Here is a 45,921-nt window from a genome sequence, read left to right as displayed (position 1 = left end):
CAATTTCTTGGTGAATTTGGTCTGTGGATTAATTGCCTATTGCCATCAGCCCAAGAAGCCCTCTCTCAATATCAATGCGTTTTTCCTCCCTTCTGCTTAACCCGAACTCAGGTTAAATAATAATTAGTCATGAAAAAAGCGCCTTTAGAAAATCCGATTTTTACCGTCCCCAACGTTCTATCAAAAGCAGAGTGTGCCGAGTATATCGCCTTAACCGAAAACATAGGCTATACTCCGGCTGGTCTCACTGTAGGACAGGATGAATACATAATGGCTCCATCAATCCGAAATAACGATCGGGTGATTTTGGATGATGAAGAACTTGCAGCAAATTTATGGCATCGTGTGGAAACTTATGTCCCCAGAATCGGTAACTGGTGTGCAATGGGACTTAATGAGCGCTTGCGGTTCTACCGATACGATCCGGGTCAGCGCTTCGCACCGCATCACGACGGTAGTTATTGGCGAACAAACGGCGACCATAGCCGTTTAACTTTTATGATTTATCTGAGCGAAGACTTTGAGGGAGGCGAAACTCTGTTTTTTTCACCCAACGTCTCTATAGTTCCTCAAATCGGTATGGCGCTGTTCTTTATCCACGAAATAAAACATGAAGGCGCACCCGTAATCCAAGGTCGAAAGTATGTACTGCGTTCAGACGTGATGTACACGTATGCGAGCCAATAAAAATCGGGGGAAGTTGACTTTTAAAAAATGGCGATCGCTCTACAAAATTTCATTTAATTATTCTTTATTTCCCTGATAAATAATTCTAAGGTCAAACGGCTGTTTTCCCCGTTTATTTATATCCCGTGTACAACTTTTTATGTCATCGTCTTCGCTAACCCTGTACTGGATTCCGCTCAGAATAACAATTAAAAAAAGTTGCCTATTGCCTATCTTTACTTTACCCAGCAGGGAGCTGCTGGGAGTTGCATTGTTTAGCTTAGAGGATAATAAATAAAAAAGGAGATTGGGAAGTTTTGTGTCCCCATTCTCCAATTGCTATGACGATGAATTTAAAACAGCAATTTAAAATTTGTTGAGCATCTGAAAAATCGTCATTTTATGAGCCATGAAAGAAAGTGAAAAAGTGAGCTTCTCTTTCTTTAGTCATTTTTGTAGATTTTGGCGATATATTCGGGTTTTTTGTCAGATCCTTTTTTGTCGGATAAGGTTCTTCCGCTAAAGGCGAAAAATATCCAGGTGAAGGCAATTGCGGCAATCGTTAATTCCATAGAAATTTCTCCAAGTTAAGCAAGCTGTCTTGTTAACCTTATTAATCAACTCAAGAATTGCTATATCCGGATAAATTTCAGGTTGGCAGATAAAATTTATTTGTAGATCAAGAGAATTTGCAAGCGCACCCTTAATCTGTAACCCAGAACTGGTATATTTCTGGGTGTTACCAATGAAGGAATATCGCTTCGCAAACGCTACTATTGTTGAGGCGGATCTGATTGGCGTTCCTCTTGCGGTTCTTTCGCTTCTGCTAAAGGTTTGACGACTCGCGCGATCGCTTCTTGCACAAATGTCTTGATAAACTCATCCCGGCGATTTAGCTGAAACTGTCGCTGCACAACTTCTGTGATTCCGCCATCGCCCCAATCTTGATCGTGACGGAAGTATTCAATAAAACTCTTCCCAGCAATTCGAGTCAAATAAGCGGCGGTAACGCCTTGAATCACCTTACCAATAGGATAGGCGGCGACACTCAGTTGGAGGACTCTAGAAAGCAACTCAATTGCTCCTTGGACAATTCCCAAACTCGCGAGAGTTTTCCCTAAAGAAAGCGCTAATTCGCGCCCTCGATCCATATTCAGTTCACAACCGTAAATTCTGCCAATTTCTACAACCATTTGGGCATTTACAGCGGCAGTTGCTAGCAAATCCACCACTGGCAGGGGTGTCACGGTGATGACACCCGCCCCAATCCACTGAAAACGTTCTACCACCTTCTCCGCTTGGCGTCTGCGCTGAGCATCCAGCAGGCGTCGAGCTTCGTCTCCCAGTCTCTGAGATTGCAGTAGGATGTTGTCAGCGACTAGGTCTTCTCCTTCGGCTCTAAGAACCACTGCCATGCGGCGAATTAACGGCATCACATCGGGTTCGGGTTGGAAGGTTTCGCCACTCTCCAATTCGGCAAGCTGGGGATTCGCAGCGATCGCAACCACATCGGCGGTAGCGATAAATCCCCGCACTCGTTCCCGCAGACGCGCCAGAATTGTTTCCTTATCGGTGTCTGTATAAAGATCGGTTTTGTTGAGGATCAGCAGCGATCGCTTGCCAATCTCTGCCAAGGTTCGCAACGGGTTATACTCCGACTGCCGCAAGTCATTATCTACGACAAATAACAACAAATCTGCTTCAGTTGCCAATTGCCGTGCTAGTTGTTCTCGCTGGGTTCCTGCTACCCCTGCTTCTAAAATTCCGGGCGTATCGGTAATCAAAATTTGCCGATTTAATCCTTTCAACTTGAGAACGTAAGTTTCCCCTACCTCCGTCGTTCCCATTGGCGCGTCTACCCGTCCTACCATGCGCCCAATCAGGGCGTTCACCAGAGAAGTCTTGCCAGCGGAACCCGTGCCAAATACGACGACTAACAGTTCCCCACGCGCTAAATTTGCTTCGATTTCGCGCGATCGCTCAAGTAATGCCTGCCGCGACACCTCATCCTGAATCTGTGCTACTTGCTGCCGCACTGCTTTGAGGGTTTCTGAAGCCGCCTCTGTCTTCGCTTCCGGGACTTTCGGCAATCTGCGGCGTTGCCGCGAACCTTTTGCAGTCCCCTGAAGAATCATCACATAGTAGATAAATCCACCGATTAGCACCCCCAGTAGGACAATCAGCAACAAAAGCAGCAGATTTCCCAATAAAGGTGCCGTAAAAGAAATCTGAATATACAGCCGATAGAGAGAATTAATCAGCCACAGCATCAGCCCCAGAATTACACTGAGGCCAACGATCAGCGTTAATAAGCGCGACAGGGGCATGAACGGGATTGTGGTAAGGAGATGCTTCTAATCTTAATCTCCCTATCATTGTCTGCTATCAGCAACAGGCAAGAGATGCTTCCACGAATAAAGTAGAGCCTGTTGCCGTGATTTTTTCTCGGCTAGATAATTAAAACAAAGCGTCTTTCTGAGTAATTTTAAAAAACAGTAAATTATAATACAAACTAGCTTTTAAAATTATCCCCCACCGGATAGATCGATGATCTCTGAGCCAAACGTCAGGAAGCCTCAGATACGCTTAGGCAGTGCGTTCCCTCACCCAGTCAGTATCACAGGCTGGCTCAGCCGGGTCACTGGTCGTTTCAGCGTTAGCCAAAAAATTAGTTATGGATATGGGCTAACCCTAGGCATTGCCGTTTTGGGAACGGCTGCCGGATTTATGATTGGAGATTACTATCAGCAACGAGCTACGAAGTTGCATGAATATAGCAACCAAGAACTCAACCTTCTCCATCGCTTGCAAAATGGCGTACTACAGGCACGTACGCACCAACAACAATTGATTCCGCTAGCAGAAAATTCGGAATTGTTTTGGGACGAATACTCTCATTTTCTGGAACATACTGCTGAAATTAAGCGGATATTGTCTCAAATCAAATCTTATACAAACAGCGCCGTTTATCAACGCGAGGCAGCGGCTCATGTACACGCTGATGGAATACCCAGTTTTCTAAAAACTTACGAAAACGTACCAGAAATCTATTTTCATCAGGTTGATGAATTAGTACAGCAAATTGAGCTGTCTCATTTAAAGCCAGATAAAATTCAGGAAGCACAAAAACTACTTTTAAATTTTACGAATGGTTCTGTAGCGCTAAATTTTGATGGTCTCTCAGACGACTTAACTGGAGTTATTCAGGGATCTTACCAGGATGTTAAGCAGGCAGAACTGGCTTTGATTGCTGCGGAAACAATCCGATTTAAAATTATTGTTGCAAGTATTTTATTGTCAATTGCGATCGCTATCCTTTTAGCCATCTACACTTCTCGCGCCATCGTCCGTCCCCTGAAAGCTGCAACCGATGTAGCGCAGCAGACAACTCAAGAATCTAATTTTGACTTGCAAGTGCCGATTACAACTGAAGATGAAGTGGGAATGTTGGCAACCTCCCTCAATCAGCTCATCCTACAGGTGGGGCACCTTTTGCAAGAACAAAAAGCAGACAGCGAGTTGCGGCTGATCCAGAGTGAGAAAATGTCTAGCTTGGGGCGAATGCTTGCCGGAGTCGCCCATGAAATCAATAATCCGGTTAACTTTATCTATGGCAACTTGGCTTATGCTGGTGACTACGTTAAAGAACTTCTCGCATTACTAGAAACTTATCAAGCTGAAATTCCCAATCCGCCTGAAACGATTCAAACTCAAGCAGAGGAAATTGATATCGATTTTCTTAAACAAGACCTGCCTAAAGTTCTGCAATCGATGAAAGTCGGTTCTGACCGAGTTCGACAAATTGTTCTAAGTTTAAAAGATTTTTCTCGCCTCGATGAACCACAACCTAATTCTGTAGATTTGCACGCCTGTCTTGATAGCACTCTGCTGATTTTGAACAATCGGATTAAAAATAATATCAATATTATTCAAAACTACGGCGATATCCCAGCCATCGAAGGGTACACCGGCTTGCTTTATCAGGTATTTATGAATTTACTCAGCAATGCGATTGATGCTCTAGAAGAGGCAAAAGAGCCTGGAGAAATCGTGATTTCTACAGAACGCCTAAACAAGGATACCGTTGGGGTGCGGATTGCTGACAATGGTTCTGGCATTTCACCAGAACATCAAGAGAAAATATTTGATGCCTTTTTTACCACGAAGCCGAGAGGCATTGGTACGGGCTTGGGTCTATCAATCAGCCATCAGATTATCGTAGAGAAACATGGCGGTAATTTTAGCTGCAAATCAGAAGTTGGTAAAGGGACAGAGTTAGCGATCGCTTTACCGATCAAACATCAAGTCGGTGTCGCATCAACATCAACAACCAAAATTCTCTGCTAATAGCTAGAGGCGAACTACAGCCCAAAAGTGAGACATTTTGTTCAAGTTATCGGAGTAGAAAGAGTTATGGGACTTTTTGACCAAATTATCAATGCCCTAGACAGTCCAGATCGCGAAGCGACTCCCGGACAGATGGATAATATTTTTGGCACCGTGCAGCAGGTCAGCAATAATTATGGTGCCGACCCGTCAGCAGTGCAATCTACAATGTCCCTTGTAGGAAACTACGTGCGCTCTGCTCTACAACAGAAGCAAGCTACCGAAGGCCCCCAACAAGCGCAAGCCCTTGTTAATCAATATGGCGGCAGTTCTCCCAATCCTCAAGCCGTTGATGCGCTTTTTGGTTTTTCTCAAGTGCCGCAAATCGTGCAAGTCATTGCTCAAAGAACCGGCTTGAATCCGGCGATGATTCAACAGATGTTGCCGATTCTAGTTCCCTTGGTGTTAAATCTTCTAAAAACTGGCTCCAGCGCTCAAAATCCGCACGGGTCGAATCCAGTTCTGAATACTTTCTTAGATGCCGACCGCGATGGCGATGTTGATATTGCTGATGCGATGCAGTTAGCAGCTCGCCATCTGGGTAGATAAAGCAGGGAATGGGTAATGGGATACCCATTACTCATTACCCATTATTAATATCTGACCGCTCAACCCCCTCAATTTCCAAAATCAAATCGGCACCATAGACTTTAGACGGCGTCTGAAAGCCGACACTCACCTGTCCGGCAAGCACCTTAGTAACAATAGCCAGCGCCGTCAGTGCTGTGAGCGTATAGCCTTCTGGACATTGCAGTCGGGATACCTTAGTTGCGCCATCATCTGACACCTCTCCCCACAATCTAGTTTTCCCCTGTTGCCTCTGTGCATCGGTTGGTCCTGGTGGTTGAGCTTGGATTAGACGTTTCTGTAAGCTTTGCATGGGTGGTGACCCCAATAACCAACCCAAATATCTACTTGCGACTAGCGCCCAGTAAGTGGAGGGAGGGGTTGCCATATAAACTTCAATATTGGGAATCCCTGTGCTGTAGAAAGCGGTAGACACATCTCCCCAAGGAAGTGTGGTGCCTAAAACAGGGCCTTCTCCAAAGTCGATGGTTCGAGTTTTCCAAGCAGTCGGAACCGGAGTCAGAACGCCACCCCGCCGCACTAAGCCTCCTTGCTTCTGAGCTTCCACGATTGTTGTGGCAGTTCCCCGCGATGTCTGACCGGCGGTGAAAGCCAGCGCCAGACTTGTTGCTGAAGGCAGCTGTCTCTTGAGATGAGCCGCGAGACAGTCAGAAGGAACGACATCAAAACCGACGCCGGGAAGCAGCATTACGCCTGCTTTTGTTGCCTCAGCATCTTTGGCAGCGATCGCCTCGAATACTGCGACTTCTCCGGTAATATCCAGATAATGCGTTTTTGTCCGCAGGCACCCTTCAACCATTGGCTTAGAGGTGCGGGAGAATGGCCCTGCACAGTGGAGTACGGCTGTAACATCCTGGAGTGCCGCATCCACGGCGGATTCATTTTCTAAGCTAAAGGCGCGGTGTTCTAAACCAAGCGATGTCGCTAACGGCTGCAACTTTTCGGAATTGCGTCCTGCCAGAATTGGGCGTAACCCTTGCTGTACTGCCAATCGCGCAATCAGGGTTCCGGTATAGCCATTCGCACCGTATAACAAAAAGTTTGAGGACATTAGTACAGAAGTTACGACACAGCAGAGATAGAAAGCGATCGCTCTTTTTATCCGGTTTCCTCAATCGAGGCTATAACAGTCGAGCGACTGCATACTTCTATTGTGCGCTTGTGAGTGTTTTCTTCAATACGGCGAAAGGTACAGGTAAAATGACAAAATGTTTGCTCTGCTTTGCTTCCAAGGCTAGGATAGCTAGTCGCTGATTTAATCGTCTCGCCCCTAATAACTATGTTGGCTGCAATTTTATTTGACTTGGACGGGACTCTGGTAAATACTGACCGAATCCATTACAAATCTTGGCAAGATATTTTAAAACAATACGGTATTGATATTGACGAGAATTTTTACCAAAAACGGATTAGCGGACGCCTTAATCCAGTTATTATCCAAGATATTCTCCCTCAGTTATCCTTATCAGAAGGCGAACAACTCGCTGAAGCGAAAGAAGCTTATTTCCGAGAATTATCACCAGAACTTAAACCCCTGGCTGGACTTTCTAAAATTTTGGCATGGACAGAAGAATTAAAGTTGCAACGAGCAGTTGTCACAAATGCACCGCGTAAAAATGTCTACTTCATGCTAGAAGCTTTGGATTTGGCAGATGCCTTCGCCACCGTTGTTTTAGCAGAAGAAGCGATCGCAGGCAAGCCCGATCCGGCTCCCTATCAGCTGGCGTTGGATTATTTTGGAATTAAAGCGGAACAAGCGATCGCTTTTGAAGACTCTCCCTCCGGCATTCGTTCATCGGTAGGCGCAGGCATTGCGACAATTGGCATTGCCTCCACCTACGATCCCAAAGTTCTCTGCGACTACGGAGCAATTTTTGCAGTGCCTGATTTCACCTCTCCGCAGTTGTGGACGTGGCTAGATTCTCCCGCAAAAAACGATCCCGATCCTAATTGAATTTATTAACGCTACACTCTCTTCGCTATAAAGCACTGAGGACGAGTAAGAAGAGATCTCTCCGATTTTATGAATGAATTAGGATTGCGATATTTATATTTCTGTGGATGTACAGTTTGATTTTTGTAGAGGTAGGTTTGATAGCCAGAGACCTAATTTGCCCCTAAAATTGGGATAAAGCCGCCCTCCGCCACTTAGGAAAGGATAATGTGTAAATTCTAGGCGATCGCGATCTAAATAGCGCTGCTTAGTTTTACAATGAATTGGCGAAATCTGGTAGCTCAAAGTCAAAAAATCAATGGGACACTCTCTGAAGCTTCCTCAAAAAATCATGCTGCTTGGTTCAGGAGAACTCGGCAAAGAATTTGTCATCGCTGCTCAACGTCTAGGCAACCATATCATTGCAGTGGATCGCTATCATAATGCTCCAGCAATGCAAGTAGCTGATGAATTTGAAGTAATTTCTATGCTCAGTGCTGATGACCTAGAAGCCGTCGTGCAAAAACATCAGCCAAATTTAATTATTCCGGAAATTGAAGCGATTAGGACGGAGAAACTGATTGAATTTGAAAAGAGAGGGTTTACAGTCATTCCAACTGCTACTGCTACCCATTATACGATGAATCGAGACCGAATTAGAGAACTTGCCCATCAGCAATTAGGACTTAGAACTGCTAAATATGCGTATGCAACAACGCTGGAGGAATTTATTGATGCTTGCGACAAAATTGGGTTTCCCAATGTAGTGAAACCTGTGATGTCATCCTCTGGAAAAGGTCAATCGGTTGTCAATTCGAGCGATGAAGTTGAAGCGGCATGGAAGTACGCAATTGAAGGTTCTAGAGGAGATACTCAAAAAATTATTGTCGAAGAGTTCATTCCCTTTGAATTAGAAATAACCTTGCTAACGATTAAGCAGTGGAATGCTCCAACTATTTTCTGTCCTCCTATTGGTCATCGTCAAGAAAGAGGGGATTATCAAGAATCTTGGCAACCCGCAGCAATGCCAGAAAACTTGCTTTTGGAAGCACAGGCGATCGCGCAAAAAGTTACTGATGCTTTGGGAGGCGCTGGAATCTTCGGGGTGGAGTTCTTTATTACCAAAGATTCTGTAATTTTTTCCGAACTTTCTCCCAGACCTCATGATACGGGAATGGTGACATTAATTTCTCAAAACTTGAATGAATTTGAATTGCATCTAAGAGCGGTTTTAGGCTTACCAATTCCTAAAATAGAACTATTAGGGGATTCAGCAAGTGCAGTAATTCTGGCAAGTAAGCATTCAAATTCAATCGCTTTTATGGAGGTGCAAGAGGCTTTATCTGAACCGAATGTAGATATCCGGTTATTTGGAAAGCCAAATTCTCGCCCTAACCGCAGAATGGGAGTCGCTTTGGCGAAAGCAAGTAATGTCCAAGAGGCGCGGAATAAAGCGACTAAAGCCGCTAGCAAGATTAAAATTGTTAATCAAGACGATCATTATTGATGCTTGATTATTAGAAATCCCCCAACCCCCCTTTTTAAGGGGGGCTAGGATAAGATTCTACCTTTTGCCAAAAAATATAGGGTGAAGCAAATATTTTGTCTTTAAATATGACAATTGTATTAATAGATAAATTAGAAGTCAGGAGTTATTCAGGTTGAACGATTCCATTTTTTCTGATATTCAAAACCATTGGGCGCAAGAGTGTATCAAACAACTGCAAGCGCGAAATTTGATTAGTGGCTATCCAGATGGTACCTTCCGTCCGAATGCACAGGTGACGCGGGCGGAGTTTGCGGCGCTGGTGCGAAAAGCGTTTCCCAATGCTGTCCCGATTCGGAATGCGATTAACTTTGTGGATGTACCTTCAAATCATTGGGCTTATCAGGCAATTCAAGTTGTTTATCAAATGGGTTTTTTGTCTGGCTATCCAGATCGCACATTTAAGCCCAGTCAGGCGATTCCGCGAGTGCAAGCTTTTGTAGCTTTGGTATCGGGGTTGAAGTATGGCGCTACCACCAATCCAAACGAGATATTAAAAAAGTATTTTGAGGATGCGGTGCAGATTCCCAATTATGCAATTGGCGCGATCGCATCTGCAACCGAAAAATATCTTGTCGTCAATTATCCGAATGTCCGACGCTTTAACCCCAATCAGAATGCCACGAGAGGCGAGATTGCAGCTTTGATTTGTCGCGCTTTGAGCATTCCTGGCGTGCCCTTGCAGTATATTCCAGGGATGGAATTTGTGGTGATTCAACCGCAATTTGATGAAGCTGAAGCTTTTTCGGAAGGATTGGCACGAGTCAAAATTGCTGACAAGTGGGGTTATATCGATAAAACAGGTAAACTCGTAATCTCGCCACAATTTGATGAAGCGGATGCTTTTTCTGAAGGAGTGGCACTGGTTAGACAATACGCGCCAAAGAGGCAGTAATGGAAACTCGCGGTGTCTGGATTACTACAACAGATAGCAAAGTTCTGAATTCTCGGCAAAACATTGCTGCGGCGATGGATTTCCTCGCTCAAACTGGGTTCAATGTAGTCTTTCCAGTTATTTGGAATAGTGCCTTTACGCTATATCCCAGTAAAGTGATGCGGGACAATTTTGGTGCCGAAATTGATCCGCGATTTGTTGGTCGCGATCCCTTAGCTGAAATGGTAACTGAGGCGCGTCGAGTTGGACTTGCGGTGATTCCCTGGTTTGAATACGGATTCGCCGCTTCTTACAATCAAAATGGCGGGCATATTCTAGCGAAAAAGCCTGATTGGGGTGCCCGCGATAATAGCGGCAATTTAGTTAAAAAGAACAGTTTCGAGTGGATGAATGCCCTTGATTCTGAAGTGCAGGAATTCCTACTCAATTTAGTGCTAGAAGTTGTCAAAAATTACGATATTAGCGGCATTCAAGGGGACGATCGCCTGCCTGCACTTCCAAGCGAAGGGGGCTACGATCGACGAACAAGCGATCGCTACTTTCAGCAGTTCCTCCAAAATCCTCCGCAAAACTCAAAAGATCCGCAATGGCTTCAGTGGCGTGCGGATATTCTCACCGATTTTTTAACTCGTCTCTACCAAGAAGTCATTAATATTAAGCCAGAATTACTGATTTCACTGGCACCAAGCCCCCACGGTTGGGCACTTCAAGAATATCTGCAAGATCCCAAAGCTTGGAGCGATCGCGGGTTAGTTGATATGATGCATCCACAGTTGTATCGCCGCGATTTCTCTAGTTACAAACAACTGGTTGATAGTCTTGTCGCCCAGCAATTTACCGCCGCACAACTACCAACCCTGATACCCGGTATTTTACTCAAAGTCGGTGGATATCGCATCAGCGCCGAATACTTGTTGCAAGCGATCGCTTACAATCGCTTTCGTGGCATTCAAGGCGAAGTTTTCTTCTTCTACGAAGGTCTGCGAGAAGACAATGACGCCTTAGCGAAAGCCTTGCGTTCTGGCCCCTACTCCCAGCCTGCCCCTTTTAATCCCTCACCATTAAAACAGCTTGGTTTTACCAGTCGGAGAATTGGCGGCAAATATAGCTATATCGACACGACCGGAAAAAGTGTCAGCCAGCCGCAATTTGACTGGGTGGATTCTTTTCATAGCGGGTTGGCGCGAGTCAAAATGGGCTATAAATGGAGCTTTATTGATACTACCGGAAAATTGATTAGCCGATTCCAATTTGATAGCGCTGAGTATTTTAGAGAAGGGATGGCAGCGATAAAAATTGGTAGCAAATATGGTTATCTCGATAATACGGGGAAACTCGTCATTCCGCTGCAATTTGATGAAGCTAAGTCTTTTTCAGAAGGGTTGGCAGCAGTCAAGATAGAGAACAAGTGGGGCTACATCGATCGGAGGAACACTAAGGCGCTAGATGCTCCTCAGGGTTGGATCAACAACTTTCTGCTTCGCTTCCAAACTATTTTTAATCCAAACACCCTCACAATTCCTCCGCAATTTGATAGCGCTGATGCCTTTTCGGAAGGAATGGCACGCATTGGTGTTGGTGGAAAATATGGTTATATTGACACGACGGGAAAGCTGGTAATATTGCCACAATTTGAGGACGCTAAATCTTTTTCAGAAAAATTAGCAGCGGTAAAACTTGCTGGAAAATGGCAGTATATTGATAAAACTGGAAAGGTCGTAATAGTGCCGCAATTTGAGGATGCTGGGTCTTTTGTAGAAGGGCTAGCAGCAGTCAAAATTGCTGGCAAGTGGGGCTATATTAACAAGATAGGAAAGCTAGTCATTCCTACAGAATTTGACAATGCGCAATCCTTTTCCCAAGGATTGGCGCTGGTTAATATTGGTGGATCGTGGCGTTCCGGTGAGAATGGGGAATTGTCTTTCAGCGGTGGGAAGTGGGGCTACATTCGGAATGTGCTGTCTTGAAGGGCTGAGGGCTGTAAGGGTGAGTTTCCCGGTCGTTACTGAGTTGCGGGTGGCAAACGCGATCGCACAGACTGAGCAAATTCCTCGCGTCCAATCTCCAATTGTGGTGGAACGCCGTTGGGATAGGTTTGAGAGATCAAAGCTTGTAGTTTTTGAATTCGGTTCTCAGGGTTGGGGTGGGTGCTGAAAAACTCCGGAGATTGACCGCCACTCCTGGCACTCGCCAGAATCTGCATCACTTCAACACTAGCTTTAGGGTTGTATCCAGCTTGCGCCATAAACTGAACGCCAAGGCGATCGCTTTCTAGTTCGTCCTCCCGTCCGTAGCGCAGATTGACAATCTGGTTCACTGCTTGGGCAATCACTTGTGCCTGCCGACCGCCACCTTGGTCGTCACTCGCCGCAACTCCAACCGCTGTTACCAGTGCTGTACCAAGTTGCTGCTTTGCCAAGCGTTCCGCCCCGTGTCGTCCCACAACGTGCCCGACCTCGTGCCCCAACACAGACGCCAGTTGTGCTTCAGAAGAAAGACGACGCAGCAAACCCGCAGTAATAAAAATTTGTCCTCCCGGCAACGCGAAGGCATTAATCGTTTGAGGGTCGCGCAGCAGATGAAATTCAAAGGGATAGCCGGAAGTCTTCGCCTTTGACTCCTGCACTACCTCATTTCCTACTTTGTCAATATAGTTTTGTAGCGCCGGATCTGGGTACAGACCGCCAAATTTCGCCGCCATTTGCGATCGCGCTTGCAGTCCCAAGACGACTTCCTCCTTTGGCGAAAGTTGCACCCGCTGCTTTTCCCCAGTTACCGGGTTCTCCACTGTCGTAGTGCAGTAACTAACTAACCCAAATAGCATAAGTAACAGTGCAATTCCCAGCCGGATTAGCGCTCTCACTGCTTATTCTCCCGATTTATTCGTCCGGAGGTTATCATACTGCTCGGTAATTTAACATCAGTCCGAAGGATGCTTTATTTAGTTTTTTTGTAGGATGAAGGCAACTCTAGAGCTTGAACCTAAGCGTTTATCCTCTTTTACCCCAATGTTAAATATTATTAATTGAGTAGAAAGTTCGGTGCAATCAATAGACGAATTAGCGCTTTAGGAATCTGAACGTGAAAAGAATGCCGTTTGCCTATCTGTTTGCCTATCTTTTGAGGTAAAGACACTTATATCGTGTGGCAGATAGGATTGCTCTATTTGAACTGTTAATCTGTAAATGTAAAGAAGAGACTATTAAGGAATCAGAACCATGAACATTATTGCTTGGATCGTTTTAGGTCTGATTGCTGGTGCAATTGCTAAAGCTATTTATCCGGGTCATCAAGGCGGTGGTATTCTAGGAACCATCGTACTAGGAATCATTGGAGCTTTCGTAGGCGGTAGTATCGGTACTTTCCTGCAAACGGGGACTCTACAATTAGCAGCTTCTAGCTTGAGCATTCCTGGAATCATTGTCGCTGTTTTAGGCGCAATCGTTGCAGTCTTCCTGTGGAACTTACTCACTCGCCGCGCCGCTTAAGTAGCGCTACATCTGCCACTTCGTTCGGCAGAGTCAAAATGCTCAATCTGCGATCGCAGCTCTTGGGCAAGTCTTGGGCAACTGATTAATTTTCAAGGAAGTGAAAATTGCGTTGTAATAGACGACAGGTAAGTAGTATACGCCTCGTCAGTAGGGGAGTATCAGAGACTCCCCTACACTTTCAATGCAATGAGATCAAAGAACGCGATCGCTTGGAGCAAGATTGATATTTTTTGATTGAAGTATGATTCGGGAATTCTCAATCTTGCTATACATAGTTATTTTATGGCTTTGAAAATAGCTTTAAAATAATTGCCAGAGCCTTGCATCTACCATTCGTATAAAAGTTCAAGATAAAAATTGAAGTGTGACGCAGGCTGCAACTATAGCCCTGCGAACCATTCATAACCTTGATCTTCCCAATAGCCCTTATAAGGTAACAAATCGCCAACTAGCGTAATGCTTGTCACCCATTTGCTTTGCTTGTAGCCGAGTTTAATCGGGGAAGCTAGACGTAGAGGGGCACCATTCTCAACCGACAAAGGTTGACCATTTTTTTGGTACGCCATGAGAGTTTGGGGATGCAACGCAGAAGCAATATCCCAACTTTCGTAATAACCATCCGCCGACTTAAAGTAAGCATAGCGGACATTCGCTTTTGGTTGCGCCAGAGATACAATTTCCCGCAGTTGGATTCCCCCCCACTGCACAATTGCCGCCCAACCTTCGACGCAGACATGGCGAATTGTCATTGAGGATAAAGGCATTTGCTGAAGCTCCGCCATACTAAGACTCAAAGGATTATTAACCTCGCCATTTACATTTAGGCGAAACACAACAGGGTCTATTTGTGGCGTAAAGTCAAATGTATTAATAATTAAAGCATCTGGCTCAATCTGGCTAGCATGAAATTCAGGTACAGGTTTTTGCGGATTTAGCAGTAACTCTTCAACACTTTGGTTGAGGGGTTCAAAAGCTTTACCTGCAATCCCCTCAAACACGCTGAACGCACAACCCCCCAGAAGTAAGCTAATACTAGAAAGTCCTGATAATTGCAGAAATCTGCGACGGGGAACTTGAATCAAGTTCATAAAATATCTCTACTAAAATATTCAATAACTTAAATAGCAACCTCCTCCTTTAAGAGTTACTGTAAGCAATTCAGTAAACTCATTTTGAAGAAGAAAACTAGATTGATAATGAGCTTTAGGATTATTGTAATCCAACCTACAGCTTATTATAAAATACCGTTACCAGAACATAGAATCAATTAACCGAGAACCTCCTACTTTAAGAGCTAGCCAAGAGTGAACCATTGCAAAGAGTATGACAGTTGGCACACTCATAAAGTGAACAATTCGCAATGCTTGCCAATCGCCAAATAAATCAACAATCCAGTGAAATTGAGCTGGTTTATACATTCCCAGTCCGCTTAGCAAAGCTAGCAGTAAAATCGGAATAATCGCGGTGTAAGCAATTCGATGCCAAGCATAAGCAATGCGCTTGGGGTTGTGGCTCAATTGCAGTGCCTTCACATCCTTCTCACCTACAAATCGATGCTTCCAGCGCCGAGTTATCAAAATATAAATCCCGTACCAAACTAAATTTAGAGCAAATAGCCACATGGCAGCAAAATGCCAATGTCTACCTCCAGCAAGCCAGCCGCCTAGCAAAAACAAGGGTGGAAAATGCCAACCACCGCGTCCACCAAAAACCGGATTGGCGTTGTAAATCTGTAGTCCGCTGGTAATCATTAAAAGCAAGCTAATAATGTTGATCCAGTGAAATGATTTTGCCGCCAAAGCTTGTGTCGGTAGCAGTGGGGGGCGAGGTGTTTGGGAGGAAATAGACGAACTCATAGATTTATAAGTATAAATTTATCTTTTTTTGATTTCATCTTAAACACTATCTTCTCACATCAAAACTCAAAACTCTTCTTACCAATTTTCTATTCAAACCGTTTCCCCTTTTACTGGCACTAAATAACACCCAGTAATTTTCCATTTACCCTGAGATTGCTTTTTCATCAGATAAAGTGCCCTGATCAAATTTCCCTCTCGATCGAGTAGAAGCACTTGCTGAGCTGGGAATCCTTCAATTGTGGTCATGTTCTCAAACATCACGGAACGAGGACGATGAACTGGTTGATAAGCAGCCTTCACCATCCTTAAAAAGTTGTCTGGCGTCCCGAATTGAGCTTGAATTTCAGAGCTAGCAAAGGAGAAAGCTCCTTCAGCATCGTCTTTCTGAAATGCTTCCAGTTGGTTAGAAATCACAGAACGGATAATCAGGCGATCGCTATCAGTTACTTCCATTTGTTGAGCTTTGACGGGTAAGGTGAGCGGTAAAAAAGCCAGCAAGAATTTTAGGAAACAACGGACGCAACGCATCTGAAAATTATTTTGACTTATCGGAGATTTTAATCTGGGTTAGCAAGCCGGATTGGAATGAGCCAAGAACTCCGTTAGGCTCAATCAACCAGATTTAATCTGAGACAATCTATCTTGCATTTCTACATCCACCGACACCGAGCGAATTTTGCGCCCGATTGCTGGAGGCTGCCGCAGTTCGCATCGGAGATCCGCAACTAATTCGCACAAGTGTTGCGCTATGTCCCGATCCAATGGCGTCTCTGGTTGAAAGCTATGTTCAATCTGACGAGCTAGTTGAGAACCCCACGGAAAGCCAAACATCCCTAAAGAACCCGCTAGCTTGTGAGCTGCCCAAACTGCTCGGTGGCGCTGTTCCAACCCCAGTTCGTCTCTCAATAAGGCAGTCGTTGCCTCCTCAACAACATCTATCCGAGAGATAATCTCTCCTTGCAAGCGCTCCCAAACTTTCATCACTGCCGCCTGCGTTTGAGCGGGAGTTGGCGGCTGGTGTAGGGCGGAGGATACCGCTTGTGTTGGAGGATGAGATTGAGCTGGCTTGAGGCGATATCCTAGCCCATAAACCGTCTCAATCAGATCGGTGGGAGCGCCCGCGGCTCTCAGTTTTTGCCGCAACCCTTTAATGTGAGATCGGACGGTTTCTTCAGCGGGTGGTTGCTCAAACGACCACAGGTGTTCCAGAAGCTCGCTGCGGCTAAAGACTTGATTCGGACAGCGCACAAACAGTTCTAGTAGCGCATACTGTTTGGGGGTAAGATGCAAGTTTTTCCCTTCATAGCGTCCCTCTAAGGTAGGCGGGTCAAGACCTAGGCTGCCATTCTTCAGAATTGGCGGCTTTAATAAACAGCAATGACACAGGAGAGTGCGGACACGAGCCGCTACTTCTTCTAAGTCAAAGGGTTTGAGGACATAATCATCCGCACCAGCATCCAGCGCAATGACTTTATCGCCATCAATTTCATGGGCAGCGTATAAAAGAATCGGCATCAACCGCCCTAAAGAACGTAGCCGCTGACAAAGACTGATGCCATCCAGTGTGGGGAGCATCACATCTAGCAAAATTAAGTCATAAGTACCAGCCCGTGCGAATTGCCAGCCTGCTTGCCCATCGGCTGCCCGGTCAATTATATAATTGCGATCGCTGAGGGTTTTGGTGAGAGCTTGTGCCAAACGCTCATCATCTTCCACTAGCAGAATGTTCACTTTGAGATTTCCCCTAATCCTGATTCGCTTCCCGTCAAGCACTGGCGACAGACGCCCGCAGGCATTTTCTACATATATCAATTAATTTGTCAATAGTGTTTTAAAAAATAAGCATTTCTATGAAGTTACTTAAACTAAGTTTGCCTGATATTAAAAATAAAAGCAAAAAGGCAAAGAGCAATCCTCACGATGTGCCTTCTCCTGGTAGCAGTAACCGTAGCAGTGAAGCATCTTTTGAAATTGGCAATTGCGGTGGTTTTTAGAAAAATTTTTAGGTACGACGCTCGCTGCCGATAACTGTTTCTGCACAATGATATTCTTTATTAATGGTGCCACTAGATTCAGCTTAGGTTTGGAATTCAAAGCAAATTGCGATCGCTAATTTCCGCTAACTTTTAACTAAACAACCGCGCTACAGGACAAGTAAAACCGGGAAGCAAGGGTGAGGTGAGTTCATCGCTGGCAAACAATGTCGCTACTAGCACCAATGTTGCCCCCTCTCGTCGATAAATCTGAATTTGCTGCAAACGCCAATCAACTATCCAGTATTCTCTGGCTCCCTGCGATGCGTAGAGTTTTAGTTTCACCTGTCTATCTCTGCGTTCATTCTCCTCGCCTGGAGATAGCACCTCAACCACCAACTCTGGTGCTGCGGTTAAATGCCCTGCATCATCTAACACAGCAGCTAATCGTTCCTTGCTTGCCCAAACTACGTCAGGAATCACGTTATCAGCATCCGTAAAAATGATGCCAGCACCACTTGCAGATTCTCCTAAACCAGTCTATCGCGACCAAAAATTCAACTCTGTACAAATGTTGCTACATACTCTTTGATGACCCCAGTGTGGTGCGCGTGTCACAAATAATTCTCCATCCACAATCTCATAGCGATTCCCGTTATCTGGCAACAACTCCAGATCGGCAACTGTCCAACGGACTCGATCGGTAGTGGTTTGGCTCATCAGGCACTCCTTGAGTGTGTTACTCCATTTTATGAGTGCAAAGAAAAGACTGAGAACTAAAATTTAGTCCTCAGTCTGCGAAGAGAGTGCCGCTACGCGAACACTCCTTAGTGCTATTTTCAGATGTAGGCTTTAGCCGCGCAGATGGGCAGCGTTTTCCATCAGCTGCTGTTGCAGGTTAGCGGGTACCGGCTTGTTGGAGGCAAACTCCATTGAGAAGTTAGCTTGACCGGAAGAAAGCGATCGCAATTGTGCAGAATAACCGAACATTTCCACGAACGGCACTTCGGCACGGATGACAGCGTAATTTTCCATCGTCTCTGAACCCAGTAGTAAGCCGCGACGAGACGAGAGATCGCCCTGCACTCGCCCGACAAACTCGTTAGGTGTCTCCACTTCCACGAGCATAATCGGTTCGAGGATGACTGGCGCTGCTTTGGCAAAAGCTTGCTTGAGTGCAAGACTCGCCGCAGTTCGGAACGCCATTTCCGAAGAGTCAATTGCGTGGTAAGAACCCGCTTCTACTATCGCTTTGACACCAACAATCGGATAACCGATGAGATGTCCGCTAGCGATCGCTTCGCGGAAACCTTTCTCGCAAGCGGGAATGAATTCTTTGGGAATTGCACCACCAACCACCCGATTCTCGAACGCAAACGGTTGTTCGCAAGGTTCAATCCGACCGATAACATGAGCATATTGACCGGGGCCACCGCCTTGCTTCTTGAGCCTGTAGTCGAAGGTTGCCGACTGGGTAACGGTTTCGCGGTAAGCTACGGCGGGCGCACCGACGTTAACTTCGGCGTTGTATTCCCGCTTCATGCGTTCGATGTAGATTTCTAGATGCAGTTCGCCCATCCCCGAAATCAGGGTTTCCTTGGACTCCGGATCGATGCTGACGCGGAAGGTAGGATCTTCCCGTGTAAAGCGATTGAGCGCTTTCGACATTTGAGCGGCATCTTCCCGTTTCTTGGGTGCGATCGCTAGCGTCATTACGGGTTCTGGCACAAATATTCCCTCCAAAGAGAGGTTCGTTCCTTCCGAGCAGAACGTATCGCCAGAAGCGCAGTCTACACCCAGCAGAGCTACAATATCCCCTGCGGCAGCAGTTTCGACCTCCTCGCGTTTGTTCGCGTGCATCCGCACAATTTGGCTCACTAGCACTCGTTGGCTGGTGCGAGTGTTGTAGATGCGCTGTCCCTCGCGCAGCGTCCCAGAATAGATGCGGGTATAAGTCAGTTGTCCGTACTCATCTTTGGCGATTTTGAAAGCCAAGGCAACCAGTGCGGCTTCCGTATCTGGATAGACATGAATCGGCTCATTGGTCGCGATTGCGATCGCTTTCACCACTTCCCTATCCACTGGTGACGGCAAGTAAAGAGCAACAGCATCTAATAAGTTCTGAACCCCCTTATTTTTGAAGGCGGAACCCATCAAAACTGGCGTTAATTGCAAGCTTAAAGTTGCCCGACGAAGGGTTTCCCAAATCATTTCTTTGGGAATTTCTTCGCCCTCTAGTAGCATCTCCATCATCGATTCGGAGAACATAGAGAGTTGAGCGAGCATCTTTTCTCGTGCTTCTTTTACCTCCTCGCGTAAGTGTTCGGGAATTGACTCAATGACGCGAATTTCGCCTTTTTCTCCGGCAAAATAGTTTGCCGTCATTTCAATCAAATCAATGACGCCTTCAAACTTATCCTCGCTGCCAATAGGATACTGAAGCAGTACCGGGTTCAAACCCAGTTTTTCTCGTAGCGATCGCACGACTCGGAAAGGATTTGCACCTGTCCGATCCATCTTATTAATGAAGGCAATACGCGGTACGCGATAGCGCTTCATCTGCCTATCTACTGTGATAGATTGCGATTGCACACCAGCAACCGCGCACAGCACCATAATCGCACCATCAAGAACCCGCAATGCACGTTCAACTTCAATCGTGAAGTCCACGTGTCCAGGAGTATCGATCAGGTTAATCTGCGTATCATTCCATATGCAAGTTGTCGCTGCTGAAGTGATGGTAATGCCTTTTTGTTGCTCTAACTCCATGTAGTCCAATGTCGCGCGATCGCTACCTCCCCGAACTTCGCCAATCTTGTAAATTTTGCCCGTGTAGTACAGAATCCGCTCGCTGAGGGTTGTTTTACCAGAGTCGATGTGAGCAGAAATTCCAATATTACGGATGCGCGTTCGGGGAATCATAGGACAAATACTCTGCCTTACCAGAGCCATGAAAAGACGTTTGCCACTTGTGCGGCAATATTTATGCTACATATATACTACAGAAATGTCAAGGTATGGAAAGGTAGAGCGATCGCTTCTTTTGTTCCAAATATAAGTGAGTCAGCGCGATCGCGTAGTATTGGCTAAGCAAAGGGTGTAGATGCCGAAAAACAGGAATTATCTGGATAAGCTCTCCAGAGCGATCGCATTCTCCCCCTTTGCAAACTCGCTCAAAGTATAAAAAAGCTGACCTGTAATTTTGGTCAGCTCATAAGATTAGATTTAGCGCCAAATCTTAAGTCCAGTAGAGAATGCGACCTTGGGGAAAGCGCTTAGTAATCTCACCTTCACAAAAGCGCCGTAGGGTCTTCATCGTGTCAGTGTCATAAACATACTTGGTGCCGCCAAACTTGTTACGCTTAACAGTGCGTGTTTCTTCATCCATGTCCAGCTTTGATTGGGGATACCAAGTTTGCAAAACCTCTTTTGAGCCAGGGGTGAAGCGGTGGGAAATCAACTCGAAAGTCAGGTCACAATCAAAATCGAGTGCTTCGCTAATCGAGTCAAGCAAACGAGTGTAGTGTGTCTCCCAATCCTCTATCGGCATAATCGGCGCAATCACTAAACCCACTGGATACCCGCCACCACCAGAAGATTGAGGTAAAGCCAACCGCCGCAAAGCTTGCAGCCGGGAAGCGACTGAGGCTGTACCGCCTTCAAACCGCCGAGACACCGGATCGGCATTCACACTGATTCGACAACGGGTGTGACCATTGTGCGGCAAGTCGAGTAATTCATCCACCGCATCGAACTTGGAAACCCAACGCAGATGTCCGTTCGTCCGCGTGCCAAAGTAGCGGATACATTCTGCAAGGCTGCCAGTTAAATGTTCAATGCCCAAGGGATCGGTGTAGCAGCTAACCTCAAAACTTGTGGCGTCGCTTCCTTCGTAAGCTGCTAGATTCTCCAATATTTGCGGCAAGTTCGCAAAGACGCGAATCACGGGTGGCCCTGATAAACTACCAGCTAAATAACAGTATTGACAGTGTGCTGGACAGCCTTCCGCGATGTGAAATTGCCAGTCAGCCGATGGAGGGATGGGGCTGAGTTTGAAGGAACTAGGCGGTGCAGTAACGACGGCGAGGGTACGCTTGGCGATGTTGTAGGTATCGCGCTCGCTCTCGCCACGTAAACCAGTCAGGCGGTTTCGCGCCAACTCTTCGATGGGTAAATTGAGCGACTGGACGCGAGAAAGTATCTGCTGACCGTAAGGCTCTTCTAAAGCAGCGGGTGTGAATAAAACTCGCTCCGGCATCCACAAACGAGTGGATGGCGCTTCTGGAGATGAAATGTTGTTTGCGATCGCGTGCATACTGTCAGATTCTGCGTATTGATCAATTTGGAGCTGAAGTCAGGGGCGATCGCGATCGCCCCTTCCCGATGACCTTAATTCTCTAAAACTTGGCGGATGCGTCGTTCCAACAGTTCCAGATCCAGACCGCCTTCATCACGGCTAATCCGACGCACAGTTGAGTTAACGTTGCCCAAATCTACCAACAAATCTTGGAGAATTTCTTGCTGTTGACGCGCTTGGGTGACTTCACGCGGTTCTTGGACCAGGTCACGAACGATGGTATCTTCAGCCCGCGAGGCAACGATGGGGTCAGCTTCTCCCTGTAGATGAACGAAGGTTCGCCGCCCCGGTCCCCGCTCTTCCTCAATGGGGATAATTGCTGTCACCTGGTCGGAGCGCACGTATTTTCCGAATCCTAGATGGACTAAAACCGATGATTGTAGTTTCATTTAGAAGAATGTTTATTTTGTCCCTTACTTCTATTTTAAACGCCTACCAAAAGACCTGAGACCTAGAACTGGAGCGGGTTTTACTCCCTTAAGAGTAGTAGTATCCGGTGGCGATCGCGCGACTTTTTAACACGGTTATTATTGACGAAAAAATGTCTGTTCGCGAAAAAGAGTTATCTGCATCTTGACAAATTACGATTTTTATGGAAGTTTGGGATTACGGTAAGGATGTTGCCTTCAACTTCTTTGCAATCCAGACTGCGGCTGCTGAACCGAAGTCTCCTAAACTCTTCACAAAATTGGGGTCACACTGTGACCCGTAAAGGAACTTATTCATGCAGCCAAAAAATCTGAATAGACTCCTCCGGGCTTTGACCCGTGAGGGGCTTGACGTAAGCTACAAAAATAGAACTTACTCGGTTCGGCTAAATAATTCTCTCGACGCACCAGCAGCAGAAGTCCTGCTTCCCGAAGATTTCCCCGTAGAAGCTAAGGCGCTTAAGCAACTAGCAAATCTAGCCAATGTGCGGCATCCTAGCGGGGGTCATGTTTGCAAGTGCTGTGCTACGCCTGACTTTCATCCTGGTGATGCTGGGGTTGCGATTGGCTCAATTTTGGAAACTAAAGGGATGCTGATCCCTGCTGCTGTCGGTTCGGATATCAACTGCGGGATGAGATCGCACGTTGTAGACTTATCGCTTGAGGAATTTTTGGCAAAGCGCGATCGCTTCGTGGAATTGATGAAAGGCGATTATTTCTTCGGAACTCGCGATGTCACCATGACAGCCAAAACTGCTCGCGCCTTGTTCCAGTATGGGATTCCCGGCTGGTTGGATGCAATGCTGGACTCCCCTACGGGTAGTATTGTCAAGTCTGACTTAGACCAATTGGCGGCGGAATGCGATCGCGTCTACTTAGGCGGTTCCATGAACGGCAATGTCAAGTTTGCACCCCTAGAACTGATTCCAGAAGACGGGTTAGTGCGGGATGGTGGACTAGCTACCATCGGCGGCGGGAACCATTTTGTTGAAATTCAGGTGGTGGAACGGGTAGAAGACAAAGCGACAGCTTACGCCTGGGGTGTCCGAGAAGGACAACTGGCGTTTATGATTCACTCAGGTTCGCGCAACGTGGGGAAGTATATTGGGGGAATGTGGCGCGATCGCGCTAAATCTGCATGGGCTAAAGGTGTAAGATACCCTGAATCTGGTCTTTTTCCCCTCTCAGTTGCAGCAAATCCCGAACTTGTAACCAGTTACTTACAAGCTGAGGCGACTGCTGCTAATTACGCCTTTATTAATCGGTTGCTGTTGGCGGAACTGTTGCGCCTGCGCCTGCGGGAAGTTTACGGTAATGTCGAGGCTCCCCTCGTCTACGACTTGCCACATAATATTACCCTCAAAGAAGGTGCTGGATGGGTGACTCGCAAAGGTGCTTGTCCCGCCCATCCCGGACAACCTGTGATTATTCCCGGTTCGATGGGTGCTGCATCTTACTTGCTGATTGGCAAAGGGAACCCGAAATTTTTAAGTTCTGCTTCTCATGGTGCAGGAAGAATGAGGTCGCGTTTCGATCTCACCCGCCAAGGTGCAGACCAAACTGAAGCAACTTTGGGCTTAACGGGAGTAGACTGCATCACTTTGCGCGAAGAACGCAGAATCGAAGAAGCACCCGCAGCGTATAAGCCAATTGTGCCTGTAATTGATGCCCAAGTTGAGGAAAAAATGGTTAGCGTAGTGGCAAAGATGAAACCTGTATTGACTTTTAAAGCGTAGGAAAGAATACTGTGGCATTGGAGCGATCGCGGTGTTGGATAACTGCTATACAGTAAGGCGATCGCTCATTTTACCCACTGCTTGCGATCGCTAAGATTCCAACATCTAACACACCAGATAGTTTCTATTTTCCTCTGTTTAGAAGGATGAAGAAGGAACCGCAGAACATAAGGAAGTTGGCATTGCGGGCGATCGCTACAGAAAGATTCGATTTTCTATGGGATATTATCTGCATAATCCTCTCGGAAATTAGAGAGTGCAAGATGATTAAAACTTTGTGGCAACCTCCCCGCCTGCGGACGCCTGAAGAGAACGAAAAAGAACGCCGCGCGACTTGGTTAGAACTCTTTTATGACTTGGTATTTGTGGCAGCGATCGCGGAAGTCGCGCATACTCTTAACGAACACGTTTCGCTACCGGGTTTTTTCGGCTACATGTTGTTATTTGTGCCGATTTGGTGGTCTTGGGTTGGGGCGACTTTTTACGCAAGTCGGTTCGATACTGACGACTTAGGACACCGACTACTGACATTACTGCAAATGATTGCGATCGCAGTGCTGGCAGTAAACGTGCATTACGGCTTAGGAAAAACTTCCGACGGCTTTGCCCTTTCCTACGTAACTGTTCGATGTATTTTAATTTTCCAGTATCTAAGTGCTGGATACTTTGTCGTGGCAGCGCGGAAGTTGACAACTTGGTACGTGATAGGCTTTAGCATCGCCGCCGCCATCTGGCTAATCTCAATTTTTGTCCCAATTCCTTGGCGGTTTTGGCTTTGGGGATTGGGATTTCTGATTGACTTTGGCACACCTCTCACCGCCAGACAGTTGGCTGCCAAGGTGCCGCCGAGCTTTTCACACATCCCAGAACGTTTAGGCTTATTTACGATTATCGTGTTGGGTGAGGCGGTGATTGGCGTAGTCAAAGGCGTTTCTCAGCTGCAATGGGGTATTGCATCTGCCACTGTGGCTGTGCTAGGGATGATAGTTGCTTTTAGCCTGTGGTGGATCTACTTTGACAGCGTGGATGGCTCACCCCTGCGGAGGATGGGAACTGGCAACCTGAACTTTGGTTTAATCTGGCTCTATTCCCATTTACCCCTCGCCATTGGCATTGCTGCTGCTGGTGTAGGTGTGGAACATATTGTCGTGTCCAGCAAAACGGCAGGAGCGTTACCCAGTAACGAACGATGGCTGATCTGCGGCGCTGTGACGATGTGTTTGATAGCCTTGGCGGTGATTCACCTGATTACCTGTACTTTAGGGACAAAGCGACATCGTAAGATTTTAGCCGCCTATCGTTTGGGTTCTGCGGCTTTTATTCTAGTGATTGCGATCGCGGGTGCGGCTTTGTCACCGATTACAGTCGTTAGTTTGGTAGCTTTAGCTTGTGCTGTGCAAGTGGTGCTGGGTTTCCTGATAACCCCTCACGTTCAGCCTGAGGCAAAGTGCTGATCGATACGATAAAGGTATTCAGCCAGCCTCAAACTTGGGAAAGCGATCGCCCACTTTCCTCAAAATTGCGTGCGATCGCGAGAATTCCAACCTCTAACGCACTCGATAGTTTCTAGCTTCCTCCCTCTAAAGGGATGAAGCAGGAACCGCAGAAGAGGATGAGGCTGGCGCTACGGGCAAACAGCTTAACAATTTATCTTCGATTGCTGAAGGCAGGAACCGCAGAAGAGGATGACGCTGGCGCTGCGGGCGATCGCTGCCCAATCGATGCCTGGAATATAGGATAATTCCCATATTTTCCTAAAGGTAAGAATTCCATCGTAAACTGCTGGTTTTTTAAAGGCAGCTTTACCTCTTCAGGCTTTTTCTCAGAGATTTGGCAGGAACGAGTGTAATAGCAGACATAAATAAACTTCTCTTGTTTCTGCTCAAGTAACGCCTCGCCCAAAGTTTGTAAATCCTGAGGTTCTTTCGTCAGGAAAAATACTTTTTCAAGTAGGGGTGCTTGGAGAACTTGGGCAACATATTGGTTGGACATCGCGACTACTGTTTCTGGTTGCGATCGCAAGAACTGAATAGCTGGGGAAATGCCTTGATAATTTTTACTGAGATAAGCTGTGCCGGAGTAGGTGTTTTTATAAACCCCAATGATAAAAAGCACCAAGAAAATAACCGTACCTATCTTTTTAATACTTCCTTTGGCCAACCTCCGGACAAATTCAAACTCTTTGATTGCGACCAAGCAAATTAGCGGTACCAAAACCAGCAAAAACCGAGGTCCCCATTGCTTGCCTCCTGCACCAGCCGGAACCATTACCGCAACCGCCACAGTAAATAAGAAACAGGTTGCATAGATAACCGTCATTCCCAAGCTTAGTTTTAGCTTTTGTCGGCTAAATAAACTCACTCCTAAATATAAAATTGCAAATAAGGTTAGGGGAAAATACTCAAACAAGCCAGAACTCATTTGATTAAAATTTGCCACCGCCACTAATAATCTATCGCTTAGGGAGAATTTCTCTACTATCTGAACGGAATGCATTCCTAGAGGATGCTTATAAATCAATGTATTCAGCACAAAGAAGATGGCAATCGTTAAAAATGTGCTGACAACAAAGAGTTCCTTTCTTCTCGCTAAAAACTGAACTTTTTTTAATTTTAAAAAAGATGCAGCATAAACCAGGACAGCCAAAAATGCGACAATGCCTAGAATTTCTTCTCTAAACCAAACAGATAAGCCAATAAATACCCCACTTAATACAGCATCCTTTTTAGACAACCCTTCTGTCCCCGGTATTAATAAAGTTGCCATTCCGTGAAAGCAAAGCGCTACAGCGAGGCTATGTTCCCAATACATCGCGCTATAGATAGATAAAGGGGAAGCAAAAATTAGGATTGCAAGCGCGATCGCTGTGCTAAAAGCGTTTAATTTCAACCGTCTGCAAGCAAAATAAAAACTTACCCATACAGCCCAAGTTGCAATCAAGGGAACGACGTATAATCCTCTATAGCCGAAAAGCGCTTGGAAAGGTGCGGTAACAAGGGGAAAAGTAAACGGAAAGGTGATGAAGTACTGCCCAAATCTGTTATAGACAAACGGTTCTTGAAACGGGTATAATCCACTTTGCCAAAGATTCCGAACCCAGTCTTCTACAGGTAAGTTCAGGTCAAAGCGAAACTGCCCGCTGCTAAATTGTTTCGCTAACAAAGCTTTAAGCCCAGCATCTCCACTAAAAAAGACATCATTTGGGAGTTGCGATTGCAAAAACACTGAAAATAAAACGCCCGCTAGAATAATGAGTAAGGGAAATCTATATTGGTTGATTTTAGCCTTACTATCAGAATCGCTAGGATTGGATGTAACATCTCTCCACGTTTTTGACATATAATTTCTCATTTTTTTATTCCCTCAATTTACAAGCATTAATATTAAATACAAGATTCACAACCGGCTCTCGTTTGGGTAAAGATTCCTTCCATAATTTTTACCAACTATCCCTTTACTTGGGTATTGTAAAAATTGGCTACTTACGTAAGGTTGGGCAATCCCCAAAATAGGTTCGCTATATTTTACGCAATTAGACTGAAATTCTACGACAAAGAATAGGCTATCTTTACTAAATCTTCAAATAATGGCTATTTTTCACCTGAAGTTGTAAAGATTAGGTGAAGTGAGGTCTAAACTATACAGAAATGAAATAAAGGCTGAGCCACTATGGTCGCGACTAATAAAACTAAGTAGAATCTGTAAATTTAGAAACAGTTTTCATCGATAGTCTTCCTAACAAACCTATAATTTAACTAAACTGCCCTCCGGATGCATAGAGAGATAAATTTTGATTCAATGCTTGTAAGCAATTTCCTGACACAATAGCTAACTCTTTCTCCAGCCGATTTGCTACTGCGCTTATGGGTGTCCGATTATAAATAATTTCTATTTCATACCATTAAATTGCTCGGTATTTCCCTAAAATTGCTCATTCTAGAAAACAACCTAGAGGCTTGGTGAAAAATTAGGCACAATTTTGAGTTTAGAGCGAATTTCGCTACCCGATGAACCCGTGAAACTGACTGCTGGCGCTACTAGCGAACTCCCAGAAAAAACATTTACTGCCAAAATTGAGAAGAGTGACCTACTTTACCGGGAAGTGCTGTGACGACTAAAACTGTTGATGCCATTCTTGAGGGTGCCCTGGCAGGTGGCGATTTGTCACAAGAAGAGGGAGTTGTACTATTAAAGCAAACCGATCCAGATGTCCAGTCAGCGATTCGGGAAACAGCTGATAAGCTGCGACTCAGGCAAGCGGGTGAGACTGTCACCTACGTAATCAATCGCAATATTAACTTCACCAATATCTGCGAACAGCACTGTAGTTTCTGCGCCTTTCGCCGGGATGAAGACGAAGAAGGCGCATTTTGGTTAGAGAGTCCCCAAATTTTGGAAAAAGCGGCTGATGGAGTCCGGCGGGGGGCAACTGAGATTTGTATGCAGGGGGGACTCCATCTTGGGGCAAAAATTAATGGTGCTTCTTTGCCTTATTACCTGCAACTGGTGAAGACAATCAAAGAGGAATTTCCCCAACTGCACCTGCACGCCTTCTCCCCCCAGGAAGTGCAATTTATTGCCAGGGAAGATGGTCTTAGCTACGAGTCGGTGATTGCGGCGCTGCGAGATGCCGGTGTTGGCTCAATGCCGGGAACTGCGGCGGAAGTTTTGAACGATGAAGTGCGGCGCGTCCTTTGTCCGGAAAAGCTGGATACCGCAACTTGGCTGGAAATTGTGGGAACAGCACACAAGTTGGGAATGCCAACCACTAGCACCATGCTTTCCGGTCATATTGAGACCCCAGAACAGCAGATGCAGCATTTAGACAAGTTGCGATCGCTCCAACAAACTGCTGTTACCCAAGGATATCCTGCCCGGATTAGCGAATTCATCCTATTACCTTTCGTCGGTCAAGAAGCCCCCAAACCCCTGCGTCGTCGGGTGGGGAGAGATCAACCAATTTTAGAAGACGCCCTGTTGCTGACTGCTGTGGCGCGAATTTTCTTAGGAAATTGGATTCCCAACCATCAACCCAGCTGGGTGAAACTCGGTCTCGCAGGTGCGGTGGAAGCCCTGAAATGGGGCTGCAATGACATCGGCGGCACCTTAATGGAGGAGCATATTACAACAATGGCTGGGGCAGTGGGTGGCACCTGCATGGAAGTGGAAACTTTGCAGGAAGCGATTCGTTCATTAGGGCGTCCTTACCAACAACGGGATACACTCTACAGAGTGCTAAAGAGGGACACGGTTGCTGTTCTCTCCTGAGCGGGCAGTTAATATTTGGCTCGACTCAGATCCGGGCGTCAGCGTTGCACAGCATTGGCATCCGAATCAGTCGGTTGTTGCTCAAGATAGCTCGCCCGAATGCGAAAGCTCCTACGACTCTTGACTTGGTTTATGCCTCAGAAAAATCAACGTTCCCTTCTGACTGTGGCAGCTGCCGTGTTGCTGATTGCTGGCGGCGCAGTAACTTACTGGCTGCTGATGCAGCGGAATCTATTTCAGGCTGATGTCCCGGTGGGTGCCGAGATGGTTCCCCAGGATACCTTGCTCGCCGTGTCAGTCTCGACTGATGAAAAGCAATGGCAGCAACTGCGGCAATATGGCACTCCCGCTAGCCAAGCCGCATTTGGCAAACAACTCGCCGAACTGGAAAAAAATCTCCTCACTGCTAACGGCTACAACTACCAGCAAGATATCAAGCCTTGGGTGGGTAAAGAAGTCACGATCGCTTTTTTGTCACAGCAGTTACCCCAGAATCCCAATGCTGTCCCGGTTGGTCAACAATCGGTGGTGATGGTATTGCCGATTGAAAATCCTCTGCAAGCAAAGCAAGCGCTAGAAAAATATAGAAACCCGACCTCTAGCAAGTTTGTTGAACGCATTTACAAAGGCATCAAGATTCGAGAAACCCAAGGCAGTCCCGCCCAGAAATTCTCAACGACGCTGCTAGAGCGTTCCTTAATTGTTAGCACCGATCCGAAAGGGACGGAGCGCGTCATTGACGCTTATAAAGGCGGGGCCTCCCTAGCGGATACTCCAGGCTACACAGAGGCTTTGGGAAAGATTAAAGCGGGTGCGCCGTTTGCCAAAGTGTATTTTAATGTGCCCGTGGCAACAGCAATGGCAGCCACCTATTCGGCGCGATCGCTTTCTCCCCAAAATCTTGCCTCGGTTCAACAAAGGCAGGGAGTCGGCGCGACGGTGACACTGGAACCAGAGGGACTTCTGTTTAAAGGAGTGTCTTGGCTGAAGCCGAATAGCGAGACAAAGTATGTGGTGGAAAACAACGCCAAAAGTATGCATCGGCGTCTCCCCGGCAATACTTTGATTGTGACCACTGGTGGCAATTTGCAGCAGTTGTGGCAAGATTACGTCCAGGGTGCCCAAGCGAATCCGCTGATCCGGGTTAGCCCAGAACAGATGAAGGCCGAGATTCGGTCTAAATTGGGTCAAGATTTAGAGCAAGATTTGCTGCCTTGGATGAAAGGCGAGTTTTCTCTAGCTTTAATTCCCACACCTCCAGGAACTCCCTCGATTTTAGGTGCTGGCGTGGCGTTCCTGGTGCAAACAAGCGATCGCCCTAGAGCTGAAAAATCTCTCAAGCAGCTGGATGAGGTGATGGCACAGCAATATAAGTTTCAGGTACAAGAAACGACGCTCAACGGTCAACCCATCATCAATTGGACATCGCAACTCGGTGGCTTAGCCGCCACTCACGGCTGGTTAGATGGTAATGTTGCTTTCCTGACATTAGGGGCACCTGTTGCTAGTACCCTCGTCCCCAAACCCCAAGCGACTTTGGCGGACAGCGAGTTATTCAAACAAGCGATTCCTCAGCAGCTCAATGACAAGAACGGTCTATTTTTTATTGATGTTGACCGTACCATTAACGCCGGGAATCTGTCGCTCTCGCAAGTCGATCCAAATCAAAAAATCTTTACAAACGCGATACGCTCCATTGGCGTCACGGGTGGCATCAGTAGCGATCGCAGTAGCCGCTTTGATATCTTCGTCAACATGAAGAAAGTTGGAGATCCCAGTCCTTCGCCAAAAGCCAGTCTCTCTCCCAGTCCTAGCCCTTCTCCTTAAATTTTCGGTTCTCAACCCCAAGGTACGCTAAGGTTCGCGCTAAGGTACGCAAAGCTCAATAATTCCTTGGCGTACCTTGGCAATTGCCTTGGCAGGATGACAGCGTTAAAAAAAATAACAATTAGTTGTCTAAACCTGGGTGATTCTACCAAGCCTCAGAGCGACCAGAACCGATAGGATCAAAGTGGCGCTTGTGTGAGCGACTTAGATAACAATTGCTGGAAAGAATACAAGATGAACCTGGTTGCACTCCAGAATGGGTTAGATAATATCTCCTTCGCCGTCCTGTTTGCGACGATGTTGATGTACTGGATAGGAGCAGCTTTCAATGGCATCCCCTATCTGTGGGCTTTATCGACGGCAGGGATGGCGATCGCAAACCTCTGCATTGCCGCCCTACTGGGCGCACGATGGCTGGACGCAGGCTACTTCCCTTTGAGCAATCTCTATGAATCCCTCTTCTTCCTAGCTTGGGGGATTACCACGATCCATCTGATTGCTGAAAACATGAGCAAAAGCCGCTTAGTAGGCGTCGCCACGTCACCCATTGCAATGGGTATCGCCGCTTTTGCCGCCTTGACGTTGCCATCTACGATGCAGTCGTCAGAGCCTTTAGTGCCGGCACTAAAATCCAATTGGCTGATGATGCACGTCAGCGTCATGATGCTCAGTTATGCCGCGCTGATGGTGGGATCGCTGCTTGCGATCGCTTTCTTGGTGGTAAGTGGCGGTCAGAATGTCGAACTCCGAGGCAGTTCTGTCGGAACCGGCGGATTTCGCAGTAAAAATGACCCGGCACGCCCCTACCGTCTGCAACGCGCCAGCGATTTCGTGCCCCAGCCACAAGGAGCAACCAGCGAGTCATCTTCTGCTGTGGAGCGTATTTTTGAAAGCAATGGCAGCACCAAAACAGCCGTTCTCGATTTAGTGACCTCCCAGCCTTCCCAAGAAGGGGTATCTGAATTACTAACCCTTTCGCCCCAGCGCCTGAGCCTTGCCGAAACCTTAGATAACATCAGCTACCGCATCATCGGTTTGGGATTTCCCCTCCTGACGATTGGAATTATTGCCGGTGCCGTCTGGGCAAATGAAGCTTGGGGTTCTTACTGGAGTTGGGACCCCAAAGAAACTTGGGCACTGATTACCTGGTTGGTATTTGCCGCCTATCTCCATGCCCGCATCACCAAAGGGTGGCAAGGAAGACGACCGGCAATTTTGGCGGCGACAGGCTTTGTTGTCGTCTGGATTTGCTATCTTGGGGTCAATTTACTAGGAAAAGGACTCCACAGCTACGGTTGGTTCTTTTGATCTTTTAGTCAATTTGCGAACGGCTTTTAACAATTCGCTATTCGCCATTAGCAATGACTGATGACCAATGACCAATAAGGAATAACTCTTTAAACTATCAATTCAACCGGGGGAGATGGTTGTGGATAATCAGTTCGACTCGCTAGCCAAAGGTGAAGTTCTCTCTGTGGATGAGTCTTCCCAAATTTTAATTGGGCACCGCACATTCAGAGTCGGTGAATTCGCAGATGCAATCAGAACGCAGTTGGAATATGGTTTAGGCGGCTGGACAGAAGAAAAGGATGGCTGGTTTAGCGACCAAGGCATTCCTTGCGAAGTGCTGAAATTCGGCTCCAACGGCTGGCAAAAGGGGAAAGTCAGATTTAGCTTGGAATTTTGCCCGGAAGATCCGCAGACGCAGCAGTCATCAACCATTGAAGACAGTGAGCCACAAAGGGCACCGATCCCAGCCACCTTGGATGAGGAAGTGTTAGTTGGAGCCGAAGCACCGTTAATCTATGAGGAAGAGTTAATTCTCATAGAAGTGCCAGAATCCGCTTTGGAAGAACTGGAAATGGCACCAGAAGCAGCCTTTGGTGCGGACGATCTGGATCTCACTGGAGAATCAGCCTTTGGTGCGGATGATTTGGAAATGGCACCAGAATCAGCCTTTGGTACGGATGATTTGGAAATGGCACCAGAAGCAGCCTTTGGTGCGGATGATTTGGAAATAGCACCAGAATCAGCCTTCGCCCTGGACGAACTGGATCTCACTGGAGAATCAGCCTTTGGTGCGGACGAATTGGATCTCACCGGAGAATCAGGTTTCGGTGCGGACGATCTGGATCTCACCGGAGAATCAGGTTTCGGTGCGAACGATCTGGATCTCACCGGAGAATCAGGTTTCGGTGCGAACGATCTGGAATTTCCAGAATTGTCTGAAAAGGAAGAGAACCCATCAGACTCGCTACTCGATGATGTCTGGCAAGACATGAATGAAGCTAGCTGGCGTAACAATCAGTAGGGAAGCGAAAATTGGGTGAGGAATCATCGCTCACAAGCTAACTGATATCAGACTCACGAAGAAGGGGTGCTGTCACATAACAGCACCCCTTCGTTCTCTTTCAAAAAAGAATCATCAAAGAAGCGATCGCATTTGATGGCAGTGTTCAACATCTGGCTAGTGGCAGTGGCGATCAAACCGTTCGGCTGTGAAATCTGCAAACGGGGCATTGTCTGCAAGTGTTGCACGAGCATACGAGTTGGGTAACTTCGGTGAGCTTTAGCTGCAATGGTCAAATTTTACTGAGTGGCAGTGAGGATCGCACCATTAAGCTGTGGGATGTCGCAACCGGGCGCTGTATTAAAACGTTGCAGAGCGATCGGCTGTATGAACGCATGAATAGTCAAGGCGCAACGGGATTAACATTTTTACGATTTGCCTAACTTTTCAAACACCCTCTTAGACACGGCTGTCAAAAACTCTGTAGACACTGAGAGTCAGAGTGCTGTTGTTAGAGATGTATGATTATGATGCGGTCGAGGCAAGCTAATCAAATTCCAAATGGCTGGGCACTTTGTGATGGTCAAAATGGAACACTAGATTCAACAGATAGATTTATCGTTGGTGCTGGCAGCAAATATACTGTCAATGCTACAGGTGGAGAAGGATTTCACCGCTTAACAAGCGATGAAATGCCATCACGCGATCGTAGTAATGGAAGTTTCGGAAACTTTTTACAAGTTACTGAACAAAAGACTTACCGTGCTAGTTCAGATTTGTCTCCACATGAGCCAGATTTATTTACGGTTGATTGGAATAAAACAGTTTAGTGGAAATCAATCACATGAAAACAGACCACCCTTTTATACAGTTGGTTTTATTATTTTTATTATTTTTATTATTTTTATTCTGGCGCAAACAATGGCGCAAACCAGGCGTAGTGCGAACGACGCGGCTCACGGGCAATGTTTATTGTATCCTATTGAAGCAACCTGGTACGATTACCGCTACTGTTGAGCAGAGAAAAGAATCTATAAGCCGTGTGAGACTCAGTATCAAAGCTAATTTAGAACAGGCGAACCCTAATGTTCAAAAAATAGGCAGCGATGAGCGGTTAAAAGTCTCTTATGAAGTGACACAACAGGAGTTCAATTCTAACAAGGATTGGTATATAATCATGGAAAATTTGAGCGCTCAACAAATCCTATTAAACCTTACTTTTAATGATAGCGCTCAATCCCAAAAAGAAAAATTAGAACCCGGATTAAGGATTTGCCAGAATAAAGAAGACAACGGCGGAAATAAAACAATTGTGAGAACAAAATATTAAAAACCCTGTTCTCATAATAATCTCTAAAATCTACTGATTTTTTGCCCAATAGACATAGATACAACAGAGAGGAAAAGCAAGATGCCAGACGCACAAACCCCAAAAAAAACCGAAGAAGGAATTGTCAAAAGACCTAACTATTTTGCTGGTCAGTATCTACTAGAAGATGACTTTAAGTCAGAACAAAACTACCACATAGACCGCCAGCGCCGCCACAACCGCCTGCTTAATGTTTCGGGTATTGCTGAGGGGTTGACTGTAAGTAAACATCAAGATTTAACCGTTAAGGTTTCAGCAGGAACCGCGTTCGATTCCCAAGGAAGGCAAATTATCCTTCTAGACGAGAAAGCCGTAGACTTGGTGCAAGAGGCAAACAATAACAATACCATCGAAGATGGAGATTATACTTTTTCGATTAGATATAGCGAGGAGCTAACCGATTTACAGGGAGATGAGAAGTTCACGAATACGCGCGTGCAAGAAAAGCCAGTCTTCGTGTTAAGTTCGTCCTCATCAACACCTGATGACACTATAGCATTGGCAAAGCTGACAATTCAGGAAAAAAATGTCACAGAAATCGCTCCGGATGTCCGTCAGTATTCAGGAATATATTTACCTGCGGAAGATGGGAAAGGAGTGACGTTGCGAGCGCGTGGTGTCGAATTTCCAAATGAAGCCATTCTCGAAGGGAGTTTAAAGATAACCGAGAGGTTGGTGATTGGAGGGAAAGGATATTTTCACGACGTACATATAGTTGGTCCTTTTCAGCTTGGTAATGTACCTAACATTAAACCCGTCATTAGGGTTAACAACATTGTTAATGAAATTAGTGAAGGAACACAAGATAATGCGGATAAGGCATTGCCTACCGTGAAAGCAGCGGTAGACTATGCTGACACAAAAGCAAAGAAAAATGGTGACAGCAACGAAAATTTCACAGCAGCACAGCTCACCGCAACGCAGTTAACAATAAACAATGGAGTGACGTTAAGATCGCGGGACGGAGAAACTCCAGATAAAGCCCTTCTGGATGGGAGTTTAAAGATAACCGGGGGGTTGGTGATTGAAAAGAAAGGATATTTTCACGACGTACATATAGTTGGTCCTCTTCAGCTTGGTAATGTAGAGAACAAGGAACCCGTCATTAGGGTCAACAACATTGTTAATGAAATTAGTGAAGGAACACAAGATAATGCGGATAAGGCATTGCCCACCGTGAAAGCAGCGGTAGACTATGCGGACACAAAAGCAAAGAGAAATGGTGACAGCAACGAAAATTTCACAGCAGCACAGCTCACCGCAACGCAGTTAACAATAAACAATAAGGCGGTCAAGGGGATCAAAGATGAGATCCTGGAGAACGATCAAGAAAACGAAACGTCTCTCCCAACAATTGCAGCAGTCATATCATATTTAGACACGGCTGTTAAAAACTCTGTAGACACTGAGAGTCAGAGTGCTGTTGTCAGAGGGATGATTATGATGTGGTCGGGACAAGCTAATCAAATTCCTAATGGCTGGGCACTTTGTGATGGTCAAAATGGAACACCAGATTTAAGAGATAGATTTATCGTTGGTGCTGGCAGCAAATATACTGTCAATGCTACAGGTGGAGAAGAATTTCACCGCTTAACAATTGATGAAATGCCATTACACGATCATAGTAATGAAAATTTCAAGTACCTTTTACAAGTTACTGGAGAAAGGACTTACCATGGTAGTTCGGATTCTTCTCCACATGAGCCAGATTTATTTACGGTTGGTTTGAATAAACAAGTTGGTGGAGATCAACCACATGAAAACAGACCACCCTTTTATGCACTTGCTATTATTATGAAGCTATGAGTTGAAAATTCTCATTGAAAGCTCGGCTTGTAATTGGTATTTTCATATCTCTAACAATCCATGAAAGAACAACTCCAACAACGCCTGCAACAACTTAAAGCCGAATTTGAATCTGGTCAAAAAGTACTCGCTGACTTAGAGACCAAACAAACCAGTGTGAGAGAAACTCTTCTCCGAATCGCTGGGGCTATTCAGGTGTTAGAAGAACTCAAAACAGCAGAGAGCGATACTATCACTACTCTCGCTGAAAACACCTATCCCCTTCGTTCCGAAGTCCCCAGCATAGAAGTCACTCCCCAAGGGTTTGAGAATTAATTGTAAAGGGGAACTCCTCAAGAGGTGACAAAGCGCTCAAGAGATCGAGGAAAAAAGCTTTCCACCCTCTTGACCTTTAAAAAGATGTCATGTTTTGCTTACCTACCTGGTCATGCCGCGTTTAATACAACTATTTCGCAAATGGTTGTATCCCATTCCATAAGATGAGATGAATTGGTTGCGATCGCTGCGGCGACCGGGACAATCAGTTTAGCTTGATGAGTTTGAGCGAAGCGGGATTACCAGCGGTCAGTTGCAGCGCTACATCAACGAAGATGGACTACGAGGAATTCAAAATTTAGATGCGAACTGACAAGTCAGCGCTTCGCTATCGCTGCCAGTCTTCTCCAACTCAAACCTCAAAATCCAATCTCTCCCCCACTGTTAAGCGAGTTCCATTCGCAAAGTCCCAACCAGACTGAGGGCGTTTTCCAGCCATCTGTATTTCTCGCAATAGCAACAGTCCATCGCCAGTTTGAACAATTGGGCCAAATCCTTTGGCAATGCTCACCACCTCGCCTGGATGTGCCGAACCAGAGGACAAGGAAGACCAATCCGATAGCGCCTTTAATTCTGGGGCGATTTGCCAGTAAGCCTCTCCTAGAGGAGCAGTGGCACTGATTTTGAGCGGATTCCCCCGAAATGTTGCCACACAATCCGGGAAAAATCCCCTGACTTGGTTATGTAATGCGATCGCGCTTTTCGACCAATCAAGACAATAATCCGGTTTTTTAATCAGCGGCGCATAAGTCGCCTGCGATTCATCTTGGGGGATTGGTTCAATTTCCTGGCGTTCCAGCTTCAGGAGGGTTTCTACTAATAAATCTGCCCCAATCTCGGAAAGCTTTTGCGCCAAATCTTGAGCATTATCCAACAGTCCAATCGGCGTATAAGCTTTTAGCAGCACTGCCCCCGTATCCATCCCCGCATCCATCAGCATCGTTGCGATCCCCGTTTCGGTCTCGCCATGATAGAGGCACCACTGGATGGGAGCAGCACCCCGATACTTGGGTAAGATCGAGCCGTGTACGTTGATGCAACCCAATTTGGGCATATCTAGAATTTGTTGGGACAAAATTTGTCCGTATGCCACCACAACAAAAACATCTGCATTTGTCTGTTTTAGCTGAGCGAGCGTTTCCTCGTCTTTTTTAATCCGCTGCGGTTGCCAAACAGGTAGCTGATGCGTCAAGGCGACTGATTTTACTGGAGAAGGCATCATTTGGTTGCCCCGTCCCCGGCGTTTATCCGGCTGGGTAACCACACCTAAAACTTCAAATTCTGGATTAGCGAGTAACCGTTCTAAAGTAGGGACGGCAAATTGTGGGGTGCCAAAAAATATGACTTTCATTTCCTTAGGGAACGGTAATTGGTAATTGGTCTTGATTGAAAAGCAATTTTTCCCTTAACCATTAGCAAAAAAGTAAAAACTAAGGGTTAATAATCGCAATTTCGATGCGGCGGTTTCGTTGTCGGTTGGTATCGCTATTATTTTCTACTAAGGGAAAAGTTTCGCCGTAACCAACAACAATCATGCGATATTTTTTCTCCAAAGCAGTGAATAAATACTGCTCAGCAGCTTGGGCGCGTCGAAACGATAGCGCTTGATTGTCTGTAGATTCACCAACGTCATCGGTGTGAGCAGCAATTTGAATTGTGGCACCTGGGTAGTTCCGTAAATCGGCGATGACATTGTCTAAAATTACGGGTGCCTGTGGTAGCAGAACGCTATCGCTGTCTTTAAATAACAAGTCGCTAGGTAGGGTGGCTTTCAAAGCATCCGATGGTAGAGAAACCCTAGAAGCGGTAGTGACTTGATTGGAATTGGGAACGCGATCGCCTTGAAGTTGCTGGGAGATTTCTTGTAGACGTGCGGCGAGGGGTTCGCTGGAACTCTGGCGACCGACTTGGGTTTCCAGTTTAGTCGTGCGATCGCGCAGTGCTTGCAATTGCGCCTGTAACTGTTGCAGCTCTGCTTCCAGTTGCCGTCTTTGTTCCGCACTCAGTTCTACTGGCGGACTGACGCTGGTGACAGCAGGGGACGGCTTAAAAGTAGAGGAGGCGGTGGATGTCTCTAGTTTGGCGCGGCGTAGCACTTTCACAACTAGGGGCACCTCTGGCGTCAGGTCGGGAAAGACTCCCGCGAGGACGAGACCGAACAGCCACGCCAAGCCACCTCCCACCCCCAGCAACAGCACTCGCCAGAGTAAAACCAGTAAAAACCGCCCAATGCCTGTAGATTGGCGAGGAGAAGTGTTATCGGCAAATGGTGCTTCTTGTTTTGTCACCCGTTTTCCTATTTTTATCCAGACAACAGATTAACACTCGATAATGCGATTAAGCTTTTTTCGTTGTCCGAGGCAATAAAAATGGGCGATCGCATTATTAACTTGCGCGAAGAGACATTTGGGAATACTTTTGGGATATAACCCTGGAGTGCCGTTGTGATGTTATTAGGTAGCCCTCAGTCACTGTCTAGGCAAGTATGTAGAAATCAGTCAACCTGCCCCCAAGAAAATTTCTTGCCTTAGATTAATTTTTAATCGCTTTTCGACCGTCTTGTGGAAAAATATCATAACAAGAGCGATAAGGTGTTTCACCCATCAAGCCGGATTCATTGAGATATGATAAATTTTTTTACATCTTTTGTTTTTTTTGACAGGTTTTGTGGATATACATATAGATATAGGGACGCTGCACCGTTCCTTGGGCGTTGCTCCTCACACAAGAAACGCCGTTTAGCAACCCCACCCCCAATCAATGTTCATTCGCCTCTTCCGCTCAGGATGGTGCTCTAATCAACCATACCTCCCGCTTATTGCGGCTGCGCTGCTGATGGCTCCTAGCTCATTTGCCTTAGCTGGCACGGCTGCGTCTACAATCGCAGGTCCCTCTACCATGCAATATCCGCAAGCCCGAAAGGAATTATCTGAAGCTGCTCCCGACATGACTCAAGCAGTAGTGCAAATCGACCCCCTCGATAGCCCTCATCCCGTCCCGTGGAATTGGGTAATGACTACTCATGCAGAAGTTACCGCCAACGGCGGCACTGGGGTACGTTACTATCGCAGCCCCTCTTTAGTGTCTCCTGATGGTCAGTATGCTGCTTACAGCCGGATTCAGTTGCAGGTGCAACCGGAGTTGTACCAATGCCGCATTTCCAGCGTCATGTTTGTAGAAAATTTGAGGACAGGGGATTTACGAACGATCTCGGCGTCTTCTCCTTTGGCTGACAATCCCTTTGTCAGTAACGAAGAAGCGGATATGCCGGGGATCATCGCCATCTTGATCCCCATTTCGTGGTCGGCGAAAGGCGATCGCGTCTTAGCACGGCAATTTGAAGGTTTATTTAGTACGTCCGATGCTTCTGACTATGCCGTTGTTTGGGATCGTCAGCAGAATCGTACTACGACTCTCTCTCCTGACCGCGATGATTACACCAACGCGGTGTTGTTAGGCTGGAGTCAAACTAATCCCGACCAAGTTCTGTTTCGAGCAGGCGAATTGGGTGAGGAAGAGTGGCCTCTATGGGCTGTTGATTTGAAGGGTCAAACCGTAGCCGCAATTGAGGATCAACCCCTCATTTTTGGTCAGACGATTACCCATTCTTGGGCAGGGCCACAGGCTCATTTCTAAAGGAACAAAATCAAGGATGAAGGATGAAAAAGATTGAAGGTGACAGAAAAAGTTTTTTACTCATACTGTCAGCCGGAATTTTAAACTTCATCCTTCTTTTTTTCTGATGAATCTAGCTTAGAGCTGCCAATATTTATATATTTTTAAATTAAATTTTGATTAAATCTTTGATTAAGTCTAAACGATTTAAACGAGTCTTTTTAAGAGTTTTCGTTAGCCTGAATTTTTTGCTTTTGGGTTCGGGCTTTTTTATTTATTATACATTAAAAAATTCTGCTAACAAAAACAATATATCAAATTATGAAATTTACCTCAAAAATCAATTAAATCAACCAAATTCTTATCCGGTTAATTATCCTATCTCATCGAGTGTTTATCAACCCGTCAGCGTGTGGACAGGACGCCTAATATTACTACCGAAAGAGCAGAGACAGCTTAGAAAATCGGTGCTCTTTGAAGTTTATAATGCAGATTCCGCGCATCAGAACTTAGTAGGAAAAATTGTAAATTTAGAGTGGAGCCGGGACTCAGAAGCGCAAAAATTCGTCCAGGCTGTAACGCAAGATGTCAAGTTTATTCAAGCAACTGAAGATAGTAAAAAAACTGGAAATTTACATCCTGACCGATTAAATAACTGGCAAAATGTTGATCCCTTAGAATCCTTGGCTGGGGCGCGACCTCAAGATGATGTCGTCGTGGAACTCAAAAACCCTGTAGTTGTCACCAATCACCAAAAAGAACGTCCCTCGCTGAAGATTGCCCAAGAACCCGTACAAGTCACGGGTCGGATTTATGCTTTAGTGACAATTATTAAACGAGAGAAAGCAGATAGCGTTAGCGCAGCGTCTCCTTCGGATCGCTTTGTTGTGCGTCACTTTAATAAAAAAACAAAACAATTTGATGGCCTTTTAGAAACAATTCGGATTCCTCAAGTGCCATCTGACCGCAATGGAATTTCTCGGTCAACAAATCGAGGAATTGAAAAGTCTCCCCTCAATTCCGCAGGCTGGTACATTTATGGGACAAAAGATGCCGAGGGAATATTTGTCACCCAGGCAATTGAACCCCGCGCCCTGATGCGTTTGCAACCGGATGAAGTGCGGGTAAATCGGAAATCTGCTAATTCCTATCTGAAAAAAGAACTTTGGAAAGGTACTGAAGGTCAAAAAGGAACCGCCAAGATAGTTTTACTCGATCCAAAAAGTCAACAATTTAACGAGGCGGTATCGAAATGGCGCGAGGGAGATCGAGCAATTGTCCTTCATACATACGGTGGAATTGGGGGTAAAAAACCCGAACCCGAACCGCTGGGCGTAGTTACGGGACATTTTGCTTATGGCATTGCGACAGTCGTGCGCGATCGCTTCACGGATGAGTTACGCTTTGACATCGAGTATCGGCAAGTTTACGCCCATAATCCCGATGGGATTATTGCTGGCACCATGAAATGGTCTACTTATATGGGAGATTTGCAGCGGGGTTGGCTGGGAAATCGGCCTGTATCCGATGCGATCGTCAAGCTCGATGCTGTGACGCAAGATTATGATTTTGATGGCATCCAACTGTCACCTATGAAAGAATTTATGCGCCAGTTGGATATTATGATGGCACGCTACCGGATTGGAGATGGAACGGGTAGTTCAGTGGTGACACCCTCAACTTCTTGCGTACAAGATGCTAACCAAGCGCTTTTTGTGACGATTAAGCAGGTAGAGAAACAGGTGGCGTCGAATCCTCGGATTCAAGAGTGGTTGCGACGTCATCCTACCGACGCTCAAACCTTACGATTTCAGCAACTCGTGAAATTAGGGCGATCGCTTGAAAAGCAATTAGCACCCCTAGGGATTATTCGTTCCGATTGGCAAGAAAACGCTGAGAATTTAGCAGGAACCAGGACAGCGGACGGCACCCTTACCACTGTCTTGAAGGCAGCAACAACTTGGCGAACCATGTTACCTCGACGGGCGCATGATGAAATTGCTACGATTTTGTTGAACAATGGTGCGACTTTGTGGATAATCCGGACGAACCAAGTGGGGGGTTTTAATCCAGATATTGTACCTCGTGCCCCTACGGCACTTTTAGGGCACCGCACGAATTGAGAAAAATTTATCCATCCCATCAAACAGCAGAAACTACCAGGAGGCACGAGTAGCAATGGTGCAGCAACCAATACAGCAGGAGCGACCACCACTTTACAGCTGCGTTATTGCAATTGATAGCGTCACCGGACGCCAAGAGGAAGAAATAATCGCTTTCGGCGTATCTGTTGATGATGCTAAAAAGCAAGCTCAGCAGTTGTTAGCAAACTATGGATGTGATGAATCGCAAATTCTCAAGTTAATCCAGCAGGCAAGAACTGAACCCGTATCTCCCTGGTGTTCCCCTGAAAATAGACAAGGTTAATCTGAATGCGATCGCTACTCGTCTGTTTTGTCTAGAGGATTTTGAAGGCGCTTCCGTTCGATCTCTTCTAAAGCTTTTCGAGGATTGGTACGGCGACGACGATACCAAGTCGCGCCCCCAACCAACATCGCAATTAATAGCAAGGCACCAATTAAGGGCAAGAAATCACCCGTTTTTAGCGCCCGTAAGCCGTAACTTCCTAACATTACAAATGGCAAAATTCCGGGAATGGTTCCGAGAATAGTTCCCAGCAGATAATCCCGAAAGCGAATTGAAGTCAAACCAGCAGCAAAATTAACTAAGCCGTAGGGAATAATTGGCTGTAGGCGGATGGCAAACATATAGAATAAGCCACCCTGAATCATCTCTGAATCAATCGCTTGCAAGCGTCCGCCTAACTTTTGAACGACAAATTCACGCCCCACCGTACGCGTAAAGGCAAAAGCCACTACAGCTGCAATCACGGCGGCAATACTCGTCCAAAGCGTCCCCAACCAAGGACCAAAAATTGCGCCACTGGTGAGATTTAGTGCTGTAGAAGGCAAGATTAACAGTGTCGCCAAGGTATAGAAAACGATATAAATAATCGGTGCCCAGATGCCAGCTTGATTTAGCCATGTTTGGAGTTGAGCTGGATCGATACCTCCCAAAAAATATACTGCGAGTCCCGTCACTACAATGCAGACGGCAGTCAATAGGAAAATGCCACTTTTAGCGTTCAACAAAAACTCCTTTGTTTTTAGCCATTAATCATTTGTCATTAGTAATAGGACTTACGCAGAGATCCCCCTAAATCCCTCGATAAATTGGGGGACTTTTCCGGTTTCCCCCCTTTTTCAGGGAGCTTAGGGGGAGCTAGGCTTCAAGCTTTCAGCGCGTAAGCCCGGAGTTATTCGCGATCAGTCCTTGCTTATTCGTTCTTCAGATATTACTAAATACTCTTGAGTGCTAATTTCTGATTTGTGACGCTTTTCGGTTGACTCTTGGCTCTTGAAACCATAAGCTTCACGCACTAAATAAAGCGGACGTCCTTTGACTTCTTCGTAGACACGACCAAGATACTCGCCAATGATCCCCAGTGTCACTAACTGGATACCTCCCAAAAATAATATTGCAACCATGATGGAAGCATAACCCGGAAGATCGATCCCATAAATTAAAGTGCGCAAGAATAAAAAGCTAGCGTAAATAAATGACAAAAAAGATATCGTAACGCCCACGTAACTCCACACTTTTAAAGGGAGAAAACTAAAGGAAGTAATCCCATCTAGGGCAAAGTTCCACAGACGCCAGTAGTTCCACGTTGTGGTTCCCTTATAACGTGGGGGACGATCGAATAAAACAGAGGTTTGCTTGAAACCCACCCAAGCAAAGAGTCCTTTCATAAACCGGGTTCGTTCTGGCAGTAGCTTGATGGCTTCTACCACACGCCGATCGAGCAACCGAAAGTCCCCGGTATTGCGGGGGATGGGGACGCGACTCATCTTGCCAATTATCTGATAGAAAGCTTTGGCTGTAGAGTTTTTCAGCCAACCTTCATCACGCGATCGCCTAGTTGCATAAACGACATCATAGCCTTCGCGCCATTTGTCTACCAGTTCCTTAATTAACTCTGGCGGATCTTGCAAGTCGGCATCAATTGGAATTACGGCAGCACCCGCAGCATAGTCAAGTCCAGCACTGAGGGCGACTTCTTTGCCAAAGTTGCGGGACAAGTTGACGACTTTAATCGCTGGGTTACGATAATGACGCTCAATTAGACACTTTAGGGTATTGTCCTTACTGCCATCATTGACGCAAACAATCTCGTAGGTCGTATTTACAGTTTCCAGTACCGATAGCAGCCGCTCAAACAAGTAGTCAATATTGTCCTCCTCGTTGTAAAGCGGTATTACCACAGAGAGTTCTACTGGTTCAATATCTAAGGACATAAAAAAACAAAGACAAGCTAATATATGTCAAGTTTCACCTAACTTGACTGCACTTTAACCTAAATTCTAATTTCATCAATATTATGAGCCGAAGCTTCACAGTTCCTAAATCATCGCGGCGCTGGTTGTCCTTGGAAATGTTGCTCCTGGGCGCGATCCCGATCGCTGTTTTGTTAAGAATTATCTATATAACGCGATGTGCGACTAAGACTAGTGTGACACAAGCTGCTCGAACTGCAACGGTTCAGCACTGTGGCGGTTTAACCATCGACAGACCGTATGAGCTAGCAGTTTGCGGTTGAGACGACTGCTCAGGTGCCACAGGTCGCGTGCCCAAACTTTTTCAATTGAGAAGCGTTCAACTAATTGACCAATTACCGTTTCAATGAGTCGTCGCGTTCGTTTGAGTAGCGCCACCCCAGCCGGGTCACGAGTGTCGCGCATATTGGCACGCAAGGCAGTTTCTAGTTCAACACCGACCTGTCTGAGTTCTTGCTGAAGTGCAGCACAGAGATAGCCCTTGTCCCCAATCAGTAACCCGTGAATCGTCTGCACCATATCCCACAATTCCCACAATGCTTCGCGTTGGCTACCGTTGGCAGGCGTGAGAGTGAAGCCTGTAATCACGCCTGTGGCACTGATGAGCAAATGACCATGAAAGCCCTAGTAGGTCTGCTTTTTCGCCGCACAGTAGCCGTAAGCAGCTTCGCCCTTAAAACTGCGACCGCGGGGGACACGACTAAAGCAACACAGGGGAATGGGAATGCCATCCACTAGATGCACGCTATCGGCAAAAGCTCCCAACTCGACTGAAGGAGCGTTGCTGGAGTAGTTCCTTGTACTGTCACAAGTTCGCTGCCTGCCGGACAAAGGCAGATCGACTGTTCAAACATGGAAACCATGTCAACCAATGACGACGGAAATACCGCTAAATTGCTTGGTCTGCATCAATTCCTTGGTACTCTGCCACAATTTCCATAGTGATCACCTCACTATCAGCCAGGGCTGGAGCAAATCCTTTGGATCAAATCGGTTGCCCCTGGGTGACCTCCTTGAGCCAGTCGTCCACACAGCAAAAAGACCGCAATGATAAACTCTTCGAGGCGTTGCTGAAAGAGTAATGCTAGATTTGGTATAATAGAAGGATGAAATGCCCTGAATGTAACTCCACTCAAACCGCTAAGAACGGACATCGTCGAGGCAGACAGTGCTATA

General features: G+C 46.2%; 40 protein-coding genes and 3 pseudogenes. 24 read left to right on the top strand and 19 right to left on the bottom strand.

The window, feature by feature from the left end; translation table 11 throughout:
• Together NC996_RS22850 and NC996_RS22845 are read left to right on the top strand one after the other, a co-directional pair.
• Positions 1–100: pseudogene (locus tag NC996_RS22850) on the top strand (IS982 family transposase); the annotation flags it as partial.
• A gap of 29 nt (positions 101–129) precedes the next feature.
• Positions 130–687 carry a 2OG-Fe(II) oxygenase gene (locus NC996_RS22845; RefSeq protein ID WP_190431592.1) on the top strand — a complete coding sequence of 186 codons (558 nt, stop codon included), beginning with the start codon at positions 130–132 and terminating at the stop codon, positions 685–687.
• Between the two features lie 422 nt (positions 688–1,109).
• Here NC996_RS22845 and NC996_RS22840 read toward each other — a convergent pair whose 3' ends face one another.
• Both NC996_RS22840 and NC996_RS22835 read right to left on the bottom strand, forming a co-directional pair.
• Complete coding sequence (locus NC996_RS22840; protein WP_277877468.1) at positions 1,110–1,238, bottom strand: hypothetical protein; 129 nt, start codon at positions 1,236–1,238, stop codon at positions 1,110–1,112.
• Positions 1,239–1,439: 201 nt separating this feature from the next.
• Positions 1,440–2,993 (bottom strand): GTP-binding protein, encoded by a 1,554-nt coding sequence (locus NC996_RS22835; protein WP_190535035.1) that lies wholly within the window; start codon positions 2,991–2,993, stop codon positions 1,440–1,442.
• A 220-nt stretch (positions 2,994–3,213) separates the two neighbouring features.
• Between NC996_RS22835 and NC996_RS22830 the strand changes: the two genes are divergently transcribed.
• On the top strand, positions 3,214–5,013 hold the full coding sequence (locus NC996_RS22830) for an ATP-binding protein (protein WP_190687317.1): 1,800 nt from the start codon (positions 3,214–3,216) through the stop codon (positions 5,011–5,013).
• A gap of 66 nt (positions 5,014–5,079) precedes the next feature.
• Entirely contained in the window at positions 5,080–5,601 is a 522-nt protein-coding gene (locus NC996_RS22825) for a DUF937 domain-containing protein (RefSeq protein WP_190410496.1), read from the top strand.
• Positions 5,602–5,635: 34 nt separating this feature from the next.
• On the opposite strand, the gene NC996_RS22820 is transcribed toward NC996_RS22825, so the two are convergent.
• A complete protein-coding gene (locus tag NC996_RS22820) occupies positions 5,636–6,691 on the bottom strand; it encodes a saccharopine dehydrogenase NADP-binding domain-containing protein (RefSeq protein ID WP_190687314.1) in 1,056 nt (351 codons plus the stop codon).
• A 228-nt stretch (positions 6,692–6,919) separates the two neighbouring features.
• On the opposite strand from NC996_RS22820, the gene NC996_RS22815 reads away from it, so the two are divergent.
• The 4 genes from NC996_RS22815 to NC996_RS22800 all read left to right on the top strand — a co-directional run bounded on the left by NC996_RS22815 (position 6,920) and on the right by NC996_RS22800 (position 11,981).
• The gene (locus tag NC996_RS22815) at positions 6,920–7,594 is read left to right on the top strand and encodes an HAD-IA family hydrolase (RefSeq protein WP_190687310.1); all 675 of its coding nucleotides are present in this window, start codon (positions 6,920–6,922) and stop codon (positions 7,592–7,594) included.
• 298 nt (positions 7,595–7,892) lie between these two features.
• Positions 7,893–9,080 (top strand): formate-dependent phosphoribosylglycinamide formyltransferase, encoded by a 1,188-nt coding sequence (gene purT / locus NC996_RS22810; protein ID WP_190687308.1) that lies wholly within the window; start codon positions 7,893–7,895, stop codon positions 9,078–9,080.
• A 154-nt stretch (positions 9,081–9,234) separates the two neighbouring features.
• Entirely contained in the window at positions 9,235–10,014 is a 780-nt protein-coding gene (locus NC996_RS22805) for an S-layer homology domain-containing protein (RefSeq protein WP_190687305.1), read from the top strand.
• Positions 10,014–11,981: a WG repeat-containing protein gene (locus tag NC996_RS22800; RefSeq protein ID WP_190687302.1), complete on the top strand. Its 1,968-nt coding sequence runs from the start codon at positions 10,014–10,016 to the stop codon at positions 11,979–11,981. Before NC996_RS22805 ends, NC996_RS22800 begins: the two co-directional genes overlap by 1 nt.
• Positions 11,982–12,016: 35 nt before the next feature.
• On the opposite strand, the gene NC996_RS22795 is transcribed toward NC996_RS22800, so the two are convergent.
• Positions 12,017–12,838 (bottom strand): M48 family metallopeptidase, encoded by an 822-nt coding sequence (locus NC996_RS22795; protein WP_190410896.1) that lies wholly within the window; start codon positions 12,836–12,838, stop codon positions 12,017–12,019.
• A gap of 394 nt (positions 12,839–13,232) precedes the next feature.
• On the opposite strand from NC996_RS22795, the gene NC996_RS22790 reads away from it, so the two are divergent.
• Positions 13,233–13,502 carry a GlsB/YeaQ/YmgE family stress response membrane protein gene (locus tag NC996_RS22790; RefSeq protein WP_190410490.1) on the top strand — a complete coding sequence of 90 codons (270 nt, stop codon included), beginning with the start codon at positions 13,233–13,235 and terminating at the stop codon, positions 13,500–13,502.
• Between the two features lie 383 nt (positions 13,503–13,885).
• Here NC996_RS22790 and NC996_RS22785 read toward each other — a convergent pair whose 3' ends face one another.
• The 8 genes and pseudogenes from NC996_RS22785 to NC996_RS22750 all read right to left on the bottom strand — a co-directional run bounded on the left by NC996_RS22785 (position 13,886) and on the right by NC996_RS22750 (position 22,083).
• On the bottom strand, positions 13,886–14,593 hold the full coding sequence (locus NC996_RS22785) for a molybdopterin-dependent oxidoreductase (protein WP_190687299.1): 708 nt from the start codon (positions 14,591–14,593) through the stop codon (positions 13,886–13,888).
• 159 nt (positions 14,594–14,752) lie between these two features.
• Positions 14,753–15,361 (bottom strand): cytochrome b/b6 domain-containing protein, encoded by a 609-nt coding sequence (locus NC996_RS22780; protein ID WP_190431614.1) that lies wholly within the window; start codon positions 15,359–15,361, stop codon positions 14,753–14,755.
• A 93-nt stretch (positions 15,362–15,454) separates the two neighbouring features.
• Positions 15,455–15,892 carry a DUF4864 domain-containing protein gene (locus NC996_RS22775; RefSeq protein WP_242030475.1) on the bottom strand — a complete coding sequence of 146 codons (438 nt, stop codon included), beginning with the start codon at positions 15,890–15,892 and terminating at the stop codon, positions 15,455–15,457.
• A gap of 84 nt (positions 15,893–15,976) precedes the next feature.
• The gene (locus NC996_RS22770; RefSeq protein ID WP_190687296.1) at positions 15,977–17,095 is read right to left on the bottom strand and encodes a response regulator; all 1,119 of its coding nucleotides are present in this window, start codon (positions 17,093–17,095) and stop codon (positions 15,977–15,979) included.
• A gap of 395 nt (positions 17,096–17,490) precedes the next feature.
• Positions 17,491–18,057: pseudogene (locus NC996_RS22765) on the bottom strand (Uma2 family endonuclease).
• A 132-nt stretch (positions 18,058–18,189) separates the two neighbouring features.
• Complete coding sequence (gene fusA, locus NC996_RS22760; RefSeq protein WP_190687293.1) at positions 18,190–20,259, bottom strand: elongation factor G; 2,070 nt, start codon at positions 20,257–20,259, stop codon at positions 18,190–18,192.
• A 316-nt stretch (positions 20,260–20,575) separates the two neighbouring features.
• On the bottom strand, positions 20,576–21,652 hold the full coding sequence (locus NC996_RS22755; RefSeq protein ID WP_190687290.1) for a spore photoproduct lyase family protein: 1,077 nt from the start codon (positions 21,650–21,652) through the stop codon (positions 20,576–20,578).
• A gap of 74 nt (positions 21,653–21,726) precedes the next feature.
• On the bottom strand, positions 21,727–22,083 hold the full coding sequence (locus tag NC996_RS22750) for a hypothetical protein (RefSeq protein WP_190687287.1): 357 nt from the start codon (positions 22,081–22,083) through the stop codon (positions 21,727–21,729).
• 335 nt (positions 22,084–22,418) lie between these two features.
• On the opposite strand from NC996_RS22750, the gene NC996_RS22745 reads away from it, so the two are divergent.
• Positions 22,419–23,858, top strand: coding sequence for an RtcB family protein (locus NC996_RS22745; protein ID WP_190687284.1), 1,440 nt, complete (start codon positions 22,419–22,421; stop codon positions 23,856–23,858).
• 146 nt (positions 23,859–24,004) lie between these two features.
• Positions 24,005–25,312 (top strand): low temperature requirement protein A, encoded by a 1,308-nt coding sequence (locus NC996_RS22740; protein WP_242037632.1) that lies wholly within the window; start codon positions 24,005–24,007, stop codon positions 25,310–25,312.
• A 193-nt stretch (positions 25,313–25,505) separates the two neighbouring features.
• On the opposite strand, the gene NC996_RS22735 is transcribed toward NC996_RS22740, so the two are convergent.
• Complete coding sequence (locus NC996_RS22735; protein ID WP_199303179.1) at positions 25,506–27,197, bottom strand: dolichol-phosphate mannosyltransferase; 1,692 nt, start codon at positions 27,195–27,197, stop codon at positions 25,506–25,508.
• A 640-nt stretch (positions 27,198–27,837) separates the two neighbouring features.
• Here NC996_RS22735 and NC996_RS22730 point away from each other — a divergent pair.
• From NC996_RS22730 to NC996_RS22710, 5 genes are all read left to right on the top strand, one after another.
• Complete coding sequence (locus tag NC996_RS22730) at positions 27,838–27,969, top strand: hypothetical protein (protein WP_277878891.1); 132 nt, start codon at positions 27,838–27,840, stop codon at positions 27,967–27,969.
• A complete protein-coding gene (gene cofH, locus NC996_RS22725) occupies positions 27,966–29,126 on the top strand; it encodes a 7,8-didemethyl-8-hydroxy-5-deazariboflavin synthase subunit CofH (RefSeq protein ID WP_190687281.1) in 1,161 nt (386 codons plus the stop codon). The genes NC996_RS22730 and cofH overlap by 4 nt, the downstream gene beginning before the upstream one ends.
• Positions 29,127–29,225: 99 nt before the next feature.
• Positions 29,226–30,953, top strand: coding sequence for a DUF3352 domain-containing protein (locus NC996_RS22720; RefSeq protein ID WP_348260024.1), 1,728 nt, complete (start codon positions 29,226–29,228; stop codon positions 30,951–30,953).
• Between the two features lie 234 nt (positions 30,954–31,187).
• Positions 31,188–32,261: a c-type cytochrome biogenesis protein CcsB gene (gene ccsB / locus NC996_RS22715; protein ID WP_190687275.1), complete on the top strand. Its 1,074-nt coding sequence runs from the start codon at positions 31,188–31,190 to the stop codon at positions 32,259–32,261.
• 121 nt (positions 32,262–32,382) lie between these two features.
• Positions 32,383–33,264, top strand: coding sequence for a KGK domain-containing protein (locus tag NC996_RS22710; protein WP_190687272.1), 882 nt, complete (start codon positions 32,383–32,385; stop codon positions 33,262–33,264).
• A gap of 53 nt (positions 33,265–33,317) precedes the next feature.
• Here NC996_RS22710 and NC996_RS22705 read toward each other — a convergent pair whose 3' ends face one another.
• On the bottom strand, positions 33,318–33,497 hold the full coding sequence (locus NC996_RS22705; protein ID WP_199303178.1) for a hypothetical protein: 180 nt from the start codon (positions 33,495–33,497) through the stop codon (positions 33,318–33,320).
• A gap of 18 nt (positions 33,498–33,515) precedes the next feature.
• Here NC996_RS22705 and NC996_RS22700 point away from each other — a divergent pair, with 18 nt between their 5' ends.
• From NC996_RS22700 to NC996_RS22680, 5 genes are all read left to right on the top strand, one after another.
• Positions 33,516–33,686 (top strand): hypothetical protein, encoded by a 171-nt coding sequence (locus tag NC996_RS22700; RefSeq protein WP_199303176.1) that lies wholly within the window; start codon positions 33,516–33,518, stop codon positions 33,684–33,686.
• A 78-nt stretch (positions 33,687–33,764) separates the two neighbouring features.
• Positions 33,765–34,073 carry a hypothetical protein gene (locus tag NC996_RS22695; RefSeq protein WP_348260023.1) on the top strand — a complete coding sequence of 103 codons (309 nt, stop codon included), beginning with the start codon at positions 33,765–33,767 and terminating at the stop codon, positions 34,071–34,073.
• A gap of 14 nt (positions 34,074–34,087) precedes the next feature.
• Positions 34,088–34,573 (top strand): hypothetical protein, encoded by a 486-nt coding sequence (locus NC996_RS22690; RefSeq protein ID WP_190687266.1) that lies wholly within the window; start codon positions 34,088–34,090, stop codon positions 34,571–34,573.
• 81 nt (positions 34,574–34,654) lie between these two features.
• The gene (locus NC996_RS22685) at positions 34,655–36,418 is read left to right on the top strand and encodes a hypothetical protein (protein ID WP_190687263.1); all 1,764 of its coding nucleotides are present in this window, start codon (positions 34,655–34,657) and stop codon (positions 36,416–36,418) included.
• 60 nt (positions 36,419–36,478) lie between these two features.
• Positions 36,479–36,733 carry a hypothetical protein gene (locus tag NC996_RS22680; RefSeq protein ID WP_190687325.1) on the top strand — a complete coding sequence of 85 codons (255 nt, stop codon included), beginning with the start codon at positions 36,479–36,481 and terminating at the stop codon, positions 36,731–36,733.
• A gap of 352 nt (positions 36,734–37,085) precedes the next feature.
• Here the strand turns inward: NC996_RS22680 and fmt are convergent, their stop codons facing one another.
• Positions 37,086–38,084, bottom strand: coding sequence for a methionyl-tRNA formyltransferase (gene fmt / locus NC996_RS22675; protein WP_190687261.1), 999 nt, complete (start codon positions 38,082–38,084; stop codon positions 37,086–37,088).
• Positions 38,085–38,163: 79 nt separating this feature from the next.
• A complete protein-coding gene (locus tag NC996_RS22670; protein ID WP_190687259.1) occupies positions 38,164–39,021 on the bottom strand; it encodes an OmpA family protein in 858 nt (285 codons plus the stop codon).
• Between the two features lie 658 nt (positions 39,022–39,679).
• Between NC996_RS22670 and NC996_RS22665 the strand changes: the two genes are divergently transcribed.
• The 3 genes from NC996_RS22665 to NC996_RS22655 all read left to right on the top strand — a co-directional run bounded on the left by NC996_RS22665 (position 39,680) and on the right by NC996_RS22655 (position 42,775).
• On the top strand, positions 39,680–40,369 hold the full coding sequence (locus tag NC996_RS22665) for a hypothetical protein (RefSeq protein WP_190410893.1): 690 nt from the start codon (positions 39,680–39,682) through the stop codon (positions 40,367–40,369).
• 446 nt (positions 40,370–40,815) lie between these two features.
• Positions 40,816–42,471: an abortive infection protein gene (locus tag NC996_RS22660; protein ID WP_190687257.1), complete on the top strand. Its 1,656-nt coding sequence runs from the start codon at positions 40,816–40,818 to the stop codon at positions 42,469–42,471.
• 55 nt (positions 42,472–42,526) lie between these two features.
• Positions 42,527–42,775 (top strand): hypothetical protein, encoded by a 249-nt coding sequence (locus NC996_RS22655; protein ID WP_190687255.1) that lies wholly within the window; start codon positions 42,527–42,529, stop codon positions 42,773–42,775.
• A 14-nt stretch (positions 42,776–42,789) separates the two neighbouring features.
• On the opposite strand, the gene NC996_RS22650 is transcribed toward NC996_RS22655, so the two are convergent.
• The 3 genes and pseudogenes from NC996_RS22650 to NC996_RS22640 form a co-directional block, all read right to left on the bottom strand.
• Entirely contained in the window at positions 42,790–43,500 is a 711-nt protein-coding gene (locus NC996_RS22650; RefSeq protein ID WP_190687253.1) for a VTT domain-containing protein, read from the bottom strand.
• A 174-nt stretch (positions 43,501–43,674) separates the two neighbouring features.
• On the bottom strand, positions 43,675–44,706 hold the full coding sequence (locus NC996_RS22645) for a glycosyltransferase family 2 protein (protein ID WP_190687251.1): 1,032 nt from the start codon (positions 44,704–44,706) through the stop codon (positions 43,675–43,677).
• Positions 44,707–44,916: 210 nt separating this feature from the next.
• Positions 44,917–45,842, bottom strand: a pseudogene (locus NC996_RS22640) (IS982 family transposase).
• Positions 45,843–45,921 lie beyond the last annotated feature (79 nt).

Source organism: Trichocoleus sp. ST-U2 (assembly GCF_039961875.1).
In the GTDB taxonomy this organism is placed as follows: domain Bacteria; phylum Cyanobacteriota; class Cyanobacteriia; order Cyanobacteriales; family FACHB-T130; genus FACHB-T130.
The sequence above is the reverse complement of the archived record's forward strand: the minus strand, read 5'-3'. Positions and strand labels throughout refer to the sequence as shown.

Bases quoted from the DNA above. Each gene is read 5' to 3' on its own strand.
- NC996_RS22720 (WP_348260024.1), top strand. From the start codon at position 29,226: ATGCGAAAGCTCCTACGACTCTTGACTTGGTTTATGCCTCAGAAAAAT.
- NC996_RS22820 (WP_190687314.1), bottom strand. From the start codon at position 6,691: ATGTCCTCAAACTTTTTGTTATACGGTGCGAATGGCTATACCGGAACC.
- NC996_RS22750 (WP_190687287.1), bottom strand. From the start codon at position 22,083: ATGAAACTACAATCATCGGTTTTAGTCCATCTAGGATTCGGAAAATAC.
- fusA (WP_190687293.1), bottom strand. From the start codon at position 20,259: ATGATTCCCCGAACGCGCATCCGTAATATTGGAATTTCTGCTCACATC.
- ccsB (WP_190687275.1), top strand. From the start codon at position 31,188: ATGAACCTGGTTGCACTCCAGAATGGGTTAGATAATATCTCCTTCGCC.
- NC996_RS22665 (WP_190410893.1), top strand. From the start codon at position 39,680: ATGACTCAAGCAGTAGTGCAAATCGACCCCCTCGATAGCCCTCATCCC.
- NC996_RS22835 (WP_190535035.1), bottom strand. From the start codon at position 2,993: ATGCCCCTGTCGCGCTTATTAACGCTGATCGTTGGCCTCAGTGTAATT.
- NC996_RS22790 (WP_190410490.1), top strand. From the start codon at position 13,233: ATGAACATTATTGCTTGGATCGTTTTAGGTCTGATTGCTGGTGCAATT.
- NC996_RS22795 (WP_190410896.1), bottom strand. From the start codon at position 12,838: ATGCTATTTGGGTTAGTTAGTTACTGCACTACGACAGTGGAGAACCCG.
- NC996_RS22830 (WP_190687317.1), top strand. From the start codon at position 3,214: ATGATCTCTGAGCCAAACGTCAGGAAGCCTCAGATACGCTTAGGCAGT.
- fmt (WP_190687261.1), bottom strand. From the start codon at position 38,084: ATGAAAGTCATATTTTTTGGCACCCCACAATTTGCCGTCCCTACTTTA.
- NC996_RS22740 (WP_242037632.1), top strand. From the start codon at position 24,005: ATGAAGAAGGAACCGCAGAACATAAGGAAGTTGGCATTGCGGGCGATC.
- NC996_RS22825 (WP_190410496.1), top strand. From the start codon at position 5,080: ATGGGACTTTTTGACCAAATTATCAATGCCCTAGACAGTCCAGATCGC.
- purT (WP_190687308.1), top strand. From the start codon at position 7,893: ATGGGACACTCTCTGAAGCTTCCTCAAAAAATCATGCTGCTTGGTTCA.
- NC996_RS22780 (WP_190431614.1), bottom strand. From the start codon at position 15,361: ATGAGTTCGTCTATTTCCTCCCAAACACCTCGCCCCCCACTGCTACCG.
- NC996_RS22655 (WP_190687255.1), top strand. From the start codon at position 42,527: ATGGTGCAGCAACCAATACAGCAGGAGCGACCACCACTTTACAGCTGC.
- NC996_RS22845 (WP_190431592.1), top strand. From the start codon at position 130: ATGAAAAAAGCGCCTTTAGAAAATCCGATTTTTACCGTCCCCAACGTT.
- NC996_RS22645 (WP_190687251.1), bottom strand. From the start codon at position 44,706: ATGTCCTTAGATATTGAACCAGTAGAACTCTCTGTGGTAATACCGCTT.
- NC996_RS22690 (WP_190687266.1), top strand. From the start codon at position 34,088: ATGAAAACAGACCACCCTTTTATACAGTTGGTTTTATTATTTTTATTA.
- NC996_RS22775 (WP_242030475.1), bottom strand. From the start codon at position 15,892: ATGCGTTGCGTCCGTTGTTTCCTAAAATTCTTGCTGGCTTTTTTACCG.
- NC996_RS22705 (WP_199303178.1), bottom strand. From the start codon at position 33,497: ATGCTCGTGCAACACTTGCAGACAATGCCCCGTTTGCAGATTTCACAG.
- NC996_RS22815 (WP_190687310.1), top strand. From the start codon at position 6,920: ATGTTGGCTGCAATTTTATTTGACTTGGACGGGACTCTGGTAAATACT.
- NC996_RS22800 (WP_190687302.1), top strand. From the start codon at position 10,014: ATGGAAACTCGCGGTGTCTGGATTACTACAACAGATAGCAAAGTTCTG.
- NC996_RS22755 (WP_190687290.1), bottom strand. From the start codon at position 21,652: ATGCACGCGATCGCAAACAACATTTCATCTCCAGAAGCGCCATCCACT.
- NC996_RS22735 (WP_199303179.1), bottom strand. From the start codon at position 27,197: ATGTCAAAAACGTGGAGAGATGTTACATCCAATCCTAGCGATTCTGAT.
- NC996_RS22785 (WP_190687299.1), bottom strand. From the start codon at position 14,593: ATGAACTTGATTCAAGTTCCCCGTCGCAGATTTCTGCAATTATCAGGA.
- NC996_RS22680 (WP_190687325.1), top strand. From the start codon at position 36,479: ATGAAAGAACAACTCCAACAACGCCTGCAACAACTTAAAGCCGAATTT.
- NC996_RS22745 (WP_190687284.1), top strand. From the start codon at position 22,419: ATGCAGCCAAAAAATCTGAATAGACTCCTCCGGGCTTTGACCCGTGAG.
- NC996_RS22840 (WP_277877468.1), bottom strand. From the start codon at position 1,238: ATGGAATTAACGATTGCCGCAATTGCCTTCACCTGGATATTTTTCGCC.
- NC996_RS22685 (WP_190687263.1), top strand. From the start codon at position 34,655: ATGCCAGACGCACAAACCCCAAAAAAAACCGAAGAAGGAATTGTCAAA.
- NC996_RS22695 (WP_348260023.1), top strand. From the start codon at position 33,765: ATGATTATGATGCGGTCGAGGCAAGCTAATCAAATTCCAAATGGCTGG.